This is a genomic window from Azospirillum largimobile (genome assembly GCF_977007025.2).
Window position 1 is genome coordinate 1 of sequence record NZ_CDRMUA020000004.1, and the last position, 57,671, is coordinate 57,671.

The window sequence follows — 57,671 nt, forward strand, 5'->3', positions numbered from 1 at the left end:
ATGACCAAGATGGCCCCGACCAGCGCCGCGCAACTCATCCTGTTCGAGCTGGAAGACCGTTCGCAATCGCACCTGATCGCACTTTACGATCTGGCGCCGCGGTTCGTGTTCGTCTCCCGCGACAACGACAAGGAGAAGGTGGCGAAGGACAAGGGCGAACTGGTCACCAAGGACAGTTTCATCAAGTCGGTGCGGCGCGAGTTCGCGTTTCGCGGCCGCAACTACCGCCTGACCGTCCAGCCCGCCCGTATCGACCGGCTGAGCACCGCGAAGAAGGATGACCGCGCCCCCGGCAGCGGCCCGGATCTGGTGGAAGTCGAGATCTTCCCGTCGGAGCGCGAACAGGTGGTGGAGCAGGTGGTGCGCCGCCTCGCCATGGACCGCTCCCGCCTGTCGCTGACCGGCGAGAACCGCGACAAGGTGCAGATGCGCTTCAGCCTGTACGAAATCCAGCGGGAACTGCGGGCGGTCAACCACACCCTGTCGATCCAGGACATCCGCGAATCCCTGACAATCCTGGCGCGGTCGCGCATCATCATCTCCACGGGCGGCAGCGCGGAACCGGGAAAGAAGAGCCGCGGACAGAACCTGCTGGAATCCACCGCCTTCCCGGTGCTGGCCATCCGCTCCCGCCCCGATCTGGTCGATGAGGATGGCGGGGTCGAGGAGACCTATCTGGAATTCAACCCGCTGGTCTCCGCCGCCATCCGCGACCTGGAGTTCAAGCCGGTCTCCTACGCCTGGCTGATGAAGCTGAAGTCGCCGGTGTCGCGCTGGCTCTACAACCGCCTGTCCATCGAGTACGACACCGCCGACGACGATGCGAAGCCGGTGTCGATCAGCGCCGACGAGATCATCAAGAACAGCGGCATGAACGAGTGGTCGCGCCGCCGCGATACGCTGCGTGTGGTGACGTCCGCGGTCGACGCGCTGGTGGACGAGGGGATCCTGGACGTCGCCGACAAGGAATACACCAAGGTCGGCAAGCGCATCGACGCCATCGACTATGTGCTGACGCCGTCGCAGAAGTTCCTTGATCAGGTCCGCCGCGGCCGCCGGGTGCAGACCACCAACATCGACCTGCTGAAGCAGATCGTCGGCAACGCCATGCGTCCGGACGGCTTCGTGCCGCTGAAGGCGGGCGAGGCGTCGGAGGTGCGCAACAAGCGCGCCAAGCGGCTGGCCGACCCGTCCAAGACCGAACAGACCTCCCTGCCGCTGCCGAAGAAATAGCGGATCAGCGCGGCAGGAGTCGCCGCGCCAGCAGCGTGATGGCGGTGCCCAGCAGGGCGCCGGCCAGCACATCCGACGCCCAGTGGCGGTGCCTGACCACCCGCCCTCCGGCAAGAGCCGCCGCGGTTCCATAGATCACCAGACTCTGGGCCGGCGACCGGCTGACGGCGGCAAGGGCGGTCGCTGCGGCGAAGGCGCTTGCCGCATGGCCCGAGGGCAGCGAGCGTGCGCTGATCCGCTTGTTCGGCCGCTGTCGTGGGGCGCATTCGTCGGGACGGCGGCGTTTGACGTAGCGTTTGATCGACCGGCTGGCGCTGGCGGTCGCCACCAGCCCGGCAACACCGACGCTTCCGGCGCGGCGCAGGTCGGCCTGTCCGGTCAGCAGCCCGACGATGCCGGCAATGGCGAAGCCGGGAATCAGCACATGGCGTTTTATGGCGTAATGGCCCGCGGTTGCCAGGGCCCGGCTGACCGGGCCGGGATCGCAGGTGACGATGTCGTGGACCTGGGCATCCAGCGTATCGACAGCGGTCAGGGCCGGTTGCAGGACGGCCGGCGCGGGACGCCCGCCATAGCCGATGCCGCCGCCCGGATTCTCGATGCCCCGCTGTTCGTCGTTCTGTTCGATGATGTCGCTCAACGCCGGTCCCCTGCCTCATACGCCCCAGCATGGGCGCCGCAGGGGAACGCCGGGCGTACGGGGGCGGTTCCGCGCCCCCGTTCAGCCCCCGTGGCGGGTCAGCCCTGCGTCGGCCGCCATCCGGTGAAGGCGTCGAGCAGGGACTTCAGCACCCGCTGCAGCTTTTCTGCCCTGTCGGGACGGTAGGCGAAGGGCGGCGCTTCCTCGTCCATATAGCGGTCCTGCGCCAGTTCCATCTGGATGGCGTGGACCCCGTCGGCCGGCTGGCCGTAGGCGCGGGTGATGTGGCCGCCGACGAAGCGCCCGTTGGTGACGCAGGTCATCCCTTCCGCCGCCGCGGCACTCTCCATCGCCGCCACCACGCGAGCGGCCAGCTGCGGATCGGCGCTGGTGCCGCGTGCGGTGCCCAGGTTCAGGTCGGGCAGGCGCCCGTCGAACAGGCGCGGCACATGGCTGCGGATCGAATGGGCGTCATAGAGCAGGGCGAAGCCGTGGCGCGCCTTCACCCGCGCCAGTTCCGCAGCAAGCGCATCGTGGTAGGGGCGCCAATAAGTCTCCACCCGCTGCGCCACCTCCGCCGCCTCGGGCGCCCGTCCGTCGCGGTAGAGCGGCGTGCCGTCGAACAGGGTGTCCGGACACAGGCCGGTGGTCGCCTGTCCGGGATAGAGGCTCTCGCCGGTCGAAGACCGGTTGAGATCGACGACATAGCGGGAATAGCGGGCGCTGAGCATCGTCGCGCCCAGGCTGGTCGCGAAGCCGTACAAGCGCGGGATGTGCCAGTCGGTGTCGCGCAGGGTCAGCGCCTCGTCCGTCAGGCGGTCGGCCAGACCGGGGGAGAGGTCGGTGCCGCAATGGGGCATGCTGATGACCAGCGGCCCGTCGCCCTGTACGAGATCGAAGATGGTGTCGGTCATTGTGCGGTCTCCAGGGATACCGGCATCAGATGGTCCAGGGCACCGTTGCGCACCAGGGCGCCGATGGCGGCCAGATCCGGGGCGAAGTAGCGGTCCACCTCATAGCGCGGCACCTCGGCACGGATGGTGGCGATGGCCTGCTCCAGCCGGTCTGTGGTCTTCAGCGGGCGATGGAAATCCAGCCCCTGAATCGCGGCCAAAAGCTCTATGCCGACGATGTCGGCGACATTGCCGGCGATGTCGCCGAGGCGCCGCGCCGCGAAGGTCGCCATGCTGACATGGTCCTCCTGGTTGGCGGAGGTCGGCAGGCTGTCGACGCTGGCAGGGTGGGCGAGCGACTTGTTCTCCGATGCCAGGGCGGCGGCGGTGACATGGGCGATCATGAAGCCGGAATTCAGCCCCGGCTCGGCGACGAGGAAGGGCGGCAGGCCGCTGATGGTGGTGTCGATCAGCATGGCGATGCGGCGCTCGGCCAGCGCGCCGATCTCCGACGCGGCGATGGCGAGCTGGTCGGCGGCCATCGCCACCGGCTCCGCATGGAAGTTGCCGCCGGACAGCACCTCGTCGGTGTCGACCAGGACCAGCGGGTTGTCGGTGACGCCGTTCGCCTCGATCACCAGCGTGCGCGCCGCCTGCCGCATCTGGTCGAGCACCGCGCCCATCACCTGCGGCTGGCAGCGCAGGCTATAGGGGTCCTGCACCCGGTGGCAGTCGGGTCCCTGGTGGCTGGCGTTCAGCTCGCTGCCGGCCAGCACGTCGCGGAAGGCGGCGGCGACGGCGATCTGGCCGGGCTGGCCGCGCAGCGCGCTGATGCGGGCGTCGAAGGGGCGATGGCTGCCCATGACCGCCTCGACCGACAGGGAGCCGGCGACCAGCGCCGCCTTGAAGGTGCGCTCGATCTCGAACAGGCCGGCGAGCGCCAGTCCGGTCGATACCTGGGTGCCGTTGATGAGGGCCAAGCCTTCCTTGGCCTTCAGGTCGAAGACCGGCAGGCCGGCGATGCGCAGCCCCTCTTCCGCCGGCAGCGTCTCGCCCTTCACACGGACATGGCCGATGCCGAGCAGCACGCCGCACAGGTGCGCCAGCGGCGCCAGATCGCCCGACGCGCCGACGGAGCCCTTGCCCGGCACCATCGGCAGGACATCGGCCTCGTAGAGCTTCAGCAGCGCATCGACCAGTGCCGGACGGACGCCCGAGGCGCCGACGGCGAGGCTGACCGCCTTGATGACCAGGATCAGCCGAACGACGCCATCGGCCAGCAGGGCGCCGACGCCGGTGGCGTGCGACAGGATCAGGTTGCGCTGGAGCGTTTCCAGGTCCGACGCTGCGATGTGGGTGTGGGCCAGCTTGCCGAAACCGGTGTTGACGCCATAGACCGCCTCGTCGCCGCCGGCGATCCGGTCGATCAGCGCGCGCGAACGCTCCATCCGCGGATAGGCCGCCGGGTCGAGCGTCAGGGCCGGACGGCCGCGGTAGATGCTGCGCAGCGTGTCGAGCGACAGCGCGCCCGGAACCAGGGTGATGGTCTCGCTCATCCCAGAAGTCTCCCAAGTGTCTTTTTGAAACGGTCGGCGATCTCGTCCTCGCGCGGGTGGCGGCGGTCGCGGACGATTGCGCGTCCGGCGATCACCACGTCGCGCACAAGGGGGGCGTTGCCGGCGAAGATCCAGCCGTCGAGCAGCGCATCGCCCGTGCGTGCCGCCAGCAGCGGGTGGTCGGTGTCGAGGACGACGAGGTCGGCGCGGAGACCGGCGGCGATGCGTCCGGCTTCGAACCCAGTGGCCTGCGCGCCGCCGGCCTGGGCGTCCTCTACCAGCCGCCGGGCGGTGGAGCGGCGGGGACCGCCGGCCAGCACGGTGCGGCGTTCGCTGGTCAGCCGCGTGCCGTATTCCAACCAGCGCAGTTCCTCCACCGGGCTGACGGAGATGTGGCTGTCCGACCCGATGCCCCAGCGCCCGCCCTGGCCCATATAGGACTCCGCGGCGAAGAAGCCGTCGCCCAGATTGGCTTCGGTGGTCGGGCAGAGGCCGGCGACGGCACCGCTGGCGGCGACGCCCGTCACCTCCGCGTCGGTCATGTGGGTGGCGTGGATCAGGCACCAGCGGTTGTCGACCGGCTGGGTCTCCAGCAGATGCTCCACCGGGCGACGGCTGCGGAAGGCGAGGCAGTCCTCGACCTCCCGGCGCTGCTCGGCGATGTGGATGTGGATCGGGCCTTTCGGGTGGGCGGCGACCGTTTCGGTCAGCAGTTCGTCGGGGACGGCGCGCAGGGAATGGGGGGCGATGCCGAGGCGAACGTCGTCAGCATCGCCATAGGCGTTGCGCAAAGCCGCGGTCAGCCGTTCGAACCCTGCCCCGTCATGGATGAAGCGGCGCTGTCCCGCGGCCGGCGGCGTGCCGCCGAAGCCGGACGCATTGTAGAGCACCGGCAGCAGCGTGATTGGCAGCCCGGCGGTCCGTGCGGCGGCGACGGCGCGGTGGCTCATCTCCGCCGGGTCGGCATAGGCGCGCCCGTCGCGGTCATGGTGCAGGTAATGGAATTCGGCGACGGCGGTGAAGCCGGCCTTCAGCGTCTCCACATAGAGCTGGGCGGCGACCGCCTCGAAATCCTCCGGCTCCATGCGGTCGAGCGCGCGGTACATCACCTCGCGCCAGCTCCAGAAGCTGTCGGAGCCGTCGCCGGAGGATTCGCCCATGCCGGCGATGGCGCGCTGGTGGGCGTGGGAATGCAGGTTGGCGATGCCGGCGACGGCGGCCCCGGCAAAGCGCTCCGCATCGGCTGGGCAGGCGGCATTGGGCGTCGCCGAGACGATTCGCCCGCGCTGGTCCGTCGTGACCAGCACATCCTCCGCCCATCCGTCCGGCAGCAGGGCCGAGGCAAAAAACAGGTTGCTCATGGGGGCGCCCTCGCTATTATAGACAACACTATACAAGTATAGGCAACCTGCTGCCAAGGGGGTTGCTGCACGAACTTGTAGGAAGGAGCCGAACCGATGCCGACCAGTGCGCCGTGGGATTCCCTGTGGATCGACCTGTCCGTTGCCACCATGAGCGACGCCGACGGCTACGGCGCCATCGCCGATGCGGCGGTGGGCATCAAGGATGGGCGCATCGCCTATGTCGGTCCGCGCGCCAATCTCACCGACGTGCCCGACGCGTTGGCGACCCAGGTCCATTCGGGGCAGGGCGGCTGGATGACCCCCGGCCTGATCGACTGCCACACCCACCTCGTCCATGGCGGCAACCGCGCCCGCGAGTTCGAGATGAGGCTGAACGGCGCCACCTATGAGGAGATCGCGCGGGCCGGCGGCGGCATCCTGTCCACCGTCACCGCCACCCGCGCCGCCAGCGAGGACGAGCTTCTCGCCGCCACCCTGCCGCGGCTGGACAGCCTGCTGGCCGAAGGGGTGACGACGGTGGAGGTGAAGTCCGGCTACGGCCTCGACACCGAGACCGAAACGCGGATGCTCTGCGTCGCCCGCCGGCTGGCCCAGGTCCGTCCGGTGGAGGTCCGCACCACCTATCTCGGCGCCCACGCCCTGCCGCCGGAGTTCAAGACCGACCCCGACGGCTACATCGACCGCATCTGCACCGAGACGCTGCCGGCCATCGCCGAAGCGGGCCTCGCCGATGCGGTGGACGCCTTCTGCGAGGGGATCGGCTTTTCGGTCGACCAGACCCGGCGGGTGTTCGAGACGGCGAAGCGGCTCGGCCTGCCGGTGAAGCTGCATGCCGAACAGTTGAGCAATCTCGGTGGCGCCCGGCTGGTGGCGGAATTCGGCGGGCTATCGGCCGACCATATCGAACATCTGGACGAGGACGGCGTCGTCGCCATGGCGCAGGCCGGCACGGTGGCGGTCCTGCTGCCCGGCGCCTTCTATGCGTTGCGCGAGACCAAGCTGCCGCCGATCGACCTGCTGCGCCGCCATGGCGTGCCGATGGCGCTTTCCACCGACAACAACCCCGGCACCTCGCCGGTCACCTCGCTGCTGCTGATGCTGTCGATGGGCTGCACCTTCTTCCGCCTCACCCCGGCGGAGGCGCTGGCCGGCGTCACCCGCCATGCGGCGAAGGCGCTGGGCCTGACCGACCGCGGCGTGATCGCTCGGGCCAAGCGCGCCGATCTGGCGGTCTGGCGCATCGAGCATCCGGCGGAACTGGCCTACGCCATCGGCCTCAACCCCTGCATGGCGGTGGTCAATGGCGGCGTGGTCCGCAAGCCGCGCATCGAAGCGGAGGCCGCATGAGCGACGTCATCTCCACTGCCCAGCCGCGCTATGCCCAGATCAAGGAGGCCATCCGCCGCCGCATCAGCTCCGGCGACTGGCCCGAAGGCTTCCAGATTCCGTCGGAGCACAAGCTGCTTGAGGAATTCTCGGTCAGCCGCATGACGGTGCATCGCGCCTTGCGCGACCTGACCGACGAAGGGTTGCTGACCCGCGTGCAGGGGCTGGGCACCTTCGTTGCCGAACGGCCGCCCAGCACCGACGTGGTGGAACTGCGCAGCATCGCCGACGAGATCGCCGAGCGTGGCAACGTCCATTGCTGCCGGGTGGAGCAATTGCTCGCGGTTGCTGCCGATGCCGGGCTGGCCCGCCGCTTCAACCTGCCGGTCGGCGCGAAGCTGTTCCACTCCGTCGTCGTCCACAGCGAAAGCGACGTGCCGGTGCAACTGGAGGAACGCTGGGTCAATCCGGCGGTGGCGCCCGATTATCTGGACCAGGACTTCACCCGCCAGACGCCGGGCGAGTACCTGATCCGGCTGGAATCCTCGCCGCAGGTGGAGCACGTCATCGAAGCGGTGTCGCCGACGCCGGAGATCGCCCGCCTGCTGGACATCCCCGTCACCGAGCCCTGTTTGCGCGTCACACGCCGCACCTGGGTGCAGGGGCGGGTGGTGACGGTGGCGATGCTGGTGCATCCCGGCAGCAGGTATCGGCTGGGCGCGCGGTTTCAGTTGCCGCCGCCTTAGCAACGTTAGACCCCCACCTAACCTCCCCCGCTCTCAGCGGACCTACGGTCCGCCTGCCGCGTCAGCACAAAGCGGAGCTTTGTGCGAGAGCTGGGCGGGGGAGGGACTGCCGCCACCCTCCCGCACAAGCGCCTATCTCCCTCCCCCGCCCAGCGGGGGAGGGGCGGGGTGGGGGCAAGAGTCCGCACTAGAAGAGCTTTCAGACACACTCACCCTCCCACCAGGAGCCACCCACCCATGTCATCCCGCCTCGACAACCAGCGCGTCATCCGTGCCCCGCACGGCCCCGAACTGAGCTGCAAGAGCTGGCTCGCCGAGGCGCCGATGCGCATGCTGATGAACAACCTCGACCCCGACGTCGCCGAACGGCCGCAGGAGCTGGTCGTCTATGGCGGCATCGGCCGTGCCGCCCGCGACTGGGAAAGCTTCGACCGCATCGTCTCGGCGCTGAAGACGCTGAACGACGACGAGACCCTGCTGGTCCAGTCCGGCAAGCCGGTCGGCGTCTTCCGCACCCATGCCGATGCGCCGCGCGTGCTGATCGCCAACTCCAACCTCGTGCCGCGCTGGGCGACCTGGGAGCATTTCAACGAACTGGACCGCAAGGGTCTGGCGATGTACGGCCAGATGACCGCCGGATCGTGGATCTACATCGGCAGCCAGGGCATCGTGCAGGGCACCTACGAGACCTTCGTCGAGGCCGGGCGCCAGCACTACAACGGCGACCTGACGGGCAAGTGGATCCTGACCGGCGGCCTCGGCGGCATGGGCGGGGCGCAGCCGCTGGCCGCGACCATGGCCGGCGCCTGCATGCTGGCGGTCGAATGCCGCCCCAGCAGCATCGAGATGCGCATCCGCACCGGCTATCTCGACCGCCACACCGCCGATCTGGACGAGGCGCTGGCCTGGATCAACGAGGCCTGCGCGAAGGGCGAGGCGATCTCGGTTGGCCTGCTCGGCAACGCCGCCGACGTCTTTCCGGAACTGGCGCGCCGCGCCGGCACCGACATCAAGGCCCGGCCGCACATCGTCACCGACCAGACCTCCGCCCATGATCCGGTGAACGGCTATCTGCCGCAGGGCTGGACGCTGGAGGAATGGGAGACCGCCCGCGAAAGCCAGCCGGCCGCGGTGGCCGCCGCCGCCCGCAAGTCGATGCGGGTGCAGGTGGAGGCGATGCTGGCCTTCCACGCCATGGGCATCCCGACCGTCGATTACGGCAACAACATCCGCCAGATGGCGAAGGAGGAGGGGCTGGAGAACGCCTTCGACTTCCCCGGCTTCGTCCCCGCCTATATTCGCCCGCTGTTCTGCCGCGGCATCGGTCCCTTCCGCTGGGCGGCGCTGTCCGGCGACCCGGAGGACATCCGCAAGACCGACGCCAAGGTGAAGGAGCTGATCCCCGACGACCCGCACCTGCACAACTGGCTCGACATGGCCGCCAAGCGCATCCGGTTCCAGGGCCTGCCGGCGCGCATCTGCTGGGTTGGCTTGGGGCAGCGCCACCGCCTGGGCCTCGCCTTCAACGAGATGGTGAAGTCGGGCGAGTTGAAGGCTCCCATCGTCATCGGCCGCGACCATCTCGACAGCGGTTCCGTCGCCAGCCCGAACCGCGAGACCGAGGCGATGAAGGACGGCTCCGACGCCGTGTCGGACTGGCCGCTGTTGAACGCGCTGCTGAACACCGCCAGCGGGGCGACCTGGGTCAGCCTGCACCATGGCGGCGGCGTCGGCATGGGCTTCTCCCAGCATTCGGGCATGGTCATCGTCTGCGACGGCAGCGACGCCGCGGCCAAGCGGCTGGAGCGCGTATTGTGGAACGACCCGGCGACCGGCGTGATGCGCCACGCCGACGCCGGCTATGACATCGCCATCGACTGCGCCAAGGAGCAGGGGCTGAACCTGCCGTTTTTGAAGTAAACGGGGAGCGGGCGCGATTCCCCCTCTCCCCGCCGGGAGAGGGTCGGGGTGAGGGGGGTGCACCGCGTGGCTATCTCAAGAATCCTTGCCGCGCGACCCCCTCACCCTAACCCTCTCCCCGGGGGGGGAGAGGGGATTCTCCCTCACCCCAGCGCCGGCAGCTGTGCCGCGAGCGCCAGATGCAGTTCGTGGCGCCCGTCGGGCAGGCCCGGACGATGGCCGAAGTCGAGCGCGATGCCGCTCACTTTCAGGCCGTTCGCCGCTGCATGGACCCGCAGCCGGGAGAAGCCCTCCGGGATGGCGGAGACCGGGCCGTCATGGATGAGCCGCAGGTAACGGCCTGCGTCGAGGTCGACACGGACCATGCCCGGCGGAATCTCCGTGGCCCTGGCCGCCAGGAAACCGACCAGCTCTCGCTGCAGCCCGTTCTCCTCCGGCAGCGACACCGCCGCGAAGGAGGTCGCACCGCTGTCGGCGGCGAACAGGCGCTCCCACGCCGCCGATACCGCCGCCGGCAGATCCTCCCGCGTCGCCTCGACCATGAAGCCGATGGCGGTCAGTTCGGGATAGCTCACCGTTTCGATCATGACAGTCCCTTGGTTGCTTAGAGGTCCGGATCGGCCAGCAGCCGGGCGAGGACCGGCCCGGCGGACCCGCTGCCGACCGGGCTGCCGTCCACCGACGGCAGCGGGCGCAGGCCGAGGCTGTTGGTCAGGATCGCCTCGTCGGCGCGGGCGAGGTCGTCGGGGGTGAGCGGCGCTTCCTCCGCGCCATGGCGCTCCAGGATCAGGGCGCGGCGAATGCCGGGAAGGGCGCCGTCGGCGACCGGCGGGGTCAGCAGCCGGCCGCCGACCGCCAGGAACAGGTTGGCGATGCTGGATTCGGCCAGTCGTCCGGCGCCGTTCAGCAACAGCGCCTCGTCGGCGCCGCGCTCCGCCGCCTCCTGCCGGGCCAGGATGGAATCCAGATAGTTCAGCGACTTCAGCCGCGACAAGGGCGAATGCTCGTTGCGGCGGGTGCTGCGGGCGATCACGGCGGCGACCGGCGCCGTCATATGGGCGGCGGGGGCGACCGTCATCATCGCGGTCGGTCGGGCATCCGGCGGCGGCAGCACTCCGCGGGCGCCGGTGCCGCGCGACAGGGTAAGGCGCAGCACGCCGTCGGCGATGCCCGTCGCGGCGATCAGCGCCGCCATCGCCTCCGACAGCGCCGCGCCGTCATAGGGCAGCGGCAGGCGCAGCAGGGCGGTGCCGGCGGCCAGCCGATCCAGATGGCGGGACAGGTGGCGCGGTGCGCCATCCTTGATGCGGATCGTCTCGAACAGCCCGTCGCCGAGCGTGAAGCCGCGGTCGGCCGGGTCGATCCGCGCTTCCGCAGCCGGCATCAGCCGCCCGTTCAGCCAGATGGTCATGCAAGTCCCTCTTCTGCCAACTCGCCGGCGGCGCGCAGCTGGGCGCGGGCCTTGACCAGCATCTCCTCATGCTCCGCCGCCGGATCGGAATCGGCGACGATGCCGCCGCCGGCCTGGGCGATCACATGGTCCTGCGTCACCGACAGGGTGCGGATGACGATGTTGCTGTCCATGGCACCGTCGAAGCCGATCCAGGCGACCGAGCCGCAATAGGCGCCTCGGCGGGCGACCTCCAGCTCGTCGATGATCTGCATGGCGCGGATCTTCGGCGCGCCGGTGATCGATCCGCCGGGGCAGGCGGCGCGCAGCAGATCGACCGGCCCCAGCCCCGGCAGCAGCCGGGAGGTGACGACCGACACCAGATGGTGGACGCTGGCGAAACTCTCCAGCCCGAACAGCACCGGGACCTTGACGCTGCCGACCTCCGACACGCGCGCCAGATCGTTGCGCAGCAGGTCGGTGATCATCAGGTTTTCCGCCCGGTCCTTGATGCTGGCCGAAAGCTCCGCGGCGGCGGCGGCATCGGCTGCCGGATCGGGATGGCGCGGGCGGGTGCCCTTGATCGGCCGCGTCTCGATCGTCCGGTCGGCGCGCAGTCGGATGAAGCGTTCCGGCGAGGCGCCGGCCAGCCGCAGACCGGGACCGCAGTTCAGGAAGGCGGCGAAGGGAGCGGGGCTGAGGCGGCGCAGACGCTCGTACACCGCATAGGCGTCGAGCGTCCCGTCCACGTCGGCCAGGAATCGCTGGGTGAAGTTCGCCTGATAGATGTCGCCGGCACGGATATACTCCAGCACCCGGCCGACGCGGTCGAGATAGTCGGGGCGCGACAGTTCTGACCGCCAGCGCACCGGGGCCGGCCCCGCCGATTGTTCCGGTGGCGGAACGGACAGCCGCGCGGCCATGCGGCGGGCGCGCTCCTCCGCCTCCGGCCGGGCGGCGACGACCCAGGCGCTCCGCGTTTCCCGGTCGAAGGCGGCGACGACATCGTAGAGGCCGAAGGCCATGTCCGGCTGGCCGCCCGGATTGCCATGGCGGGAGCGCAGCCCCTCCAAAGCCGTTCCGGCTTCGTAACCGATGAAGCCCACCGCCCCTCCGATGAAGGGAATCGGGCCGGCGGAGGGCAGGGGATATGCTGCCAGCGCCCGTTCCAGCGCGTCGAAGGGACTGCCGGGCACCGGCGCGCCGTCGACCAGCGTCCGTCCGCCGATGGACTCGACGGTCCGGAACGGTTCGGCAACGATATAGGAAAAGCGCCCGTTCTGCGGATGGGGCGCCGCGCTGTCGAGCAGCATGGCCCAGGGCTCGGCGGCCCAGGGGCGGAACAGGGCGGCGGGGTCGCCGCAGGAGATCGGGATGGTCAGCATGGCGGTGGCAGTTGGCCGGCGGCTCACATCAAGATGGTGGCGCCGCCGTCCACGACCAAGACATGGCCGTTGACATAGGACGCCGCGGCCGAGGCCAGGAACACCGCCGCCCCGGCGATCTCCTCCGGCCGGCCCCAGCGGCGCAAAGGCGTGCGGTTGGCGAAATAGGCCCCGTGTTCGGGATCGGCGGCGATGGCCGCATTCGTTTCGGTTGCGAAAAAGCCCGGCGCGATGGCGTTGCTGGTCAGGCCATGCGGGCCATATTCGGCGGCCAATGCCCGCACCATGCCGTTCATCCCCGCCTTTGCCGAGGCATAGACGCTGTCGTTGGCCCGCGAGATCTGCCCGGCGACCGAAGTGATGGCGATCAGGCGGCCTCGGCCCCGCGGCAGCATCAGCCGCGCCGCCTCCCGTGCCAGGATGAGGCTGGAGGCCAGATCGACGTCGAGAAGAGCGACGATCTCGTCATCGGTCAACTCGGCCAGCGGCTTGCGGTTGCGCTGCCCGACATTCTGGACCAGCACGTCGAGCCGCCCATGGTCCCGGTCGATCCGTGCGAAGGCATCGCGCACCGCCGCCCGGTCCGACACGTCGAAGGCCAGCGGGGACGCGGTCCCGCCGGCCGCTTCGATTTCGGCCACCCGCGCCTCCAGCGTCGCGGCGTCGCGGCCGTTCAGCAGCACATGCGCACCCGATCCGGCCAGCGCCCGTGCGATCTCCAGCCCCAGGCCGCGGCCCGACCCAGTGACGAGCGCCACCTGTCCGGCGAGCGAGAAGGTCGACAGATAGGGTGGGATCGTCGCGGCCATGTCTGCCCCCAGGCTGTTGCGGCGCCGCCCATGCTTGGGGCAGCGTCGGACATTTAGCAGACCCGCAGGCCCGATGGCACCCCGCATGCTGCCGGGGCGCGAATCGGGGCGCATGGTCACGCCGGCCTGCCGTCTCGCAGGATCCATCCGGCAGCCGGGGCAGTGAGGAACCGCTTTGTCACGGTTGATCGTCCGGCCCAAATGCCATTAAAGGCTGAAGAAACTTCACGAAAAATGCGCCTGCGGGAGATCAGGTAATCAAGGTCGATAATAGTTGGGGCTTCCGTCCCCGCTGTCCGATGAAAAGCTGATTGTTCAGGTGGTGGTACTTCTTTCGCCGACCTCCCGTTATTTCGTATAGTGGGTTTGCGGAACTGGGCCGCAAGCGACCGCGGATGTCGGCGCACGGTTCGTCACAGGGAGACAGGGCATGACACGAGCGCGTTCCAACGCGGTGATCGGGGCCGTGAAGGCCGGCGACATCATGATCAAGCATCGGCACGGCCTGGGCGCCACCGGCATCGCCATCAAGATCGGCCAGCTGTTCAGCCGGGGAAAGTCGGACTTCATCCATGCCGGCATCGCGAGTTCGCCGACGACCATCATCGAGATGGACGGTGACGGGCTGCAGGAAAACAACCTGCTGACCAAGAACGCCAACTACAGCTACGACGTCTTCCGCTGCACCACCCCCGGCATCGGCGAAGGGGCGGCGCAGACCGCGATCATGATGCGGCAGGGCATCGTCGGCGGCGGCTTCGCCCAAGGCGGCACCCAGATGCCCTATACCATCGGCGGCGCCGTCAAGTCGCTTGGCCGCGGGGGTGCGGTGCAGTCCACCGACCGCATCAACACCCTGCTCGACCAGTTGATGGCGGGCGGGCGGGAAGCGTTCTTCTGCTCCGGCCATGTCGTCTATTGCTATCTGGTGGCGATGGAGCAGTCGAACATCGCCGTCCAGGGCAGCTTTCCGCTGCAGAACATGCAGGCGGTCTTCGGTATGGAGGCGCGCTACTACAACCCGTCCTTCCTCCACCATCATCTCAGCAACAACCAGCATTTCAGGCGGGTGGGCAAGGTGAAGGGCGCCGTTCTGGTCTGACCCGTCCGGCCATCACCCGGCCATGAAAAAGCCCCGGATGCATCGCGTCCGGGGCCTTTTCCGTTACCGCCGATCTTTCCTTATTGCCGGGGGCCGGTCAGTGGACCGACGCCTCCCGCGCCGTGGCGGCGCTCGCCACCGGCGGCAGGGCGAAGCCGAGCGGCGGACGCTCCGGCGCCTTGAAGCCGTGCGCGCGGTCCTCCTCGACCACCACGCCGTCCAGCGCCAGCCGGCCATCGGCCACCGACAGCGTCATGATCGTCTTGCCCTCCACCTCCTCGTCGAGCAGGCGCTCGGCGATCGGGTCCTCGACGAGGCCCTGGATGGCCCGCTTCAGCGGACGGGCGCCGAAGGCCGGATCCCAGCCCAGATCGCCCAGCCGCCGCTTGGCCGCCGCGTCCGCCTCCAGGGTGACGCCGCGCTCGGCCAGCCGCTCGTTGACGCGGGCCAACTGGATGTCGACGATGCGCGACATCTGGTCCCGGCCCAGCCGGCGGAAGATCAGGACATCGTCCAGCCGGTTGAGGAACTCCGGCCGGAAGGCCTTGCGGACCGCGTCCATCACCTCCACCGTCGCGCCGGCCATATCCTCGTCGTCGCCCAAGGCGCTCAGCGCCTCGGCCCCAAGGTTGGAGGTCATGATGAGGATGGCGTGGCGGAAGTCGGCGGTGCGGCCCTGCCCATCGGTCAGCCGCCCGTCATCGAGCGCCTGCAGCAGGACGTTCAGCACGTCGGGATGCGCCTTCTCCACCTCGTCCAGCAACACGACCTGATAGGGCCGGCGCCGGATGCGCTCCGCCAGCGAGCCGCCGTCGTCATAGCCGACATAGCCCGGCGGCGAGCCGATCATGCGGCTGACCGCGTGCTTCTCCATGTACTCCGACATGTCGAGGCGGGTGATCGCCGTCTCGTCGTCGAACAGGAAGGCGGCCAGCGCCTTGGCAAGCTCTGTCTTGCCGACGCCGGTCGGACCCAGGAACAGGAAGGAGCCGGTCGGGCGGCTGGGGTCCTTCAGGCCGGCACGGGCGCGCCGCACCGCCTTGGACACCGCGCGCACCGCCTCCTTCTGGCCGACCACGCGCTCCGCCAGCTTGTCCTCCATGCCCTTCAGCCGCTGGCGTTCGCCCTCCAGCATCCGTTCGACCGGGATGCCGGTCCAGCGGGTGACGACGGCGCCGATGTCCTTGGCCGTCACCTCGTCACGCTCCGTGCTGGCGCGCGATTCGGCCTCGGCCAGACGCTTCTCCAGGTCAGGCACCACGCCATAGGCCAGCTCGCCGGCCTTGGCCCAGTCGCCGTCGCGCTGGGCGCGTTCCAGTCTGGTGCGGGCCTGGTCCAGCTCCTCCTTCAGGCGGCGGCCTTCGGTGCGGCGGGACTGCGAGGCGCGCCATTCCTCTTCCATAGAGGTCTGGCGGGCCTCCGCCTCGACCAACTCGCCTTCCAGCACATGCAGGCGTTCCTGCGAGGCGGCGTCCGGCTCGGCCTTCAGCGCCTCGCGCTCGATCTTCAGCTGGGCGACGCGGCGGTCGACGGCGTCGAGCGCCTCCGGCTTGCTGTCGATCGCCATGCGCAGGCGGCTCGCCGCCTCGTCGACGAGATCGATGGCCTTGTCGGGCAGGCGGCGGTCACCGATGTAGCGCGCCGACAGATTCACCGCCGCGACCACCGCCGCGTCGGCGATGCGTACGCCGTGGTGCACCTCGTACTTGCCCTTGATGCCGCGCAGGATCGACACGGCGTCGTCTGCCGACGGCTCGTCCACCGTCACCGGCTGGAAGCGGCGGGCCAGCGCCGCGTCCTTCTCGATGTACTTGCGGTACTCGTCCGGCGTGGTGGCGCCGACGCAGCGCAGCTCGCCACGCGCCAGCGCGGGCTTCAGCATGTTGGCGGCATCCATCGCCCCGTCGGTGCGGCCGGCACCGATCAGGGTGTGCAGCTCGTCGATGAACAGGATGATGCGGCCGTTGGCCTCCTGCACCTCGCTCAGGACGGACTTCAGCCGCTCCTCGAACTCGCCGCGGAACTTGGCGCCGGCCAGCAGCGCGGTCAGGTCCAGCGACAGCACGCGCCGGTCCTTCAACCCTTCCGGCACGTCGCCGGAGGCCAGACGCTGGGCCAGACCTTCGACCACGGCGGTCTTGCCGACGCCGGGCTCGCCGATCAGGACGGGGTTGTTCTTGGTGCGGCGGGCCAGGACCTGGATGGTGCGGCGGATCTCGTCGTCACGGCCGATGACCGGGTCGAGCCGGCCCTGCCGCGCCTCCTCGGTCAGGTCGCGGGTGTAGCGGGCCAGCGCCTCGCCGGCCGTCGTCTCGGTCTCGGCATCGGCGGGATGGTCCTTGCGCTGCGCATCGGCGGCGGCGGCCAGCGCGTCGGCATCGACGCCGGCGCGGCGGAACAGCGCGCGCAGCGGGCCGCTCTGGCGGGCGAGGCTCTCCAGCAGGCGTTCGGCGGTGACGAAGCGGTCGCCGCCGTTGCGCGCGGAGGCGACGGCGCCCTGCAGCACGGCGGCCAGCGCCGGCGACATGTAGAGCGGCTGCGGGCCTTCGTTGGCGCCCGGCTGGACGGGGGCGCGGGCGAGCTGTTCCTCGGTCGCGGACTTCAGCAGGTCGGGATCGCCGCCGGTGTCGCGTACCAGACGCGCCGCGACGCCGCCGCCCTCGTCGATCAGGGCCTTCAGCAGATGTTCCGGGAGAAGCTGTTGATGCCGCTCGGCAAGGGCGGCGATCTGCGCAGCCTGAATGACGCCACGCGCACGATCGGTGAATTGACCGAAGTCCATCCGGCACTCCGTTTCCAAGGTCTCCCGCCCAGCCATCCGGCGCGGGACGGCGCCCCCGAGGGTCCGCAAAATGCGCGACCGCCCGACGCCTGAAGGGTAAATGGTTAACGGATTTGCGGCGATCAAGAGGGGGGCTCCACGGTGGAAAACGAGGAGCCGTCGCTAACAATGCCATATTGACACGCGATCTCTGCCGCCGCTCTCATAGCATTGCGTTATCGACGGCAAGGGTTCCGGCGGGATGGATGTGCGGCAGCTTCGCTATTTCCTGGGCATCGTGGAGCATGGCTCGATCTCCCGCGCGGCGGAGGCGCTGCGGGTGGCGCAGCCGGCGCTCAGCTTGCATCTGAAGCGGATGGAGGAGGATTTCGGCTGCCAGCTGGTCCTGCGCACGGCGCGTGGCGTGGTGCCGACCGAAAGCGGGCGGCGGCTGGCGCAGCGGGCGGCGGCGCTGATCGAGTCCATGGACGGGCTGCGCGACGAGGTGCGCGCGGTGGAGGCCGTCCCCGCCGGCCCGGCCACGGTCGGCATCCCCACATCCTTGGGGCCGGTGCTGACCGTCCCGCTGGCGCTGGCGGTGCGCCGCGCCCACCCGCAGATCCGGCTGCGGGTGGTGGAGGGGCTGTCCGGTCACATGCGGGAATGGGTGCTGTCGGGGCAGTTGGATCTGGCGCTGGTGTTCGGTGCCGAGGAGATGGGCGGGCTGGAGACGGAGCTGGTGGCGCGGGAAAGCCTGCATCTGGTCGGGCCGGCGGACGACCCGCTGCTGCGCGGCCGCAGGTCCATCCCCTTCGCCGAGGCGCTGGCCCTGCCGCTGATCCTGCCCGGCCGCCCGCACGGCGTGCGCGAGGAGGTGGAGCATGCGGCATTGCTGGCCCGCGCCCGCGTCACCGTCGCCATGGAGATCGACGCGCTGGAACAGATCAAGGCGCTGGTGGCCGAGGGCTGCGGCTATACGGTGCTGTCGGAGCGGGTGGCGCGCTATGGCGCGGTGGCGGACCGCCTGACCGGGCTGCCCATCGTCGATCCGCAGATCGACCGTACTATCCTGCTGGCCAATGCCGCCGGCAGGCCGATGCCGGTCGCCGCCCGTGCGGCGCATGCCATCCTGCGCGACATCCTGGCCGGGCTGACGCGGGACGGCGGCTGGCGCTGAGCCGCCGTCGCCCTGGCGCCCCGTCTCCCCGCCGTGCTGCCGGTGGTCAGGAGCCCAGATTGACGATCTCGACCCGGCGGTTGGCGTCGCTGGCCGGGTTGACGGGGTCGAGCAGTTGCTGCGACCCGCGGCCGATTGCCACCAGCCGCCCGGGCGACACGCCGAAGCTCCGGGTCAGGTAATCGCGCACCGAGGCGGCACGCCGCTTGGACAAGGCAAGATTGTAGTCGGGGTTGCCGACACCGTCGGTGTGGCCGGTCAGCTGGAAGCGGTAGGCGGCGAGATCCGGCGAGGTCAGGGCGCGGCCCAACTCGTCGAGGATGCCGGCGGCTTTCGGCGTCAGCTCCGCCGAGTTGAAGGCGAACTCCACCTGGAAACTGATCCTGGGTGTGGCCTTCGGCTTCACGGCAGCGGCGGGGGCAGCGGCGGGCGCCAGTGCCGAAGCCGGTGGGGGTGCCGCTGGTTCCGCAGCGCTACCGGTGCCGAGCGCGAGGCCGCGTGTCCTGGGCTTCTCGTCGGGCTTCTCGTCGGTCGGGGGAGCGTCCGGCCGCAGGGCCCGAATGAAGTCCTCCGTCGTGGTGGGGGCGGCGGTCGGTTCGGTGGCCGCGGCCACTCCGCCGAATGCCAGAAACAGCGCCAATCCGGCAGACACCGGCCGCAGACCCCTGACCATCCCCATTCTCACGTCCCCTATCTCCGATTCGGGCAAAGCCGGAGCCATGGTAATCGACCGCGTGTCCCGGTTCCAGGACCTGACGGCCGGTTTGTACTCTCCCAGGCCAACTCAGCCATGAAAACCCGGCGTTGCCGCTTCTCTGTCAATGATTGCACCTCTATCATACCCTGGTAACGCAATCGATCGGGGTGCACCGTGTTCGTTCTGTCGCAGGCCCAGATGGACCGGCTGGGGGAAGAGGATCTGATCCGCGCGGTGCACCGCTACCTCGCCGACCGGTTCCCGGACGCCGATCCGGTGCCGGCCGACCGCTTCCGCGAGTTCGGGCGGGACCAGCTGGCGCGGGCGGAAGGCCATGGCCTGACCACCCGTTGGCAGGCGGCCTGCTACATCGTCACCGCGGCGCTGGCCGGCGACCGGTTCGACGAGGACAGCCCGGCGGCGCGCGAGGTGCTGGCCGATCCGGCGATGACCGCCGACCAGAAGGCGGAATGGCTGACCGAGTGGGTCGACGCCATGATCGCAGCTCTGTCGCAGCGGGACTGACGCCATGCCGATCCTGTCCACGCTGACCGACATGGCCGAAAGCGCCACGGCGAAGGCCAAGGCGACCTACCAGACCCTGCGCACCGGCGGCCGTATGGCAACCGACACCGTCAAGGCCGGCCTTAAGGAGACCAGGGCGGCGGTGATGGAGGGCGACTTCAGCGGAGCGGCCAAGCGCGGCGCCAAGGCCGCCGGCCAGACGCTGACCGACGATCTCGCCAATCATTTCCGCAAGAGCACCCCGGTCCCCGCCAAGAACCCGACCATCCCCTGTTCCCAGGCGGAAATCGACGCCAAGGCCAAGCGCGTGGCCGAACGGCAGGCGCTGATCAAGGAGGCGCGCGAGAAGAAGGTCCTGCCGGAGGTGACGGAACGCTTCGCCCGCGACAACAAGGCGGTGGAGCGCGCGCGGCTGGCCGCCGACGTCTATCACCATGAGAACGGCCCGGATTCGCCCAAGACCCCGCCGCCGGGCTGGACCCGCCTGAGCGACGACCCGGCGGAACTGCGCAAATACGGCCTCGTCCCCAGCGACCTCGACCCCGGCACCGCGTCGGGATTCCGGGCGGAGCTGTATGTGGCGGACCCCAAGGTGTTCGGGTCCCCGCCGCAGGTCGTCCTGGTGCCGAAGGGAACCACCTTCACCGCCAAGGAGGACTGGGTCAACAACCTGCAGCAGGGAATCGGCCTGCGATCCGACTATTACGAGCGGGCGATCCAGGCGGCGCAGAAGGTCAAGAGCAAGGTCGGGCCGCGGCTGGAGATGGCCGGCCATTCGCTTGGCGGCGGTCTGGCGACCGCGGGCGCCGTTGTGGCCGACGTGCCCTGCACCACCTTCAACACCGCCGGGCTGAAGGACGAGACCGTCGCCGCCTTCGGCAAGTCGCGCGCCAACGGCGGCAAGGTTACCAACTATCAGGTCGACGGGGAGATGCTGACCACCGCGCAGAACCTCGTCGGGCCGATGCCGACCAGCATCGGGAAAAATGTGCCGCTGGAGGCGGTGGACGAGCACGGCAACGCCTTCCAGGGAACAGCCGCAGGCAAGAAGGGCATGGAGTATGTCAAGGGCGTCGGCGCCGATTCCGTCACCAAGCACGGCATGGCCTATCCCATCAACGCGCTGGAAAAACAGAAGCGCGCGGACGAGGGGCAGTTGCGTGCCGCGCTGCACCGGTGACGGCAATCCTGCCGCCGCAGCCCCCAAGCCCGGCATTGCCTTTCTCCGCCGGCTGTTGATCCTGTTGGCGCTGGCCGCAGCAGGCTGGACGCTCCTTCCCACCCCCTTCGCGAGGTCCGCCATGCCCGCTCTGCCGCCCGCCAGCCACTTCTTCCCCGATGCCGCCACGGCCAGGCTGGCCGACGCCGCCGGACGGGGGGACGCCGCTGCCGTGCGCCAGCTCGCCGCCGCGGGCGCCGACCCGAACGCGGGCGGAACGGAGGGAATGACGCCGCTGCTGTTCGCCATCGCCAGCAACAGCAAGCCCGGGGCGAAGGCTCTGCTGGAGGCCGGGGCCGATCCCAACCGCCGCGCCCGCGACGGGGAATCGGCGCTGACCATGGTGGCGTCGGGAACCGACACCGATTGGCTGAGGCTGCTGCTTGCCTTCGGCGGCGATCCCAACGCCCGCAACTCCATCGGCGAGCCGGTGCTGGTCAATGCCGGCCTGCGCCGCAACGCCGATGCCGTCCGCATCCTGCTGGATGCCGGTGCCGACATCGAGGCGACCGACGAGAGCGGCAGCACGGTGACGCTGGTGCTGGCCCGCATGAACCAGTTCCACGTCGTGGCCTATCTGCTGGGACGGAACGCCGACGCTCTGCACCGCTCGCCGGTATCGGAGGATGCGGCGGCCGACTACATCTTCCACTCCGCACTCGACCCGTCCTCGCCGCTTTCGGACTGGCAGCGGCGCTGCCGGCAGTATCTGCAGTCGCGTGGGATCGCGGCACCGCCGCCGCGGTGACCATCCTGCCCCAACGGTAGAAGGGGCTAGCCGTCCGGGACCATTTTTGCTGCAGGACTCCGTGGTTCCCGGTCTTGCTCCGGCCACAGTGCGGCGATACCGTGCAGCCCACGCCGCAGCCGTCCCCGTGGGAACATGCACGACATCGTCATTCAAGTCCTCGGCGTTGCCGGGCTTCTCGCCCTCGTCAGCTTCCTGCCGCCGCTGGCCGCCCGCTTCCAAGTGCCCTACACGGTGCTGCTGGCGGGCGTCGGCGTGGCGCTGGGCGCAGTGATCCAGACCTTCGCCGGCCCGGGCAAGGACCCGTTCCACGATTTCCTGAATTCGCTGGCCGAGCTGGACATCTCGTCGGACGTGCTGCTGCACGTCTTCCTGCCGATCCTGCTGTTCGAAACGGCGCTGGCGGTCGATGTGCGGCGGCTGTTCGACGATCTGGGGCCGATCCTGCTGATGGCGGTGGTGGCGGTGTTCGTCTGCACCTTCGCCGTCGGCTACGCCGTCAGCCTGTTCACCTCGCTGGGGCTGGTCGCCTGCCTTCTGTTGGGGGCCATCGTCGCCTCCACCGATCCGGCGGCGGTCATCGGCATCTTCCGCGACCTCGGCGCGCCACGGCGGCTGACCACGCTGGTCGAGGGCGAGAGCCTGCTGAACGACGCCGCGGCCATCGCGCTGTTCACCCTGCTGCTGGAGATGCTGACGCGCACCTCCCATGGCGGGGCGGGGGCGGCGGCGCTGGACTTCCTGCGCGACTTCGCCGGCGGCGTCGTCACCGGCTACATCTGCGGCCGCATCGTCTGCATGCTGGTGGAGCCGATGCGCAACCAGCCGATGGCGGAGATCACGCTGACGGTGGCGCTGGCCTACCTGTCCTATGTGATGGCGGAGCATTATGTCGGCTCGTCGGGCGTGGTGGCGGTGGTGGCCTCGGCCCTGGTCATCGGGTCGGTCGGACGCACCCGCATCTCCCCCGCCACCTGGGGCGCCATGGAACATGTCTGGCAGCAGCTGGGCTTCTGGGCGAACTCCCTGATCTTCCTGCTGACCGCTATCCTGGTGCCGCGCCTGATGGCCGATGCCGGTTGGGCGGAGGTCGGGCTGGTCCTGGTGGTGGTCGCCGCCGCCTTCGCGGCGCGGGCGGTCGTGCTGTTCGGCCTGCTGCCGGTGCTGTCCTGGGCCGGTCTGGCGCAGAAGGTCAGCAATTCCTACAAGACCGTGATGTTGTGGGGCGGGCTGCGCGGGGCGGTGTCGCTGACGCTGGCGTTGGCGGTGACCGAGAATTTCCGCGTGCCGGACCGCGTCCAGAGCTTCGTCGCGGTGATGGTCACCGGCTTCGTCTTCGTCACCCTGTTCGTCAACGGCACCACGCTGCGCTGGCTGATCCGCGTGCTGAAGCTGGACGAACTGACGCCGGTGGAGCGTGCCATGCGCAACCGGGCGCTGGCGCTGTCCACCGACAGCATTCGCGACCGCGTCGCCGCCGTCGCCCAGACCTATGAGGTCGACGGCGCCGTCAAGGACGTGATGATCTCCCGCTACGAGGAGCGTCTGAAGAAGATCGACCAGGACAGTCGGGACGAGGCGAAGCTGACCGACGAGGACCGCATCACCATCGGTCTCGTCATCCTGGTGAACCGCGAGGAAGAGCTCTATTACGCCCATTTCTCCGAAGGCGTGGTGTCGCGCGCGGTGATGGAGATGCTGGCCGGGCGCAGCGGCCGGCTGCTGGACGCCGTCAAGGCCCAGGGCCGCAACGGCTACCGCGCCTTCGAGGAGCCTTTCATCGCCTTCTCGCCCTGGATGCGGGGGGCCAGCTGGCTGCAGCGCCGCTTCGGCATCCACCGGCCGCTGGCCCGGCGCCTGTCGATGCGGTTCGAGGTGCTGGTCGCCGTGCGCACCGTCCTGCGCGAGTTGCTGGCCTTCACCCGCGACCGGCTGGCCCGCGTGCTGGGGCAGGAGGTGGCGTTCGAGCTGGAAGGCATGCTGGTCGGCCGGCTGGGCATCGTCGAGCAGGCGCTGTCCGCCCTGAAGCTGCAGTATCCCGACTATGCCGTGGTGCTGCAGAGCCGCTACGTCGGCCGCGCCGCCCTGCGGCTGGAGCATGCCGACTACCGGACCCTGTACGCCGAATCGATCATCAGCCAGGAGGTGCTGACCGACCTGGAGCGCGACCTGGAGCAGCGCCGCCGGGTGCTGGAACGGCTGCCGAAGCTGGATGTCCGCTTCGACGTGGCGGAACTGGTGCGCCGGGTGCCGCTGTTCGCCGATCTGCCGGCCGAACGGGTGACGACCATCGCCACGCTGCTGCGGGCGCAGCTGGCCCTGCCGGGCGAGACCATCGTGCGCAAGGGCGAGCGCGGCGACGCCATGTTCTTCATCGCGTCCGGCGCGGTCGAGGTGCTGGTGCCCAATCTGGCGGAGCCGGTGAAGCTGGGCACCGGCGACTTCTTCGGCGAGATGGCGCTGCTGACCCGACAGCGGCGCAATGCAGACGTGCGGGCGCTCGGCTATTGCCAATTGCTGGTGTTGGATGAGAAGGATTTCCGCCGGCTGGTGCAGAAGGACGCGGATCTGCGATCCCACATCCAGGCGGTCGCCGAGGCGCGCCGGCAGCCGACCCAGTCGTCCCCGGCCGTCCCGGCGGTGAGCTGACCGCAGGGGAAGGGGTTTTTCATGAGCGAGACCGCGACGGGCGGCGGCCAGACCTGGCTGCGCCTGATGCCGGGTCTTTTCGTGCTGCTGTGGAGCACCGGCTTCATCGGGGCGAAATACGGGCTTCCCTATGCGGAGCCGCTGACCTTCCTGCTGATCCGGCTGGGCCTGGTCGCCGTCGTGCTGGCGCTGGTGGCGCTGGCGAGCCGGGCACCCTGGCCGAAGGACTGGGCGACGGCCGGGCGGATCGCGCTGGCCGGGCTGCTGGTGCACGGCGTCTATCTCAGCGGGGTCTTCCTCGCCATCGCCCATGGGCTGCCGGCCGGCGTCACGGCGCTGGTCGTCGGCATCCAGCCGCTGCTGACCGCCGCGCTGTCCGGCCCGCTGCTGGGCGAGCGGGTGAGCGGCCGGCAATGGGGCGGCCTGCTGCTGGGCCTTGCCGGCGTCGGGCTGGTGGTGCGGGAGAAGCTGTCGATCGATGTGGAGCATCTGATCGGCATCGGCTATGCCGTCGCGGCGCTGGTCGGCATCACGCTGGGCACGCTCTACCAGAAGCGCCATGGCGGTGGGATGGACCTGCGCAGCGGCACCGCGATCCAGTATGCCGCCACGGCGCTGGTGCTGGCCGTCGCGGCGCCGCTGACCGAAACCATGCAGGTGCAATGGACGGGGGAGTTCCTGTTCGCCCTGCTATGGCTCAGCTTCGTGCTGTCGGTCGGCGCCATCTTCCTGCTGTTCGCCCTGATCCGCCGCGGGGCCGCGGCCAAGGTCGCCAGCCTGTTCTACCTGACCCCGCCGGTCACGGCGCTGATCGCCTGGGTCCTGTTCGGCGAGAAGCTGGGCGTCGTGGCGCTGGCCGGCATGGCGGTGGCGGTCTGCGGCGTGGCGCTGGTCAACCGGAAGTGAGCGAAAGAGCCAAGCGCCGCAAGATTTTTCTGGATCGTCCGGTGGGGCAGCAATCTAATATGTCTGACAAATCGATAAATCCCCCGGGAGGGAAGCGATGGCGGACATGCTCGATTTCGGCAGCTTCGACTACATCATCGCCGGCGGCGGCACGGCCGGCTGCGTGCTGGCCAACCGGCTGTCGGCCGATCCGGACGTCTCGGTCCTGCTGCTGGAGGCGGGTGGCAAGGACAGCTGGGTTTGGCTGCACATCCCCGCCGGCTACCTGTTCTGCATCGGCAACCCGCGCACCGACTGGTGCTTCAAGACGGAGGCGGAGGCCGGGCTGAACGGCCGCAGCATCCATTATGCCCGCGGCAAGGTGCTGGGCGGCTGTTCGTCGATCAACGGCATGATCGCCATGCGCGGGCAGGCGCGCGATTACGACGAATGGGCCGCCATCACCGGGGACGACCGCTGGAGTTGGAAGGAGGTTCTGCCGGTCTTCAAGGGCAGCGAGGATTACTGGCGCGGCGCCGACGAGATGCATGGCGTCGGCGGCGAATGGCGGGTGGAGCGGCAGCGGCTGCGCTGGGACCTGCTCGACCGCTTCGCCGAGGCGGCGCAGCAGGCCGGCATCCCACGCTCCGACGACTTCAACCGCGGCGACAATTTCGGCGTCGGCAGCTTCGAGGTGAACCAGAAGGGCGGCATCCGCTGGAGCGCGGCCAAGGCCTTCCTGCGCCCGGCGCTCGACCGGCCGAACCTGAAACTCGCCATCGAGGCGGCCATCGACAAAGTGGAAATCGCCGACGGCCGCGTCACCGGCGTCCGCTTCACCGTCAAGGGCGAACCGGCGCGGGCGACTTCAAGGATCGAGACGGTGCTGGCCGCAGGGTCCATCGGCAGCCCGGCGATCCTCCAGCGCTCCGGCATCGGCCCGGCGGAGCATCTGAAGGCGCTCGGGATTCCCGTGGTGCTGGACGCGCCCGACGTCGGCGCCAACCTGCAGGACCATCTGCAGCTGCGGATGATCTACAAGGTCGATGGGGTGCTGACGCTGAACAAGCGGGCCGGCAGCCTGTTCGGCAAGGCAATGATGGGGCTGGAGTATGCGCTGTTCCGCAAGGGGCCGCTGACCATGGCGCCCAGCCAGCTCGGCGTCTTCGCCAAATCCTCGGCGGAGATGGAGACGGCCGACCTGGAATACCATGTCCAGCCGCTGTCGCTGGAGAAGTTCGGCGATCCGCTGCACGGCTTCCCGGCCTTCACCGCCAGCGTCTGCGACCTGCGCCCGGCCTCGCGCGGCTGGACGCGGATCACCGCGGCCGACCATCGCGAGAACCCGGCCATCGCCCCCTGCTACCTGTCCGATCCGGCCGACCGGGCGAAGGCGGCAAAGGCGCTGGCGCTGACCCGCCGCATCGTCGCGCAGCCGGCGCTCGCCCCCTACCATCCGCAGGAATACAAGCCCGGCCCCAGCTTCCAGACGGAGGAGGAGCTGGCGAATGCGGCGGGCGACATCGGCACCACCATCTTCCATCCCGTCGGCACCTGCCGGATGGGCGGCAGGGACGACGCCACCGCCGTGACGGATGCAGAGATGCGGGTGCGCGGGGTGCGCGGCCTGCGGGTGATCGACGCGTCGGTGATGCCGACCCTGACCTCCGGCAACACCAACACGCCGACGGTGATGATCGCCGAGCGCGGCGCCGCCCTGATGCGGGCGGACCGCCGCGCGGCGTCGCGGGGGTGATGGAACCGGGTCAACGTAGCGGCATTCTAGCGGCGACGTTTCGTACCGAATGCCCTTCTCCCCTTGTGGGAGAAGGGTTGGGATGAGGGGGGGCGGCCGTAGGCCGTTGGAATAATTAGGTTTGCAACCCCTCACCCCAACCCCTCTCCCACAAGGGGAGAGGGGCTTTCGCAACTGACCGGATCCTGTCGCATTTTCAAGTCACCGCGCGGTGCTGTAGACGCCGTGGATGCCGAATTCCACCGGCTGGCCGGTCAGGTGGCGGGTCAGCAGGGTGGCGACCTCCGCGGCGGCCGGCTTGCCGTCGAGCGCGGCGAGGTCCCGCTGCAGCGCCGTCATCGGCTTGGGCGAAGCGATGGCGAGGAAATGGTCGGCGCCGAAGGGCGGCTCCACCGTCAGCGCCAGCCGGTAGGGGCCGCCCTTGGGGATCTGTGCCGGGTCGTTGCGCTCCGCCAGCGGGTAGAGGTAGTTGACCGTCCCGTCGGCGGCGAGGTTGATCAGGGTGAAATAAGTCCCGCTGTTGGCGCGGATGTCGAGCGAGACCGTCTCTCCCTGCCGGTAGTTGCGGTCGCCCGGTTCCAGAGCCAGGGCCAGCGAGCGATCCTGCGCCGCCGCTTTCACCCGCACCACCAGCGACCATTTGTCGACCACCCCCTGCACCCGCCGCCGGGTTTCCGGGGACATCGGGTCGCCGGCGATGCTGGCCAGCACGTCGCCCATCGAGCTGACCACCTCGCCGGTGGCGCTGTCCCAGACCAGGGCGGGATCGTTCTTGCCGGCGACCTCGATGCCGGAAAGGCCGGCGGCCAGGGTCTTCACCGCCGCCGGCTTGCCCAGGATGCGCAGTGGGATCGGGCCGGCCGCGGGCAGCAGGGACGGCGGCTTCGGCTTGGTGGCGACCGGGTCGATCAGCGGAAGCTCGCCACGGCCGCGCGGCTGGACCTGCGGATGCTGCTTGCCTTCCAGGGCCATGCGGACGGCGCCGCGGATGTGCGTCTCCAACTCGCCCTTGGTGACGATGCCGTCGCCGTCGCGGTCGGCCTGCCCGCGCAACGCATTGGCGAAGGCCCAGCTGAGCGCGCCGCGCGGCTTGCGGTCGATCATCACCTCGGGCGCCAATTCATGTTCGGCGACGGCGGCGAAGAAGGTGACGTTCGGTTGGTCGTCCGCCTCCGCCTGCAGGGCAGCGCGGGTGGGCGGGGGCAGGGCGTCGTCCTCGATGCGGTCGACCAGCGCCCCGCCGATCGTCGCCGCCCGCGTGCCGAGCATGCCGGCGCGGTCGTCGAAGCCGCGGGTCATCGTGCCGGAATGGCAGGAATCGGAGACGAAGATCACCCGGCGCGGGGCGGCTTCCTTCAGCAGAATGGCGATCTCGTCGTCGGTCAGGCGCTGGGCGGTGCCGGGACCGCGCGGGGCGAAGTCCGCCAGCACCAGGAACTCGTCCATGCCGTCGACCTCGCTGCCGCGTACGCGTTCCGGTTGCTGCGCGCCGTGGCCGGCGAAGGTCAGCACCAGGGTCGAGTCGGGGGAAGTTTCGGCGATCAACTCCCGCCACGCGGCGATGATCCGGCTGCGTTCCGCCTCGCCGTCGATGAACAGGCGCAGTTTCCTGACGCCAAGGCCCTTCAGCGCGGTGCTGATGTCGCGTGCGTCGTTGACGGCGCCCTGCAATGGGTTGATCTGCGTGTAGCGGTCGATTCCGATCACAAGCGCCGCGATTTCAGCCCGTGCCGGGCTCGCAGCCGCCGTCAGGACCATTCCGGCGACAAGACCGCCCGTCAGGCCGGCTCCCAGACCGGCAAGAGCCCCTGTGGCCATCCGGCGCCGCATTCTTCCAAACATCATATCCCCCCAGCTCCGAACATCATACCTCTCCCGGGCAGCCGTGCCCCAAAGGCTACAGGCTGGAAAATTGCATAAAAGGCCGCACGAATTGGTAGTAATGCCCTCTTCCGTTACAGTTGTTGCTGTGGCAGCGTGGCGGCGGGTCCTGATCGGCGACGGGGTGCGCCCACTGTGGGGGTGGTGCGGACGGCCCGGAGTTCTGGATCTGATCGAAATATGTCTTGAACAGAAAAGCAAACGGGAATCCAGGTCATGCGAAGCAACCGTGCCAAGGCAAGCCTCGTCTCACTCACCATCGTCGCCATGGCGCTCAGCGGCTGCGTGACCACGCAGACGGATCGCATCGGCGCCAATGATGGCAGCGACGCCTGCTACCAGTACCGCGTCGCGCTCGATTCGACCGGCAACTACTATGCCGAGGACATGCTGAAGGGCGCCGCCATCGGCGCCGGCGTGGGCGCGCTGTCCGGCGCGATCGTCGGCGGCAACGTGAAGAGCGCGCTGATCGGCGCCGCCGCGGGTGCTGCGCTGGGCACGCTGGGCGGCTATTGGAATTCCAAGTCGCAGCAGGGCCGCGACCAGGCGATCCTGGGCGTGATGACCGACCTGGATACCGAGAACCAGAACCTGAGCCGCACCCAGGTCGCTCTTGACCAGCTGGTGAACTGCCGCCGCGCCGAGATCGCGCGCGTCAAGGCCGACTACAAGGCCAAGCGCATCGGCAAGCCGGAGGCCGAGCAGCGTCTGGCGCTGATCCGCGGCCAGCTGGACAAGGATTACGCCATCGCCAGCAGCATCAACCAGAACATCGTCAAGCGCCGTGACGAGTATCTGATCGCCGCCGACAACATCGAGCCGGGTTCGGCCGAGAAGATCCGCACCAAGACCGCGGTCAAGGCCCAGACCAAGAAGAAGCCGGCGAAGCAGACGGCCACCACCCAGGCCGCCCAGGTGGTCGAGCGCACCAACACCGCCTTCGAGACGTCGGAGCGCATCAACGCCACCACCAGCAGCATCCAGCAGATCGCCCAGAAGGAAGCGACGCTGGACGCCGCCTGATCGGCGCTGTCCGATGACCTGACCGGCGGCGGTCTTTCGCAGAGGATGCGCGGGACCGCCGCCGGACGACACCAGTGCAAGCGGAACGGATGATGGCCGGCTGTCTCTCTCGCCTGAACGCGCGCCTGCGGCGCGGCGCTCTTCCCGTGGTCCTACTGGGCGCGCTCATCTGCGGTGTGGCGGGGTCCTTCGCGGCACGGCCGGTGCTGGCGGGCGACGCGTCCACGGGGGCGTTCCTGCGGATCGAGACCGGCGGCCACACCGCCCGCGTCAACCGGCTGGCAGGCGACGCGCAGGGCCGGCTGATCGCCACCGTTTCCAACGACAAGTCCCTGCGCCTGTGGGCGCGCGACGGCGGGGAGCCGTTGGGCGTCCTGCGCGTGCCGATGGAGGCGGGGGACGAGGGCGCGCTCTATGCCGTGGCCCTGTCGGCCGACGGGTCGCTGGCGGTCGCCGCCGGCAACACCGGGTCGAGTTGGGGCGACGGCGTCACGCTCTACCTGTTCGACGTCAAGGCGCAGCGGCTGAAGGCCCGGCTTCCGGGACAGCCGCAGGTGCTGAACGATCTCGCCTTCTCGCCCGACGGGCGCTTCGTCGCCGGGGCCTTCGGCGGCACCGCCGGCATCCGGGTGTGGGACAGCGCCAGCTTCAAGCTGGTCGCCGAGGACACCGCCTATGAAGCGCGGGTGTCGGCGCTCGCCTTCGCGCCCGACGGGCGGCTCGCCACCGCGTCCTTCGACGGCAACGTCCGTCTCTACGACACCGCCTTCAAGCCGAAGGCCAAGCGCAAGCCGGGCAAGGGCATGCCCTATTCGGTCGCCTTCTCGCCGGACGGTGCGTTGCTGGCCGTCGGCTATGCCGATCAGGCGCAGGTCGACGTGCTGGCCGCCGCCGACCTGAAGACGCGCCACAGCGCCAAGGCCACCGGCGTCACCGGCGGCAGCTTCGCCGCAGTCGCCTGGGACGGCACGGCGCTGGTCGCCGCCGGCACCGCCACGGTGGACGGCAAGCGCAACGTGGTGCGGCGCTGGGCCGATGCCGGCAAGGGGGCCTACACCGATACGCCCGCCGCGCGTGATTCCGTGACCCATCTGCTGGCCCTGCAGGGCGGCGGGGTCGCATTCGCCGCCGCCGATCCGGGATGGGGCGTGATCGACCCCGCCGGCCGGCTGCAGTTCGCCCGCATGGGCGACGTCGCCGACTACCGGGACATCCATCTCGGCCGCTTCGGCCTGTCCGACGACGGTCTGGTGCTGGAATTCGGCATGGAGCAGGCCGGCCAGCGGCCGATGCGCTTCGACGTGCTGGCCCGCAGCCTGACCCCGGCGCCGGACGCGCTGCCCGGTTTCGCACGGCCGGTGGGGGAAGGTCCGGGGATCGGCGTTTCCGACTGGCGCAACACCCGCACGCCCAAGGTCAACGGCCAGCCGGTGAAGCTGGACAGCGGCGAATGGGCGCGCAGCGTCACGGTCCTGGGCAAGCAGCGCCGGGTCCTTCTGGGCGGGGAGTTCAGCCTGCGCCTGCTCGATTCCGCCGGGGCCGAGCTTGCCCGCGCCGAGGTGCCGGCCGCCGTGTGGGGCGTCGTCGCGTCGGCCGACGGGCGTGTCGCCGTGGCGGCGCTGGGCGACGGCACGCTGCGCTGGTACGCGCTGTCCGGAGGATCCCGTCCGCTGGAGGAACTGGCGGCGCTGTTCCCGCACCGCGACGGCCGCCGCTGGGTCCTGTGGACGCCGGAGGCCTTCTTCGACCATTCCGAAAGCGGCGGCGAGACCCTGGTCGGCTTCCACCTGAACGACCCGAAGAAGAAGGGCAGCCAGTGGGTCGAGTTCAAGCAGGTCTACCGCGTCTTCAATGCCCCCGAACTGGTGCGCGCCAAGCTGCAGCAGACCGGTCAGGCGGAGATCGCCGCGCGGCTGTCCGCCATCGGCGACATCCGCCTGCTGACCCAGCGCCGCCCGCAGGTGACCCTGCTGGACTACTGCACCGTGCCCGCCGCCAGCCGTGGGCTGGCGCTCGGCACCGGCGCGACGGACGCCGCGGCTGCAGCTCCGGCGGCAGCGTCCACTTCCGCTCCCGCTCCCGCTCCTGCGGCGCCTGTCGGCGCCACCACGGTTCCCACGCCCGCCGAAACCTGCCAACCGCTCGACATGACGCCGGTCAGCCGTGCCTTCGCGCGCGCCAAGGAGCCGGCGCCCACCCCACAAGCGGCAGCGGCGAAGCCGGCACCGCAGGCGGTGCCCCAGGCGATTGCCAAGCCCGCGCCGCAGGGACCGGAGCTGGACATCGCGGCGGAGGAGCCTCGCCTGTCGGTCACGCTGCCCGAGGGGGTCGGGTCGGTGCGGCTGCGCTACCGGCTGGCCGACACCGGCGGCGGCATCGGCTCGGTCGACCTTTTCCGCAACGGCCGCAACGTCAGCGGCCAGGACAAGTCCCGCGCCTTCGCCCGTGCCAAGGAGCCGGCGCCCGCCGCGCAGCCGACCCCGCAGCCCGCCGTTCAGGCCCAGCCTGCGGCCGGTGCCACGCCGGCGGACGCCAACAAGGACCAGACCCCGCCGCCGGAGGAGCGCGTCAGCACCGTCCGCCTTGATCCCGGCAGCAACCGGGTGCAGATCCGCGCCTATAATGGTACGGACGCGATCTATGAACGCTCGCCGCTGGTCGATTTCGTGCTGCCCAAGCCGGCGGTGACGGCGGACGCGGCAACGGCAGGCGGCAAGACGGCCGATGGCGTGACGGAGCGCGCCGCTCCGGCCAAGCCGCGGCTGATCACCTTCGTCGTCGGCATCGACAAGTACCGGCCGGAGGGCACGCAGCTGCGCTTCGCCCGCGCCGACGCCTCCTCCTTCGCCGAGGCGGTGAGCGGCCGGGTTCCCGCCGGTTACGACCGGGAGCAGTCGCTGGCTCTGTCGAAGGCGCTCTATGACGAGCAGGCGAGCCGCGACGCCGTGATCGCCGGGCTGGAGGAGCTCGCCGCCAACGCGAGGGAAGAGGACACCGTCGTCCTCTATCTGGCCGGCCATGGCGTGATCGTGCCGTCGCCGAAGGATCCGTCGGTCAAGCTCTACCACTTCATCACGCAGAACGTGACCGCCGCCACCCCGCAGGCGATCAGCGAGCAGGGGCTGTCGGAGAAGGAGCTGAACCGGCTGGTCAGCGCCATTTCCGCCCGCAACGTGCTGGTGATGCTCGACACCTGCCATTCGGGCGCGGTGTCGGCGGGCACCGTCGACAAGCTGTACCAGGACATGGGGCAGCGCTACCTGCTAGCCGCGTCGTCGGAGCAGGAGGAGGCGCTGGACAGCTATGACGGCCGCAACGGCATCTTCGCCCATGCGGTGCTGGAAGGGCTGAAGGGCAAGGCCCTGCTGCCGGGGGACGAGGCGATCTACAACCTGACGCTCGGCCAGTATGTGAACCGCGCGGTGCCGCGTCTGGCGCGCGAGAAGAAGTGGAGCCAGTCCGCAATCTTCAAGACCGGCGGCAACGAACTGAACCCCTTCCCGCTGGCGGCACCGCAGCCCGGTCAACCCTGAGCGGGCACCCGGCCGGGGCGGGCGCGGCGGCCCGACCATCCGCCGCGCCTACCCCGAATTCGCCGGCTAGAAATGGCTAGATAAAGTTCGGTTAGTTCGTTCACAGTGTTTGCAAAACAGGGGCCGGACCGCTTTCGGGACGGCGCGCGGATTGGGGTGGACATGCAAGGCGGCGATCAGTTTGGCGGCATGCCCGGACCGGAAACGGAACGTACGGTCCTGATGCCGACGCCGGGGGGCCGGCGCGCATCCGGTACGCCCGGTGGCGGGGAACCGCCCGCCGCGGCGCGGGTGGAGGCCGTCGGCGTTCCGGGACCGGCGCTGGCCGGCATCTTCGCCGCCCGCTCGCCGCTTGCCGCCGCCGCCTCGCCGGTGCTGCTGCTGGCGGCGCGGCTGAACGACGTGACCGGTGTTCCGGATCTGGAATCGCTGCGCCAGCGCGTGATCTCGGCCCTGCGCGACTTCCAGCATTGGGTGACGAAGTCCGGCATGGACGCGGCGACGCAGGCGACCGCGCATTACGCGCTCTGCGCCCTGATCGACGACATCGTGCTGAATTCGCAATGGGGCAGCCAGAGTTCCTGGACGCGCCAGAACGTCACCAGCATGTTCCACAAGAACGTTGTCGGCGGCGACCAGTTCTATGAACGGCTCGCCTCCGCCCGGCAGGATCCGGGCAAATACGGCGACCTGCTGGAACTGATGTATCTCTGCCTGTCGCTGGGCTTCCGCGGCCGTTACCGCGTCGCCGGGCGCCAGGACAGCGAGCATGCCCGCATCCGCGAGGACGTCTACAACATCCTGGTCAAGCATCGCGGCTACGCCGACCGCATCCTCTGCCCGAACGCGGCGGCACTGGCGGTGGACTATCGTCCGCCGCGCAGTTCGCTGCCGGTCTGGGTGGCCGGGGCCGGCACGGCGCTGTTCCTGCTGTTGCTGTTCCTGGGCTTGAGCTTCCTGCTGAACGGCGCGTCGGACCGGCTGTTCGCCGGCATGGGCGGCCTGCCGCCGCATGGCGGCGTGGTGATCGAGGCGCCGGTCCCGGTCAAGCTGGCGGAAGCCGTCCCGCCGCCGCCGCAGATCGCCCCGCCGCCGCCGCCGCAGACCACCCAGGTCCAGCGCGTGCGCAAGTTCCTGGAGCCGGAGATCGCCGAGGGGCTGGTCGAGGTGACGGAGGACGCGCTGTCGATCACCGTGCGCATGCGCGGCAGCAACCTGTTCGCCAGCGGCAGCGCCGGCCTGAACGACAAGGTGCGGGGATCGGTGCTGCGCGTCGGCCGCGCGGTGGCGGAGGAGCCGGGCGCGGTGCTGATCACCGGCCACACCGACAATGTGCCGATGACCGGCGGCGGGCGCCTGCGCTTCCCGTCGAACTGGCACCTGTCGAAGGCCCGCGCCGAATCCGTGATGGCGGAGTTCGACCCGCTCTTCGCCGACAAGTCCCGCCTGAAGGCGGAGGGCAAGGCCGATACCGAGCCGGTGGCGTCCAACGACACGCCCGAGGGCCGGGCGGCGAACCGCCGGATCGACATCATCCTCAAGAAGTGAGCGGAGCCACCCCGCACAGGGGCGGTGCCAGCGGCAGCATAAGATCAGGGACAGGGGTATCGGAATGAGTCGGCTGACCGCCATCTTGCTCTCCCGCGCAGTGCTGGGCTTCATCGGGGCGGCCATCGCGGCGGCGCTGATCGCGCTGCTGGCGCCGTTGGCCGGGCTGGAGATGCCCTGGCTGGCCGTGGCCGCCGCCGTACCCTTCCCGATCCTGGCCGTCGTGCTGATCCTGCTGAAACGCCGCGACGCCAAGGCCGAGGAGCGGATGACGGCGGAGCTGACCGGCGGCAGCGACGCGGCCCGCATGGCGGCGATGGACCAGGCCGACGAGGTCGCAGGCCTGCGCAAGACCTTCGCCGACTCCCTCGCCCTGCTGAAGGCCGGCCGCAAGCAGCGGGGCCTGGGCGACGGTTATCTCTACAGCACCCCCTGGTACGTCATCATCGGCCCGCCGGGCGCCGGCAAGACCACGGCGCTGCTGAAGAGCGGCCTGAACTTCCCGCTGGCCGAACAGACCGGGGCCAAGCCGCTGAAGGGCGTCGGCGGCACCCGCCAGTGCGACTGGTGGTTCGCCGACGAGGCCATCTTCCTCGACACCGCCGGCCGCTACACCACCCAGGACAGCCACGAGGCGGTCGACCAGACCGGTTGGGGCGCCTTCCTGAAGCTGTTGAAGGACGCGCGGTCGCGCCAGCCGATCAACGGCGTGCTGGTGGCGATGGCGGTTCCCGACCTCGCCGCCGCCGGGCCGGAGGAGCGGGCGCAGCATGCCGCCGCCATCCGCCGCCGCCTGCGCGAGCTGTACGAGACCCTGAAGATCAAGGCGCCCGTCTATCTGCTGCTGACCAAGGCCGACCTGATCGCCGGCTTCAACGAGTTCTTCCACGACCTGAACCGGGACGAGCGCCGGCAGATCGTCGGCGTCACCCTGCCGGCGGCCGAAAGCGAGTTGGGCGATGCCGGCATGGCGACGCTGGGCAGCGAGCTGGACGGCATCGCCGGCCGGCTGTCCGCCCGCGCCGTCGACCGCATCCAGCAGGAGCATGCGCAGGAGCGCCGCGGCGCCATCTTCGCCTTCCCCTCGCAGCTGGCCTCGCTGAAGGAGCCGCTGCTCGACTTCGTGTCCGCCGCCTTCAAGGCCAACCGGTATGAGCCGGCACTGCGGCTGCGCGGCATCTATTTCACCAGCGGCACCCAGGAAGGCACGCAGATCGACCGGCTCATCGGCGGGCTGGCCGAGAGCTTCGGCCTGCCGGCGGCGCCCTTCCGCGGCGGTGCCGTCGCCGCCGGGCAGCAGCGCAGCTATTTCCTCGGCGGGCTGCTGAACGATCTGGTGTTCCGCGAGGCCAATCTGGTCGGTTTCGACCCGGCGGCGGAGCGTCGGCGCATCTGGGTTCCGCGCATCGCCTACAGCCTGTTCGGGCTGGTCACCGTCGCCGCCACCGCCGCCTGGGTCGCCGGCTATCTCGGCAATGCCGGGCTGATCGACCGCGAACAGCAGGCGGTCGACGCCTATCGCCCGAAGGCGGAGGCGCTGGCCGCCGGCACCGTCGCCGACGACGACATCCGCCGCGTGCTGCCCGTGCTGAACGAATTGCGCGCCCTGCCGGCCGGCCACGAAACGCTGGCGCTGAAGCAGAAGCTGGCGCTCGATTTCGGGCTCTACCAGGGCGACAAGCTGGAGGAGGCCGGCGACGCGCTGTACCGCCGCGCGGTCAACGGGCTGCTGGTGCCGCGCCTGCTGGTTCGGGTGCAGCGCGACCTGCGCGACCGTCTGGTCGCCGACGACGCCCCGGCGGTGGAGGCGCTGCTGCGGCTTTACCTGACGCTGGGCGGCGCCGGGCCGGTCAACGGCGAGGAGGTGAAGGCCTGGACCGCCGGCTGGCTGCGCCGCGTCTCGCCCCCGCCGGGCGAGGACGAGACCAAGGCGCTGCTCGGCCACATCGACGCCGGGCTCGGCGCGCCGGCCGGGCTGCCGAAGGTCAATCTGGACGCCGAGCTGATCCGTCAGTCGCGCGAGGTTCTGGCCCGGACGCCGCTGGCCGCCCGCGTCTATGCCGCCGTCCGCGACGGCGAGGCTGCGCGCAAGCTGCAGGAATGGCGCCCGACCGAACAGGCCGGGCCGGAAGGCGACCGGGTGTTCCGCCGCTCCTCCGGCGCGCGGTTCAGCGACGGCATTCCGGGCTTCTACACGCAGCAGGGCTTCACCGGCGTGATGCTGCCGGCTCTGCCCGGTGCGGCGCGGTCGGTGCGCGACCTCAGCTGGCTGCTCGGCCCCCCGCGTGGGGAAGAGGCCGGGCCGGAGCTGGAGACGGCGGCGCTGACCCTGTACCTGCGCGACTATGCCGGCCGCTGGGACGCTCTGCTGAACGACATCACCCTGGTGCCGGCGGCCAACCCGCAGGCGCTGGGCGAAGAGGTCAACATCCTTTCCGGCCGCAGCTCTCCCCTGCAGAAGCTGCTGGCGGCGGTGGCGAACGAGACGACGCTGCAGCGCGTGCCTGAGGCGCCGGCCGGCGCCTCTCCGGCGGTGGCGGCCGTGGCCGCGGCGGTCGCCGACAGCGGCATCGCCAAGCTGGTCACCCAGATGGTGGACGACCGGTTCCGCCCGCTGAACGACTTCACCCGCAACAGCGGCAATGCCCGGCTGGAGGAGCTGCTGCGCCAGCTGGAAGGCGTGCATGCCGTGCTGGCGCGGCTGTCGCTGGGCTCCGGCAGTGGGCAGAAGCTGTTCGATCTGGCGGCCAACGGCGGCGGCGAGGTGTTCCAGAAGCTCGCCACCGACGTGGCCTACTACCCGCAGCCGGTCCGCCGCTGGACCGAGGAGCTGGTGGAACAGGGCACCGCGCGGACGCTGAGCGGCGCGCGGTCGCAGATCAACGCCGAATGGCAGAGCACGGTGCTGCCCTGGTGCCGCCGTGCGCTCGACAACCGCTATCCCTTCGTGAAGGGTGCGTCGGCCGATGTCGGCATGGATGATTTCGCCCGGCTGTTCGCGCCCGGCGGGCTGATCGACGCCTTCTTCGCCAACCGGCTGCGCCCCTTCGTCGACACGACGAAGGAGCCCTGGCGCTGGCAGCCGTCGGCCGCCGACCTCGGCATTCCGTCCTCGGTGCTGCCGGCCTTCCAGCATGCGGCAATGATCCGCGACGCCTTCTTCCCCGACGGCGGCCGGGTGCCCTCGCTGCGCTTCGAGCTGCGCCCGACCTATCTCGGCGCCGGGGTGGAGCAGGTGGATCTGGACATCGACGGCCAGCGCATGACCTTCGCCCGCAACGCCACGCTGGCGCAGGGGCTGCAATGGCCGAAGCCGGGCGGGGCGGGCGACCTGCGCGTCACCTTCACCGGCCAGCCGACCGAGCCGCCTGAGATGACCCAGCGCACCGGCAGCTGGGCGTGGTTCCGCACGCTGGACGCCAACCGGGGCCGCAAGGGCTCCGTGCCCGACCGCATCCCGTTGAGCTTCGGCGCCGCCGGCAAGTCGGCCAGCTTCGACGTGCGGATGACCAGCGCGGTCAATCCCTTCTCGATCCGCGATCTCAAGGACTTCCGATGCCCGGACAGTCTCTGATGGGAGATGCGGGCTGTTTCGGGAAGCTGCCGGCGCGGGGCGATTTCCTGCTGCGCGGATTGCCCCGCAGCTTCGCCGATCCGTGGCACGACTGGCTGCTCGACGGGTTGCAGGCCAGCCGCGCGACGCTGGGCGAGGGGTGGATGGACCGCTACCTCAACGCGCCGATCTGGCGCTTCACGCTGGAGGCCGGGGGCTGCGGGCCGCAGGCCGCAGCCGGCGTGATGATGCCCAGCGTCGACAAGGCCGGGCGGCAGTTCCCGCTGGCGCTGGTCGCCCTGTTCGCGCCCGGCCGGACCGCCGCCGGGGCCGAAAATGACGTCGCATGGTTCGAGGCGGCGGAGGAACTTGCGCTGTCCGTCCTGACCCACACGCTGGACGTGGAGGCCTTCGTCGGCTCCGTCGCCGCCCTGTCGGTTCCGCAGTTGTCCGATGCGGCGCCGTCCACCGGCGCCCGCTGGTGGACGCTGGGCGGGGAGGGCGTGGCGGAGCAGGGCTTCACCACCGCCGGCCTGCCGCCGGCGGCATCCTTCGTCGATTTCCTGACCGGCCGTGCCAAGGAGGAGGCGTGATGCAGTTCACGCAGGACGACCGCCTGCTGTCGCTGGAAACGCCGGCCGGCCCCGACGTGCTGCTGGTGGAGCGGGTGCAGGGGCGCGAGGCGCTGTCCAGCCCCTTCCTCTACCGCATCGACGCGCTCGGCCCCATCGAACCGCTGGCGGCCGAGACCATCGTCGGCAACAGCGTCAACATCGGCTTCCGCCAATTGGACGGCGAGCGCCACTATGTCAACGGCATCGCGCGCTCGCTGGGCGTCGGTGTGCCGGTGGGGCGCGACCAGCGCTATTACACCATCGAGGTGGTGCCCTGGCTGTCGCTGTTGTCCTACACCAGCGATTGCCGCATCTTCCACAGCCTGGGCGGCGGCGGCCCGATGGCGGTGCCGAAGATCGTCGAGACGATCTTCCAGGAATTCGGCTTCTCCAACTTCGAATTTCGCAGCCTGAGCGGCACTTACCAGCCGCGGGAATACTGCGTCCAGTATAACGAAACCTATTTCGACTTCATCAGCCGCCTGCTGGAAGAAGAGGGCATCTATTACTACTTCGCGCATGAGCGCGACCGGCACAAGCTGATCCTGTCGGACAGCGCCGCCGGCTATGCCAAGCTGTCGCCGGCAACCCTGCGATTCAACCCCAGCGGCCAGTATGCCGACCAGATCGAGCGCTGGGAGCGGGTCTATTCCATCGCGTCGGGCCGCTGGGCGACCAAGGACTACGACTTCCAGGCTCCGCGCACGGCGCTGGACAGCGGCGAGGCGTCGGTCGCCAAGGTGCCGGTTTCGACCAAGTACGAGCTGTTCGAATATCCCGGCCGCTATGCCACGCGCGACGCCGGATCGGCGCTCGCCCGCCGCCGGATGGAGACGGAGGAACGCGGGCTGGAGGGGGTGCGCGGCGTCGGTGCCTGCCGCAGCCTGCATCCCGGCCTGACCTTCGCCCTGACCGACCATCCGACGGCCGCGGAGAACAACCAGCCCGTCGTGGTGGCGGAACTGGAGTTCGACGCCTGCAACGAGGGCTTCCTGCCCGGCGACAAGCGCAAGGCCTCCTACGGCAACAGCTTCCGCGCCCTGCCGGCGAAGGCGGTGGTGCGGCCGGCGCGGCGCACGCCGAAGCCGTCGGTGCGCGGCATCCAGACCGCCTTCGTGGTCGGCCCGGCGGGGGAGGAGATCTACACTGACAAGTTCGGCCGGATCATGGTGCAGTTCCATTGGGACCGACGCGGCCGGTCGGACGAGAAAAGCTCCTGCTGGATCCGGGTGGCGCAGAGCTGGGCCGGGCACCAGTGGGGCATGCAGACGGTGCCGCGCATCGGCATGGAGGTGCTGGTCGATTTCGTCGACGGCGACCCCGACCGGCCGATGGTGATCGGCGTGGTCAACAACGCCGACGCGCTGCCGACCTACGCCCTGCCCGAACACAAGACGCGCTCCGGCATCAAGACGCGCAGCTCGCCCGGCGGGCGCGGCTTCAACGAAATCCGGTTCGAGGACAAGGCGGGCAAGGAGCAGGTCTTCGTCCATGCCCAGCGCGACTACGACCTGCGCATCGGCCATGACAGCCGCACCTCGGTGGCGTCCGGCCAGCATGTGAACGTCGCCGGCGGTCTGTGGGAGTGGGTGGGCAAGAACCACCACGCCACGGTGGACGGCGACCATGTGGAGTCCATCGGCGGCGGGGTGTCGCGTACGGTGGGCGTCGACCTGCACGACAAGATCGGCACCAACTATGCCGTCAATGCCGGGGCGAACCTGTGCCTGGAGGCCGGCGCCTCGCTGACGCTGAAGGTCGGCGGCAACTTCATAACGCTGAGCCCGGCCGGCATCGCCATGAACGGCACCATGGTGCTGATCAACAGCGGCGGCGCGGCCAACGGGCTGAGCGCCTCGCCGGCCAAGCCGGCCAAGCCGTCGCCGGCCGACAAGGACAAGGGCGGGACGATCCCGGCCCCGCCGAAGGCGAAGCTGCCGCGCCCGGCGCAAAGTCACACCCCGAAGACCGCGGCCCAGGCCATGGTGATGCGCAGCGCCGCCGCGTCCAACACGCCGCTGTGCGAGATCTGCCAGACATGAACCAAGGCACGAACCCGGGCATGAATTCAGGCACAGGCAGGGCGATGACGGAGCTTTCCCCCCGCCGGTCCCCGCAGGAGGTGGTCGCCCGCCTTGCCCATCACCTGTGGCCTCAAGGGGGGCAGCAAGGGGAGACCGGCGGCCTCTACATGATCGTCGACGCCGCGCGCGACCCCGGCCTCTATCCCGGCCTGCTGGCGCGGGAGGAGGAGGCCGACATGCGCTCCCTCTACCAGGGCGACACGGCGACCGAACTGGCGGAGGTGGCGCCCTATCTGGTGCGGCTGACGCGCGGCAGCGCCATCGCCGACTGGCTGGTGGGGGAGGGCTGGGGCCGCGGCTGGGGCGTCCTGGTGCTGGCCGGCGACGACATCGACGCGGTGCGCCGCCATTTCCGCAAATTCACCATCGTCAACGGCGAGGGCGGGGCGACCTACCTGTTCCGTTTCTACGATCCGGCGGTGCTGGGCAGCTTCCTGCCGATCAGCGACGAGGCCCAGCGCGCCGCATTGTTCGGCCCCGGCATCCGGTTCATGATGGAGGATGCGGGCGCCGACGCGCTCGTCCTGTTCGAATCGGTGAACGGCGACCTGCGCCGCGTCGAAATCCCGCTGCGGACGACCCCTGGCGCCGACGCGCCCCGAATCCGCTGATCCGAAGGCCGGAGGAGACCGCCCATGCCGCCCGCCGCCCGCCTGACCGACATGCACACCTGCCCGATGACGACCGGCCCGGTCCCGCATGTCGGCGGCCCGATCGTCAGCCCCGGTGTGCCGGCGGTCCTGATCGAGTTCCTGCCGGCCGCGGTGGTGACGGACATGTGCGTCTGCGTCGGCCCGCCCGACGTGATCGTGAAGGGGTCGGCGACGGTGATCGTCGGCGGGCGGCCCGCGGCACGGCTGGGCGACCAGACCGCCCATGGCGGGGTGATCGTGACCGGGGCGCCGACGGTCGTGATCGGCGGCTGACCGCCGGTCGAGAGGGATTGGGCAGCGGGGTGGAGAGCGTGGAATGCTGAGGCTGAGGATCGTTTCGGACCATCGGGCGTCGCTGGGCGGCAATGCCGAGAAGACGCTGCATGGCGGCGACCTCACCGTCGGGCGCGGGGTCGAGAATGGCTGGATCCTTCCAGACCCGGACCTGCTGCTGTCGCGCCAGCACTGCGTCTTCGAAAAGACCGGGGCCGGGTACCGGGTGATCGACACCAGCACCAACGGCGTCTTCCTCAACGGCTCCGACCGGCCGCTCGGCCGCAGCGTCCCGGCGGACCTCAGGTCGGGCGACCGCGTGCGCATCGGCCGCTTCATCATCGAGGCGACGGTGGAGACGCTGTCCGCCCCCAGCTTTACCGAGATCTCCGGCGCCTTTCGGCTGGGCGCGGACAGCTCGCCCGATCCCTTCGCCCCGCCGCCGGCCCCTGCCGCGGCACCGGACCAGTTCGACGAACTGTTCGCCGACCCTGCGGCCCGTTCTGCCGAACACCGGCCCTTCGAACACCAGCCGCTGCGGTCGGAAGAGGCGCCTTTCGATGCCTGGACCGCCTCCAGCAGCGGTGCCGCCGTGCGCGAGCGGGCGGAGGACTGGCGGTTCGGCACCGTGGACGACCATTCCGACCCGCTGAACCAGTCGCTGTCGATCGGCGTCTCCTACCAGCCGCCAGCCGCCGCACCGCAGCCGTCGGGCGGCGGCATCCCCGACGATTGGGACGACGACCTCCTCGGCACGCTGCAGCCGGCGGCACCGGCCTTTCCGGACCCGGCCTTCCCCGTCGCGGCGAAGACGGCCCAGCCGTTGCCGGAAGATTGGAACATCGACGAGACGCTGCCCGATCCGGCGGCCGATCCGCTGCCGGCGGAGCCCGCGCCGGTCGCCCGGGCGGCCGAGCCGATTCCGCTGCCCGACGACTCCGTCATCGTTCCCCAGGCCGCGTTCCATGCCGCGCCTCATGTCGTGCCGGCTCCGCCGCCCGTGCCGGTCGCACCCGTAGCGGCTTCCGTTCCCGTCGCCGCGCCCGCCGTCGATGCGGGTGCCGCCGTCGCCGCCTTCTATGAGGGGTTCGGCGCAACGCTGCCGACGGATGGGCTGCCGGACCCGAACGCGATGATGCGCAGCCTGGGCGAAGCGTTGCGCGTCAGCCTGGGCGCGCTGCATGCCTCTCTGCGGGCGCGCTCCCGCTTCAAGGACGAGTTCCATCTGGATCAGACCAGTTTCCGCCCGGCGGGGGAGAACCCGCTGAAGCGCTGCGAGACGCTGGACGAGGCGGTGTCGGTTCTGGCCAACCCGCGCCTGCGCGGCTTCCTGCCGATGGCCGACGCGGTGCGCGAAGCGGCGAGCGACGTGCAGGTCCACCACCTCGCCTATGCCGCGGCGCTGCAGACCGCGCTGAAGCAGGTGGTCGCCAAGTTCGATCCCGGCGCGCTCAGCCAACGTCTGGAGACGCGGCTTCTCGACAGTATCGTCCCGGCGGCACGCAAGGCGCGCTACTGGGACCAGTACGAGACGCTCTACAAGGATCTGGTGGTCGAGCTGGAAGAGGATTTCGACCGGGTGATCGGCGACGCCATCGCCCGCGAATACGACCGCTTCGTGCGTGGTGACTCCGGCGGTGCCCCAGAGGGTGGAAAGCCCGACTGATCCGCCACTGATGCCCTGCCGCTCGATCCTTCCACACCGCCTGCCACTTCTTGAACCGGACCGTATCCCGCCATGGCCCAGATCCTCGACGGCACCCCCGACGACCATCCCGCCGACAGCCACGAGCCGACCGCCGTCCTGCCGGCGGCGACCGGGATCGCAGACCGGGGGGTGGATGCCGAGGCGACGAGGCTGACCACGCCGCCGGTCGCCGCCACTGCGGTTCCCGAACCGTCGGTGACCGCATCTTCGGTTACATCCATGCCGGTTACATCGATGTCGGCCACTGCGGCGTCCGTCTCCGGCGTGGACGCGTCCGCAGGACGGGCATCACCGGCGCCGATCGGGCCGGGCACCCTTCTGAGCCATACCTATGAGGTGGCCGGGCTGATCGCCCGCGGCGGCATGGGCGAGGTGCACCGCGCCCGCCATGTCGACATGAACACCTGGCATGCGGTGAAGGTGATCCGGCCGGAACTGGCGCAGGACGCCAAGATGGTGGAGCTGCTGCGGCGCGAGGCGGCGGCACTGCGCGAAATCCGGCACGAGGCGGTGGTGTCCTACGACGGCGTATTCCGCGACGAGTACGGCCGGATCCTGCTGTCGATGGAGTATCTCGACGGGCCGTCGCTGCAGGAGGTGCTGCAGGGCGGGCCGCTCGACCCGGAAGAGGTCGCCATCCTGCTCGACCGCATCGCCTCGGGGCTGGCGGCGGCGCACCAGCGCGGCATCGTCCACCGCGACATGTCGACCGACAACGTCATCCTGCCCGGCCGCGAGATCGCCAACGCCAAGATCATCGATTTCGGCATCGCCAAGCAGACCGCCGGCGGGGCGGGGACCGTCATCGGCGATGCCTTCGCCGGCAAGTACGGCTATGCCTCGCCCGAGCAGTTCGGGCTGTTCGGCGGGCAGGTCGGGCCGCAGTCCGACATCTACAGCGCCGGTCTGGTGCTGGCCGCGGCGGCTCTCGGCCGTCCGCTGGACATGGGCCGCACGCCGCAGGCGATGATCGAGCGGCGCATGGCGGTGCCCGACCTGTCGGCGCTGGACGAGCCGCTGCGCGGGGTCCTGTGCTCCATGCTGGAGCCGGACCCGCAGAACCGCGCCAAATCGATGACGGAACTGGTCGGCGCGCTGACCCGCCGCCCGGCGGAGATCACGCCCTTCGACGCCACCCCCTTCCCGGCCGCGACCGTCGCGAAGGAGGAGCCGAAGCCGGCGTTGGCCGAGAGGCAGGCGAAGACTGCTCAGACGGCGGCCGAGCCGACGAAGAAGGCGCCCGTCGGACTGATCGCCGGTGGCGTCGGCGGTCTGGTGGCGGCCGGCGTCGCCGGTTTCCTGTTGTTCGGCCAGTCGCAGCCGCCCGCACAGACGGCGACCCAGGCGACTGCCGAGGCGCCCGCCAAGACGCCGGTGAAGGAGGCGTCCGCTCCTGCGGCTCCCGCCACTCAGCCTTCCGCACCGCCTGCCGCGCCGCCCGCCATGACGACGGCTCCGCTCGGCGCGCCCGCTTCCCCAACGCCTGTGGCGCCCGTGAAGGCCGAAACGCCGGCCCCCGATCCGGTCAAGCCCGCGGTCGCGCAGGTTCCCGCCGCTCCGCCGCCGCTGCCGGTCACCCCGGCCGTCCAGACCGTCACGCCGCCGGCTCCGACGCCCGCACCGGCCCAGGTCGTGCCCGCCGCCGTTCCCGCCGCTCCGCCGGTGCCGCCGATCACGCCGGCCGAGGCGCGCAAGAGGGTGGAGGCCGCGGCGGCGGGGTTCACCTGCGCCGGCGTCAGGGCGGTTGAGACGGGCAAGGGCCTGCGCATCGCCGGCTATGTCGGCAGCGACGCCGATGCCGGCGCGCTGAAGGCGGCGATCACCGGGCTTCCGGGCGGTATCGACATCGACGCGCGCGTCGCCGTGCGCCCCTGGCCGCTGTGCGAGGCGCTGGGTGCCGCCGGCCTGCCGGCGCGGGCGGAGGCACAGGGCTCGGACGCGCTGGGGCTGGGCTTCAACCGGCCGTCGATGGTCTACCGCCAGGGCGAGAAGCTGGAGGTCACGGTGACCGCCGGCATGTCGGGCTACCTGACGGTCGACTACATCGACATGGAAGGCAACGCGATCCACATGGTGCCGATGCGCCTGCGCCGCGACGACCGCGTCGATGCCGGCCGGCCAGTCACGCTGGGGATCGCCAAGTCGTCGGCCGACCGCGTCTACACCATCGCCCCGCCCTATGGCCCGGCGATGATCCTGGCGCTGGTGACGCGCGAGCCGCTGTTCCCCGCGGAGCGTGAGGAGGTGGAGCCTGCCGGCGCCTATCTGGCGACCCTGCGCACGGCCATCGCCAAGGCCGAGGCGAAGGGCAACGTCGTCGTCCAGTCCGCCTTCTTCACCACCGTGGCCGAGTAGACCGACCGATGGACAGCGGCGGTCGGCGTCTCGCCGTCATCGGCGGCGCACTGGCGCTCTGTGCGCTGGCGGGCGGGTTCCTGGGGGTGGGGATCGATTGGCTGAGCGGGCCGTCGTTCAACGGACCTCCGCCGATCGTGATCGCGGAGCCGCCGCCGCCGCTTTCCGTTGCAAGCACCGTTCCGGAAGCGGTTCCGGCCCCTGCCGTGCGTCCGGCACTCGCGGACGTGTCATGCCCGCCGAATTTGCCGGCCGGGCCGACGCCGCGCTGCCACAGCCTGCGGGTGCCGTCGGATTGGCAGCGGCCGGACAGCTTGCCGCTCGACCTGTTCGTGATGGTGCTGCCGGCGCTGAACGGCGCGCCCGCCGCCGATCCGGTGGTGGTGCTGGCCGGCGGGCCGGGGCAGGGCGGCGGCGACGATCCGCGCGGCACCGCGGCGATGCTGGCGCCGATGCGCGCCACCCGCGACATCATCCTGGTGGACCAGCGCGGCACCGGCCGGTCGGCCCCGTCCTTGCGCTGCCCCGCGCTGGACCCGCTGCGCTATTGGTTCGGCGGCGTGACGGCGGAGGACGCCGTGGCCTGCCTCGATCCTCTGCGCCGCGCCGGCTACCGGCTGGAGGATTTCGACAGTGGGCAGAGTGCCGCCGACCTGCGGGCGCTGCGCGGCGCGCTGGGGGTGGAACGCTGGAACGTCGTCGCGACCTCCTATGGCGGAGTGCTGGCGCAGGCGCTGCTGCGCGTCGACGGGGCGGCGGTGCGCAGCCTCGTGCTGAATTCCCCGGCGGCGGTGGATGCGACCTGGCTCGACCTCGATCGCTTGACCGCCATCCGGCAGGCCCATCGCCGGATGGTGGAGGATTGCGCCGCCCAGCCCGATTGCGCCCGCGCCTTCCCGCAACTGGGGCAGGCGGTGGAGCGGTTGTCGGCGGCGCTGGAGCGGCAGCCGTTGGAGATTCGTCTGCGCCATCCCGGCACCGGGCGGGAAAGCGACCTGCAGCTGTCCTGGCCGATGCTGGCGACTGTGCTGGCCCTGCGGCTGGGCAGTGCGGACGGGATGGTCGTGATGCCGGCCCTGCTCGACCGTCTCGACCGCGCCGTTGCGCGGAGCGGTGGCGCGAACCGGCTGGAGGATGCGGCGGCACTGTCGCTGGTCGTGCCGCCGGCCATCTGGGGCGTGCTGGACAACCTCGCCTATGGGCTGAACCTGACGGTGGGATGCCGGGAAAACCGTCCGCGCATCGATGCCGCCGCCGCCCGGCGCGCCGCGGCGGACCTGCGCCCGCATGTGGTGGCCGAGGCGGTGGAGACCGATTACGACGCCGCCTGTCCGGCGCTGAATCTGCCGCCTGTCGATGCATCCTTCTACCGGCCGGTCGAGTCCGAGGTGCCGGCGCTGATCCTGACCGGCGCCTACGACACCTTCACCGCTTCGGCGCGCGCAGAGGCGATGGGGCGCAGCCTGCACCGGGCGACGCTGATGTCCTTCCGCGGCATCGGCCATGACGTGCTGGGCGTCAGCCCCTGCGGCCGGGCCGCCGCCGCCCGTTTCGTCGAGACGCTGTCCACCGGCGATGCCGGGGCCTGCGTCGAACGGCTGCTACCGCCGACCTTCGCCACCCGACTGCCCGAGCGGTGACGCCGGCCGCCTCGCTTTTGCGCGCCGCTCTTGCCGCCGCGCTGCTGCTGCCGGCCGGCTGCGCCGCAATCCCTCGGGAGCAGGTGGCGGCGGTGGACGAGGCGGCAGGGGCCGCCGGCCTGCTGCCGCGGCGCTTCTCGGCAACGCCCTTCACCCTGGCGGGTTGGCTGCGGTCCGGCGGGGCGGGGCCGCTGGTGGTCTATATCGAGGGCGACGGCCATGCCTGGAACAGCCCGACCGAACCGTCGCGCGACCCCACGCCCTTCAACCCGGTGGCTCTGTCGCTGGCGCTGACCGACCCGGCGCCGCGGCTGCTCTATCTCGGCCGGCCCTGCCAGTATGGCGGGGTGGCGACCGACGCCGCCTGCTCCACCCGCATCTGGACCTCCCACCGCTTTGCCCCGGAGGTGATCGGCGCCCTCGGCCGTGCCCTGGACGAGGCGAAGCGGCAGAGCGGGGCGGACCGGCTGGTGCTGGTCGGCTATTCCGGCGGCGGGGTGGCGGCGGCGCTGCTGGCGGCAAGGCGCAGCGACGTGGCGGCGCTGGTGACGGTGGTGGCGCCGCTCGACCTCGCGGCCTGGGCGGCGGCGAAGCGGCTGACGCCGCTGACCGGGTCGCTCGACCCGGCGCGAGAGACCGGACGGCTGGCGGTGGTGCCGCAATGGCACATCGCCGGGGGCAACGACCGGGTGGTGCCGCCGGACGTCGTGCGCGGCTTCGGGACCCTTGTCGGCGCGCCGGTGCGGGTGGTGCCGGGCATGGAGCATGACGGCGACTGGCCGGCGCTGTGGCCGTCGCTGCGGGCCGCGTTCCCGGTGTCGCTGGCATCGGCACAAGCCGGGTCTTAACGATTTCACCGCCGGCCCCTGCGGGCGTCCATTGCCAGACGCCGGTGCAAACACTATGATTTCAAAGGTGCAACCCGGGTGTCCGCAGGGGCGAGACCCGTACCGCTTGAGACGATCGGAAGACCCGTATGGACGCTCACGACCTTTCCCTGGACGACAACGGCACCATCCAGGCCATCGGCATCCTCGCCGACGTGCTGGACGGGGTGGAGGGGCCGGGCGGTCTCGACACGGTGCTGGTGTCCAAGGCTCTGCGTCAGGTGATCGCCACCAAGTCGCAGCCGGCCTTCGAATTCGCCTCCCGCGCCTTCAACACGCTGGACCCGTCGGTGCGCCGTCAGGTGGCGGAAAGCGCGGACGAGGCGGCGCACCATGCGGTGGAACTGCGCGGCCGGGTCGGCGGCTTCCTGTCGACCGCCGCGAAGAAGCCGGTTCCCCAGGGTCCGGTGGTCGGCCAGCAGCCGAACTTCATCACCGCGCTGAACCTGCGCTCCCGCCGCCGGCCGAATTCACCGTCCTAAGGGCGCCGTCTTAAACGCGTTTCAGCCGGCCTCCTGCGGCCTCATCTCCTGCGGCAGCGTGTCGAGCAGCGCGCAGTCCCAATAGGGGCGCGGGCCGAAGCGCTGGACCAGGAAATCGACGAACACCCGCACCTTCGGCGACAGGTGGCGGTTCTGCGGATAGACCGCGTTGACCGACAGTTCCGTCGGGATGTGCCGGTGCAGCACGCTGACCAGTTCGCCGCGGGTCAGCGCCTGTCCGCACAGGAAGGTCGGCGACATGATGAAGCCGACGCCGGACATCGCCGCCTCGCGCAGCAGGTCGCCGTTGTTGCTGCGGATCGGGCCCGAGACCCGGACGTTGCGCGTCTCGCCGTCCACCGTGAACTGCCAGACGTCGGGCGTCGGCACGTTGGTGTAGATCAGGCAGCTGTGCCGGGCGAGATCGTCCGGCGCTTCCGGCACCCCGTGCTTTTGCAGATAGGCAGGGCTGGCGCACAGCGCGATGCGGGCCGGGGCCAGCCGCCGGGCGATCAGCGAGCTGTCGCGCAGCCGCCCGATGCGGACCGCCAGATCGTACCCCTCATCGACCAGATCGACCGTGCGGTCGTTCAGGTCCATGTCGATCTCGATGGCCGGATAGCGCTCCAGGAATTCCGCCACCGCCGGGGCCAGATGCATGATGCCGAAGCTGACCGGCGCGTTCAGCCGCAGCCGGCCGCGCGGGGCGGCATGCAGGTCGGCGACTGCCTGCTCCGCCTCCTCCAGGTCGGCAAGGATGCGGGTGCAGCGCTCGTAATAGGCCTGGCCCACCTCGGTCAGGCTGAGCTTGCGGGTGGTGCGGTTCAGCAGCCGCGCGCCGAGCCTGTTCTCCAACTCGCCGATACGGCGGGAGACCACCGACTTCGACAGGTTGAGGCGGTCGGCGGCGGCGGTGAAGCTCTTGGTGTCCACCACCTTGATGAAGGCGAGCATGTCGTCGAGGCGATCCATGGCATTGTTGTACACCCGGAAACAATGAGGTGCCAAGATCCGGCATTACCGGAAGCGCCGCCGCGCCCTATTTCTGGTGTCACCGCCGGGCCGGCACCGGTCGCGGCGGCCCGATTCACCAACCGGATAGGGAGTGGCGACGATGGCGAAGGTTCTGGTCCTCTATTACAGCAGCTGGGGCCATGTGTCGGAGATGGCGCAGGCGGTGGCCGAGGGCGCCCGCTCCGTCCCCGGGACCGAGGTGGCGGTGAAGCGCGTGCCCGAACTGGTGCCGGAGGCCGTCCGCCAGTCCGCCCACTACAAGGACGAGAGCGACGTTCCCGTCGCCACGGTGGACGAGCTTGCCCAGTATGACGCCATCGTCATCGGCACGCCGACCCGCTACGGCAACATGGCCTCGCAGATGAAGAACTTCCTCGACCAGACCGGCGGCCTGTGGGCCAAGGGCGCGCTGGTCGGCAAGGTCGGCGCGGCCTTCACCTCCACCGCCACCCAGCATGGCGGGCAGGAGAGCACCATCCTCAGCACCCACACCGTGCTTCTGCACCTGGGCATGGTGATCGTCGGCCTGCCTTATTCCTTCCAGGGCCAGATGGGCGTTTCGGAAGTGATGGGCAACTCGCCCTACGGCGCCAGCACCATCGCCGGCGGCGACGGTTCGCGCCGGCCGAGCGCGGTCGAGCTGGACGGCGCCCGCTATCAGGGCCGCCATGTCGCCGAGATCACGGCGAAGCTGCACGGTTGACCATCGACGGACAGTGACGAAGGGGAGGGAGCCGTGGGCCTGCTGATCGACGGACAATGGCAAGACCAGTGGTACGACACCAAGAAGACCGGCGGTGCGTTCGTCCGGACGGAGGCGCAGTTCCGCGACCGGGTGTCGGCCGACGGCTCCACCCCCTACGCGGCGGAGGCCGGGCGCTATCACCTGATGGTGTCGCTGGCCTGCCCCTGGGCGCACCGCACGCTGATCTTCCGCAAGCTGAAGCGGCTGGACGAGGTGATCGGCGTCAGCGTGGTCGATCCGCTGATGCTGTCGGAAGGCTGGACCTTCGCGGAGCCGGAACCGGTGACCGGCGCCCGCCGCCTCTACGAGGTGTATCTGCAGGCCAAGCCCGGCTACAGCGGCCGGGTGACCGTTCCGGTCCTGTGGGACAGGAAGACCGGCAGCATCGTCAACAACGAGTCGGCGGAGATCATCCGCATGCTCAACCGCGAGTTCGACGCCTTCACCGACGTGCGCACCGATTTCTGCCCGCCGGATCTGGTGGAGGAGATCGACCGCGTCAACGCCTTCGTCTATGACGCCGTCAACAACGGCGTCTACAAGGCCGGCTTCGCCACTTCCCAGGACAAGTACGAGGCCGCTTTCGACACCCTCTTCGCGGCGCTGGACGGCATCGACGCCAAGCTGGCGACCCGGCGCTGGCTGGTTGGCAACCGGCTGACCGAGGCCGATTGGCGCCTGTTCACCACGCTGGTGCGCTTCGATGCGGTCTATGTCGGGCATTTCAAGTGCAACAAGCGGCGGATCGCCGACTATCCGCACTTGTCGGGCTATCTGCGCGACCTCTATCAGGTGGCGGGCGTGGCGGAGACGGTGAATTTCGACCACATCAAGCAGCATTATTACGGCAGCCACGCCACCATCAACCCCACCGGCATCGTGCAGAAGGGGCCGGAACTGGATCTCGACGCCCCGCATGGACGGGGTGATTTGGGACCGGAGCCACTGGAGGCGTGACGGATCGGCTCCCCGGCGGTTGTCAGAAGGAAACGATAACCGCATGAGGGAGTTCGTCCGATGCGTACAGTTATTCTTGCGGCCGCTGCCGTCCTGGCCCTTTCGTCGCCGGCCCTGGCCCAGAACGGCCAGTCGCAAGGCGGGTGGGGTGGGGCGCTCGACCAGTTGAACCGCGCCGTCAACCCGAACAGCAATTCGCAGGACCGTACGGCCGAGGATCGCGAGCTGAACCGCGACGGCCGCCGCTATGAAGGCTCCTCCGGCAATTCGTCGGGCAACCGCCGCGCCGGAGCCTATGGCGACTATTCCGACCGCGACCTGCGCAACCAGTATGACCGGCTGGGCGAGGAACAGCGCCAGATCCGGCAGAACCGCCGCGCCATCGAGGACGAGATGGAGCGCCGCGGCATCAACCGGTAGGGGAAGCCCTCAGGGCTTGTGGCAGCGGGCCATGTCTTCCGGGTTGCCCATCGCCTCGCACTGGAAGCCGTTGGAGAACTTGAAGCGCAACGGGCCTGTCTTGCGGACGCTGACCACCGGTTTCTTGCCGGTGTCCTGGAACTCCACCCAGGCGGAGCTGTCGAAGCGCGTCTGCAGCCCGTTGCTGAGCCGCACCCGGCCCTGATTGTCCTTGATCACCTGGATGCCGGTGCTGAACAGCAGGTTCGGCCCGTCCTGCTTCGCCGACAGGCCGTTGGTGCAGTTCACGCCCTCCGGCTTCACGGCCACGCACTCGAATGAGTTGGGCTGGCTGGCGGTGAGGACCATCGCATAGACGGCGACTTCCAGAACGTTGAGCGGCATGGGCGTGCACCGGTTCAGTGGCGGCGGGTTTGAAAGAGCACGGGACCGCGGCGGGAAACCGTCCGCGGTCCTTCCGTCTTACGGACCATGTGGTTACGAAAGAGATAATGTCGCGCCTGTGGTCGAATCTTGCGCACTCTGCCGCCTCACGCCGCCCCTGGCCGGCGTGACCATGACCGGTGCGGCGGCCCGGCAACTGGACTTGCGTGCCCTGGACCGGTAGAAGCGGTCCCATCGGCCATGGCTTCGGCCATTTGCTTCAGCCAGAGGGGGCGGGCGCAATCCCATGACGTTCCAACAGCGTTTGATCCTGCTGGTCACCGGTCTGGTGCTGCTGGCGGTGGTGGTGGTCACCACGACGATGGCATTCACCACGCGCGCGGCCCTGACCGAGCGGATCGAGGCGGAGGCGCGGCTGACCGCCGGCCTGCTCGCCCGTGGCGCCGCCCAGGCCGGCGACCTCCCGCGGGAGGTCGATGCCATGCTGTCCGAACGGCTGCTGTCGGAAGCGACGCTGACCGCCCATCTGGTGGCGCTGGCGGAAACGGCGAAGCTGGCGCCCAAGGCCATCAACGACCGGCTGAAGCAGATCGCCGAATCCGGCGGCCCGGACGAGATGTGGGTCACCGACAACCGCGGCCGGGCCTATCTGCACAATGTGCCCGGTCCCGATCCGGTCTTCGGCCAGGATGCCAAGGGCGGGCCGCGCCACGGCGCCTACAGCGGCCTGCTGAACCGCTCGCCCGCCTCGCTGGCGTCGGAGCCGGCGATGGAGAGCGGCCGGCTGATGAAGTTCGCCGGCGTGGCCGGCGTCGACCGGCCGCGCATCGTCCAGGTCGGCGCCGACATGCGGCGCCTGGGAGACCTGCTGCGCAAATCGGGTGCCGAGGGAGCGATCGACGCGCTGATCGCCACCCGCGCGGTGGAGGCGGCGTGGCTGCTCGACCGCGACGGCCGGGTGCTGGCGCGCGGTGCCGTGGTGTCCAACGGGTCGGGAGGTCCGCTGTCCGATGCCGACACCGCCGCGGCCAAGGCGGCGGCGACCGCTGGCGACGTGACGACCCGCGTGTCCGGCGACGGGCTGCTGGCGCTGGCACCCATCCGTTATGCATCCGCCAACGCGGCGGCGGCGGCCGGCCTGCCGGCGGTCGCGGCCGTGCGCGTTCCCTATACCGAGCCGGGGGCGATGCTGGGCCGGCAGCTGAAGATCGGGGCTCTGGTCGGCGTCTTCGTGCTGGCGCTGGGCGTCTATCTCAGCATGCGCTTCGCCCGCGACCAGATGGCGCCGGTGGAACGGTTGAGCGAGGCGGTCAAGGCGGTGGAGGCCGGGCGCTTCAACCCCTTCACCCTGAACGAGGCGGCGGACCGCGACGACGAGTTCGGCCGGCTGTCCCGCGTCTTCCGCCGCATGGCGATGGAGGCGACGGCCCGCGAAGAGACTCTGGACGCGCAGCTGGTCATGCGCGGGGCGGAGCTTGAGACCAAGAGCGAGAAGCTGGCCGCCGCCGAACAGCTGATCGAGGAGGAGCAGCGCGCCGCCCGCGACGTGCAGGCCAACCTGCTGCCGCGCCAGCTGCCGGTGGGACGCGACAGCCAATTCTTCGGCACGCTGGTGCCGGGCCACGCCGTCAGCGGCGATTTCTACGACGTGGTCGAGTTGGACGACCGCCACAGCCTGCTGGTGACCGCCGGGGTGTCGGGCGGCGGCGTGCCGGCGGCCTTCCTGATGCTGATGGTGCGCGCCGCCATCCGCGAGACCGCCCGCCCCGGTGTCGGCCCCGCCGCCATCCTGACCGGCGCCAACGAGCGGCTGTGCGGCGAGAGCCCCTTCAACGGATTCGCCACGGCCTTCGTCGCCATCTACGACCGGGTGGGCGGCACGCTGGTCCATGCCGCCGCCGGGCATCGCGGCGCCTGCCGCGTCACCGCCGAGGGCGGGGTGGAGTTCCTGTCCGCGGCCGGCGGCCCGGCGCTGGGCATTCGCCGCGGAGCTCCCTACACCGAGGCCACCACGGTGCTGAACCAGGACGAGACGCTGTTCCTGTGCACGGACGGCGTCCTGCAATCCGTCGACGGCCAGCGCGAGCCCTTCGGCGAGGAGAGGCTCGCCGCCGCCCTGGCCCACGGCCGCGGCATGTCGGCCCGCGACCGTGCCGAGATGGTGCTGCGCAACGTCCAGACCCATGCCGCCGAAGGGGTGATCGCCGGGGATCTGGTGTGCCTGGTCATGCGGCGGCTGCTGCCGGTGACGGAGGCGGTCGAGGCGGCTTGAGGGGTTAAGGGGTCGCCTGACGGTGCCCCCACCTAACCTCCCCCGCTGGGCGGGGGAGGGACTGCCGCTGCCTTTCCGAATAAGCGCTTATCCCCTCCCCCGCCCAGCGGGGGAGGGTCAGGGTGGGGGCACCGTCAGCCAACACCTATCCTCCCTACTTCTTCCCCCGCGCACCCTCCCGCGCCCGCGACGCCGTCTCCCGCTCCAGCCTTTCGCGCAGGAAGGCCAGCACGGCGGCCTCCTCGCCGCTCAACCCGGCCAGTTCGTCGCGCAGTTCCGCCTCCACCTCGCGCTTCAGCGATTCCAGCAGGTCGCCTTCCACATAGGCGTCCAGGATCTCGGGATGGACGTAGCTCTTGCGGCAGACGCTGGGGGTGTTGCCGAGGCGGGTGGCGACCTGTTCGATGGCGCGGGTGACGTTGCGCTTGGCGCCGGTCGTGTTGTCGAACGACTCGAACTCCCGCAGCGCCATCGCCGCCAGTACGGTGCCGGCCCAGGTCCGGAAGTCCTTGGCGGTGAAATCGGCGCCGGTCGCCTCGCGCAGATAGGCGTTGACGTCACCCGAGGTCACGGCATGGCGCTGCCCGTCCGAATCCAGATACTGGAACAGCTCGTCGCCGGCCACGTCGCGGCAGGCGGCAACGACGCGGGCGAGCCGGCGGTCGCGCAGCGCGACGTTCCATTCCTTGCCCGACTTGCCCTTGAAGGAGAAGCGGACCTCCGACCCCTCGACCTCGGTGTGGCCGTCGCGCAGCGTGGTCAGGCCGTAGCTCTGGTTCTCGCGGGCGTAGGTCTCGTTGCCGACGCGGATCAGCGTGGTTTCCAGCAGCCGGACCACGGCGGCCAAAACCTTCTCCCGCGACAGGCCGCGCCGGCCGAGATCGGCGGTCACCCGCTCGCGTAGCGCGGGCAGCGCCCGGCAGAAATCCAGCATGCGGCCGAACTTGGTGCCCTCGCGCAGTTCGGTCCAGCGGCGGTGGTAGCGGTACTGCTTGCGCCCCTTGGCGTCGCGACCGGTGGCCTGCAGGTGGCCCTCGGGGTCGGGGCAGATCCAGACGTCGCGGTAGGCCGGCGGGATCGCCAGTTTGCGGATGCGCGCCAGCGTGTCCTCCTCCGTCACCTGGGTGCCATCGGGCCAGAGGAAGCGGAAGCCCTTGCCGTAGCGCCGCCGGCGGATGCCGGGGGTGTCGTCGGAGCTGTAGGTCAGCCCGGCACAGGCGGCTTCCTGTTCGGGCGAGGGGGTGTCCGTATCGGACGGAGGGATGGTGCTGTCCATACGGCCATCAACGGCCGGAACGGACGTTGGTTGCCGCTACCTCCTTCGGAGAGGGTTTCTTCGCAGTTGCAAAAACTCTATCCTCGCACAGCCAGATCCAGAAGGGAGCCGCGAGCATGGACCGCAAGCCGGACGAGACGACCCTGACCGCCCATCTGCCGAACCTGGAGATCCAGATCCGCCACCGCGAGGCCGGAGAGGATGGGGCGGAGGTGATCGCCATCCAGTTCCGCGCCACCCCGTCCTTCGACGCGGTCGCCGGCCTGCTCGCGCCCGCGTTGATGAACCCGCTGCTGCTGGCCGGCCCCGCCGGCGGGAAGCCGGGCACCAACCCGTTCGGCACCAACCCGTTCGGCGGCAATCCGATGGCGTCCGCCGCCGGCATGGCCGAGCTGTGGATGGCGCCGATGCGGCTGTGGGGCGAGATGGTGCGGCAGGCGTGGGCGCCCTGGGTTCAGTTGACTCAGCGCCGCTAGGTTACGGCCACTTCACCTCGGGCGGCAGGCTCATCAGGATCGCTTCGGTGTTGCCGCCGGTCTTCAGGCCGAAGGTGGTGCCGCGGTCGTAGAGCAGGTTGAATTCCACATAGCGGCCGCGGCGGATCAGCTGGTGTTCCCGCTGCTCCGCCGTCCAGGGCCGGTTCATGTGCCGGCGCACCAGGGCGGTGTAGCTGTCGAGGAAGGCGGTTCCGACGTCGCGGGTGAAGGCGAAGTCCGCCTCCCAGTCGCCCGAGTCGAGGTTGTCGAAGAAGATGCCGCCGACTCCGCGCGCTTCTCCCCGATGCGGCAGGAAGAAATAGCGGTCGCACCACTCCTTGTAGCGCGGATAATAGTCCGGGTCGTGGCGGTCGCAGGCGGCGCGCAGGCCGGCGTGGAAGTCGGCGGTGTCCTGGTCATCGGGGATCATCGGCGTCAGGTCGGCCCCGCCGCCGAACCAGCCCTGGGTGGTCACGATGTGGCGCGTGTTCATGTGCGTGGCCGGGACCAGCGGTGAGCGCATGTGCGCCACCAGGCTGATGCCGGCCGCCCAGAACTCGCCGGTCTCGGCCGCACCGGGGATGTTGGCGCGGAATTCCGGGCTGAAGATGCCGTGCACGGTCGAGATGTTGACCCCGACCTTCTCGAACACCCGGCCCTTCATCACCGACATGGTGCCGCCGCCGCCCTCGCCGCCGCCATGGTCGGGGCGGGACCAGCTCTTGCGCTCGAACCGGCCGGGGGGCAGGTCGGCGTGGGTGCCGGTCAGCTCGTCCTCCAGCATCTCGAAGGTGGCGCAGATGCGGTCGCGCAGGTCCCGGAACCAGGATGCGGCGCGGGCCTTGCGATCTTCGATGATGCCGGGTTCGGCGGTGGCTTCGGCGGTCATGGCGTTTCCTGTCCGGCGGTCTGCCGCGTCTCTAGGGCTTCCTGCGTTCAATGCAAAACGCAGGAAGCCCTAGCCTTGTGTTTGGCGATCGGATTCACGCTTCAAATCGATGCCGATTTTACGCGATCCGATCTTGTGCGGCGGTCTGCCGCAGGGCCTCACCCAACACCATTGCCGCGCTGACCGCAACGTTCAAGGAGCGGGCGGGCGGCACCATCGGGAT

46 protein-coding genes (1 of these 46 running past the window's edge) are annotated in these 57,671 nt (G+C 70.1%); 30 read left to right on the top strand and 16 right to left on the bottom strand.

The window, feature by feature from the left end:
• Nucleotides 1–1,233 (top strand): plasmid replication protein (locus ACWPKK_RS21565; RefSeq protein WP_452008270.1); only part of this gene is annotated, 1,233 nt, incomplete at its 5' end.
• 4 nt (nt 1,234–1,237) lie between these two features.
• Here ACWPKK_RS21565 and ACWPKK_RS21570 read toward each other — a convergent pair.
• The 4 genes from ACWPKK_RS21570 to ACWPKK_RS21585 form a co-directional block, all read right to left on the bottom strand.
• Nucleotides 1,238–1,873: a phosphatase PAP2 family protein gene (locus ACWPKK_RS21570; RefSeq protein WP_452008273.1), complete on the bottom strand. Its 636-nt coding sequence runs from the start codon at nt 1,871–1,873 to the stop codon at nt 1,238–1,240.
• A gap of 98 nt (nt 1,874–1,971) precedes the next feature.
• Nucleotides 1,972–2,787: an N-formylglutamate deformylase gene (gene hutG, locus ACWPKK_RS21575; protein WP_452008275.1), complete on the bottom strand. Its 816-nt coding sequence runs from the start codon at nt 2,785–2,787 to the stop codon at nt 1,972–1,974.
• Nucleotides 2,784–4,322, bottom strand: coding sequence for a histidine ammonia-lyase (gene hutH, locus ACWPKK_RS21580; RefSeq protein WP_452008278.1), 1,539 nt, complete (start codon nt 4,320–4,322; stop codon nt 2,784–2,786). Before hutH ends, hutG begins: the two co-directional genes overlap by 4 nt.
• Nucleotides 4,319–5,683, bottom strand: coding sequence for a formimidoylglutamate deiminase (locus ACWPKK_RS21585; RefSeq protein WP_452008280.1), 1,365 nt, complete (start codon nt 5,681–5,683; stop codon nt 4,319–4,321). Before ACWPKK_RS21585 ends, hutH begins: the two co-directional genes overlap by 4 nt.
• A 96-nt stretch (nt 5,684–5,779) precedes the next feature.
• Here ACWPKK_RS21585 and hutI point away from each other — a divergent pair, with 96 nt between their 5' ends.
• The 3 genes from hutI (at nt 5,780) to hutU (ending at nt 9,678) form a co-directional block, all read left to right on the top strand.
• On the top strand, nt 5,780–7,033 hold the full coding sequence (gene hutI, locus ACWPKK_RS21590; RefSeq protein WP_452008283.1) for an imidazolonepropionase: 1,254 nt from the start codon (nt 5,780–5,782) through the stop codon (nt 7,031–7,033).
• Nucleotides 7,030–7,758: a histidine utilization repressor gene (gene hutC, locus ACWPKK_RS21595; RefSeq protein WP_452008285.1), complete on the top strand. Its 729-nt coding sequence runs from the start codon at nt 7,030–7,032 to the stop codon at nt 7,756–7,758. Before hutI ends, hutC begins: the two co-directional genes overlap by 4 nt.
• A gap of 237 nt (nt 7,759–7,995) precedes the next feature.
• A complete protein-coding gene (hutU, locus tag ACWPKK_RS21600; RefSeq protein WP_452008288.1) occupies nt 7,996–9,678 on the top strand; it encodes a urocanate hydratase in 1,683 nt (560 codons plus the stop codon).
• A 143-nt stretch (nt 9,679–9,821) separates the two neighbouring features.
• Here hutU and ACWPKK_RS21605 read toward each other — a convergent pair whose 3' ends face one another.
• Genes ACWPKK_RS21605 through ACWPKK_RS21620 form a run of 4 tightly spaced genes read right to left on the bottom strand, consistent with a single transcriptional unit; the run spans nt 9,822 to nt 13,262 of the window.
• A complete protein-coding gene (locus tag ACWPKK_RS21605; RefSeq protein ID WP_452008290.1) occupies nt 9,822–10,265 on the bottom strand; it encodes a hypothetical protein in 444 nt (147 codons plus the stop codon).
• 17 nt (nt 10,266–10,282) lie between these two features.
• Nucleotides 10,283–11,089 (bottom strand): aminotransferase class IV, encoded by an 807-nt coding sequence (locus tag ACWPKK_RS21610; RefSeq protein ID WP_452008293.1) that lies wholly within the window; start codon nt 11,087–11,089, stop codon nt 10,283–10,285.
• Nucleotides 11,086–12,453 carry an aminodeoxychorismate synthase component I gene (gene pabB / locus ACWPKK_RS21615; protein WP_452008295.1) on the bottom strand — a complete coding sequence of 456 codons (1,368 nt, stop codon included), beginning with the start codon at nt 12,451–12,453 and terminating at the stop codon, nt 11,086–11,088. The genes ACWPKK_RS21610 and pabB overlap by 4 nt, the downstream gene beginning before the upstream one ends.
• A gap of 23 nt (nt 12,454–12,476) precedes the next feature.
• Nucleotides 12,477–13,262, bottom strand: coding sequence for an SDR family oxidoreductase (locus tag ACWPKK_RS21620; protein WP_452008297.1), 786 nt, complete (start codon nt 13,260–13,262; stop codon nt 12,477–12,479).
• Nucleotides 13,263–13,692: 430 nt separating this feature from the next.
• Between ACWPKK_RS21620 and ACWPKK_RS21625 the strand changes: the two genes are divergently transcribed.
• Entirely contained in the window at nt 13,693–14,364 is a 672-nt protein-coding gene (locus tag ACWPKK_RS21625) for a hypothetical protein (protein WP_310117805.1), read from the top strand.
• Between the two features lie 97 nt (nt 14,365–14,461).
• Here the strand turns inward: ACWPKK_RS21625 and clpB are convergent, their stop codons facing one another.
• The gene (gene clpB, locus ACWPKK_RS21630) at nt 14,462–17,146 is read right to left on the bottom strand and encodes an ATP-dependent chaperone ClpB (protein WP_452008299.1); all 2,685 of its coding nucleotides are present in this window, start codon (nt 17,144–17,146) and stop codon (nt 14,462–14,464) included.
• Between the two features lie 241 nt (nt 17,147–17,387).
• Here clpB and ACWPKK_RS21635 point away from each other — a divergent pair, with 241 nt between their 5' ends.
• Complete coding sequence (locus ACWPKK_RS21635; RefSeq protein WP_452008301.1) at nt 17,388–18,302, top strand: LysR family transcriptional regulator; 915 nt, start codon at nt 17,388–17,390, stop codon at nt 18,300–18,302.
• A 46-nt stretch (nt 18,303–18,348) separates the two neighbouring features.
• Here ACWPKK_RS21635 and ACWPKK_RS21640 read toward each other — a convergent pair whose 3' ends face one another.
• On the bottom strand, nt 18,349–18,981 hold the full coding sequence (locus ACWPKK_RS21640) for an OmpA family protein (RefSeq protein ID WP_452008303.1): 633 nt from the start codon (nt 18,979–18,981) through the stop codon (nt 18,349–18,351).
• 192 nt (nt 18,982–19,173) lie between these two features.
• On the opposite strand from ACWPKK_RS21640, the gene ACWPKK_RS21645 reads away from it, so the two are divergent.
• The 6 genes from ACWPKK_RS21645 (at nt 19,174) to ACWPKK_RS21670 (ending at nt 26,781) form a co-directional block, all read left to right on the top strand.
• On the top strand, nt 19,174–19,524 hold the full coding sequence (locus ACWPKK_RS21645; protein WP_452008306.1) for a hypothetical protein: 351 nt from the start codon (nt 19,174–19,176) through the stop codon (nt 19,522–19,524).
• Nucleotides 19,525–19,528: 4 nt separating this feature from the next.
• Nucleotides 19,529–20,704 carry a phospholipase gene (locus ACWPKK_RS21650; protein ID WP_452008309.1) on the top strand — a complete coding sequence of 392 codons (1,176 nt, stop codon included), beginning with the start codon at nt 19,529–19,531 and terminating at the stop codon, nt 20,702–20,704.
• On the top strand, nt 20,685–21,491 hold the full coding sequence (locus ACWPKK_RS21655; protein ID WP_452008312.1) for an ankyrin repeat domain-containing protein: 807 nt from the start codon (nt 20,685–20,687) through the stop codon (nt 21,489–21,491). Before ACWPKK_RS21650 ends, ACWPKK_RS21655 begins: the two co-directional genes overlap by 20 nt.
• Nucleotides 21,492–21,626: 135 nt before the next feature.
• Complete coding sequence (locus ACWPKK_RS21660) at nt 21,627–24,140, top strand: cation:proton antiporter (protein ID WP_452008314.1); 2,514 nt, start codon at nt 21,627–21,629, stop codon at nt 24,138–24,140.
• A gap of 21 nt (nt 24,141–24,161) precedes the next feature.
• Nucleotides 24,162–25,046, top strand: a complete 885-nt coding sequence (locus ACWPKK_RS21665; protein WP_452008317.1) for a DMT family transporter — start codon at nt 24,162–24,164, stop codon at nt 25,044–25,046.
• A 97-nt stretch (nt 25,047–25,143) separates the two neighbouring features.
• On the top strand, nt 25,144–26,781 hold the full coding sequence (locus tag ACWPKK_RS21670) for a GMC family oxidoreductase (protein ID WP_452008320.1): 1,638 nt from the start codon (nt 25,144–25,146) through the stop codon (nt 26,779–26,781).
• A gap of 201 nt (nt 26,782–26,982) precedes the next feature.
• Here ACWPKK_RS21670 and ACWPKK_RS21675 read toward each other — a convergent pair whose 3' ends face one another.
• Nucleotides 26,983–28,599, bottom strand: coding sequence for a caspase family protein (locus ACWPKK_RS21675; protein WP_452008323.1), 1,617 nt, complete (start codon nt 28,597–28,599; stop codon nt 26,983–26,985).
• A 279-nt stretch (nt 28,600–28,878) separates the two neighbouring features.
• Between ACWPKK_RS21675 and ACWPKK_RS21680 the strand changes: the two genes are divergently transcribed.
• The 13 genes from ACWPKK_RS21680 to ACWPKK_RS21740 all read left to right on the top strand — a co-directional run bounded on the left by ACWPKK_RS21680 (nt 28,879) and on the right by ACWPKK_RS21740 (nt 49,015).
• The gene (locus tag ACWPKK_RS21680; protein ID WP_452008326.1) at nt 28,879–29,685 is read left to right on the top strand and encodes a YMGG-like glycine zipper-containing protein; all 807 of its coding nucleotides are present in this window, start codon (nt 28,879–28,881) and stop codon (nt 29,683–29,685) included.
• 92 nt (nt 29,686–29,777) lie between these two features.
• Nucleotides 29,778–33,218, top strand: a complete 3,441-nt coding sequence (locus ACWPKK_RS21685; RefSeq protein ID WP_452008329.1) for a caspase family protein — start codon at nt 29,778–29,780, stop codon at nt 33,216–33,218.
• Nucleotides 33,219–33,440: 222 nt separating this feature from the next.
• Nucleotides 33,441–34,766, top strand: a complete 1,326-nt coding sequence (gene tssL, locus ACWPKK_RS21690) for a type VI secretion system protein TssL, long form (RefSeq protein ID WP_452008331.1) — start codon at nt 33,441–33,443, stop codon at nt 34,764–34,766.
• 64 nt (nt 34,767–34,830) lie between these two features.
• Nucleotides 34,831–38,340, top strand: coding sequence for a type VI secretion system membrane subunit TssM (gene tssM, locus ACWPKK_RS21695; protein WP_452008333.1), 3,510 nt, complete (start codon nt 34,831–34,833; stop codon nt 38,338–38,340).
• The gene (gene tagF, locus ACWPKK_RS21700; RefSeq protein ID WP_452008336.1) at nt 38,322–38,912 is read left to right on the top strand and encodes a type VI secretion system-associated protein TagF; all 591 of its coding nucleotides are present in this window, start codon (nt 38,322–38,324) and stop codon (nt 38,910–38,912) included. The genes tssM and tagF overlap by 19 nt, the downstream gene beginning before the upstream one ends.
• Nucleotides 38,912–40,975 carry a type VI secretion system Vgr family protein gene (locus ACWPKK_RS21705; protein ID WP_452008338.1) on the top strand — a complete coding sequence of 688 codons (2,064 nt, stop codon included), beginning with the start codon at nt 38,912–38,914 and terminating at the stop codon, nt 40,973–40,975. The genes tagF and ACWPKK_RS21705 overlap by 1 nt, the downstream gene beginning before the upstream one ends.
• A gap of 44 nt (nt 40,976–41,019) precedes the next feature.
• The gene (locus ACWPKK_RS21710) at nt 41,020–41,628 is read left to right on the top strand and encodes a DUF4123 domain-containing protein (protein ID WP_452008341.1); all 609 of its coding nucleotides are present in this window, start codon (nt 41,020–41,022) and stop codon (nt 41,626–41,628) included.
• Between the two features lie 24 nt (nt 41,629–41,652).
• Entirely contained in the window at nt 41,653–41,943 is a 291-nt protein-coding gene (locus ACWPKK_RS21715; protein ID WP_149226775.1) for a PAAR domain-containing protein, read from the top strand.
• A gap of 43 nt (nt 41,944–41,986) precedes the next feature.
• On the top strand, nt 41,987–43,609 hold the full coding sequence (gene tagH, locus ACWPKK_RS21720; RefSeq protein WP_452008345.1) for a type VI secretion system-associated FHA domain protein TagH: 1,623 nt from the start codon (nt 41,987–41,989) through the stop codon (nt 43,607–43,609).
• Nucleotides 43,610–43,681: 72 nt separating this feature from the next.
• Nucleotides 43,682–46,006: a serine/threonine-protein kinase gene (locus tag ACWPKK_RS21725; protein WP_452008352.1), complete on the top strand. Its 2,325-nt coding sequence runs from the start codon at nt 43,682–43,684 to the stop codon at nt 46,004–46,006.
• Between the two features lie 8 nt (nt 46,007–46,014).
• On the top strand, nt 46,015–47,646 hold the full coding sequence (locus ACWPKK_RS21730; protein WP_452008354.1) for an alpha/beta fold hydrolase: 1,632 nt from the start codon (nt 46,015–46,017) through the stop codon (nt 47,644–47,646).
• On the top strand, nt 47,643–48,494 hold the full coding sequence (locus tag ACWPKK_RS21735) for an alpha/beta hydrolase (protein WP_452008356.1): 852 nt from the start codon (nt 47,643–47,645) through the stop codon (nt 48,492–48,494). The genes ACWPKK_RS21730 and ACWPKK_RS21735 overlap by 4 nt, the downstream gene beginning before the upstream one ends.
• Before the next feature lie 128 nt (nt 48,495–48,622).
• Entirely contained in the window at nt 48,623–49,015 is a 393-nt protein-coding gene (locus tag ACWPKK_RS21740) for a hypothetical protein (RefSeq protein WP_014249743.1), read from the top strand.
• Nucleotides 49,016–49,036: 21 nt separating this feature from the next.
• On the opposite strand, the gene ACWPKK_RS21745 is transcribed toward ACWPKK_RS21740, so the two are convergent.
• A complete protein-coding gene (locus tag ACWPKK_RS21745) occupies nt 49,037–49,987 on the bottom strand; it encodes a LysR family transcriptional regulator (RefSeq protein WP_452008359.1) in 951 nt (316 codons plus the stop codon).
• 142 nt (nt 49,988–50,129) lie between these two features.
• Between ACWPKK_RS21745 and wrbA the strand changes: the two genes are divergently transcribed.
• From wrbA to ACWPKK_RS21760, 3 genes are read left to right on the top strand one after another with little or no spacing between them, the layout of a single operon-like run.
• Nucleotides 50,130–50,732 carry an NAD(P)H:quinone oxidoreductase gene (wrbA, locus tag ACWPKK_RS21750; RefSeq protein WP_452008362.1) on the top strand — a complete coding sequence of 201 codons (603 nt, stop codon included), beginning with the start codon at nt 50,130–50,132 and terminating at the stop codon, nt 50,730–50,732.
• A gap of 33 nt (nt 50,733–50,765) precedes the next feature.
• Entirely contained in the window at nt 50,766–51,731 is a 966-nt protein-coding gene (locus ACWPKK_RS21755; RefSeq protein WP_452008365.1) for a glutathione S-transferase family protein, read from the top strand.
• A gap of 60 nt (nt 51,732–51,791) precedes the next feature.
• Nucleotides 51,792–52,151 (top strand): hypothetical protein, encoded by a 360-nt coding sequence (locus ACWPKK_RS21760; protein WP_452008367.1) that lies wholly within the window; start codon nt 51,792–51,794, stop codon nt 52,149–52,151.
• Nucleotides 52,152–52,160: 9 nt separating this feature from the next.
• On the opposite strand, the gene ACWPKK_RS21765 is transcribed toward ACWPKK_RS21760, so the two are convergent.
• Nucleotides 52,161–52,535 (bottom strand): hypothetical protein, encoded by a 375-nt coding sequence (locus ACWPKK_RS21765; RefSeq protein ID WP_452008370.1) that lies wholly within the window; start codon nt 52,533–52,535, stop codon nt 52,161–52,163.
• 286 nt (nt 52,536–52,821) lie between these two features.
• Between ACWPKK_RS21765 and ACWPKK_RS21770 the strand changes: the two genes are divergently transcribed.
• Complete coding sequence (locus ACWPKK_RS21770; protein ID WP_452008372.1) at nt 52,822–54,807, top strand: PP2C family protein-serine/threonine phosphatase; 1,986 nt, start codon at nt 52,822–52,824, stop codon at nt 54,805–54,807.
• 154 nt (nt 54,808–54,961) lie between these two features.
• Here the strand turns inward: ACWPKK_RS21770 and ACWPKK_RS21775 are convergent, their stop codons facing one another.
• A complete protein-coding gene (locus tag ACWPKK_RS21775; protein ID WP_452008374.1) occupies nt 54,962–56,083 on the bottom strand; it encodes a DNA topoisomerase IB in 1,122 nt (373 codons plus the stop codon).
• Between the two features lie 116 nt (nt 56,084–56,199).
• Here ACWPKK_RS21775 and ACWPKK_RS21780 point away from each other — a divergent pair, with 116 nt between their 5' ends.
• Nucleotides 56,200–56,559, top strand: coding sequence for a hypothetical protein (locus ACWPKK_RS21780; RefSeq protein ID WP_452008377.1), 360 nt, complete (start codon nt 56,200–56,202; stop codon nt 56,557–56,559).
• Nucleotide 56,560: 1 nt separating this feature from the next.
• Here ACWPKK_RS21780 and hemF read toward each other — a convergent pair whose 3' ends face one another.
• Together hemF and ACWPKK_RS21790 are read right to left on the bottom strand one after the other, a co-directional pair.
• On the bottom strand, nt 56,561–57,448 hold the full coding sequence (hemF, locus tag ACWPKK_RS21785) for an oxygen-dependent coproporphyrinogen oxidase (protein WP_324864662.1): 888 nt from the start codon (nt 57,446–57,448) through the stop codon (nt 56,561–56,563).
• Nucleotides 57,449–57,566: 118 nt separating this feature from the next.
• Nucleotides 57,567–57,671 carry the 3' end of a tRNA (cytidine(34)-2'-O)-methyltransferase gene (locus ACWPKK_RS21790; protein ID WP_452009605.1) on the bottom strand. Its footprint extends 354 nt past the window's final position, so only the last 105 of its 459 coding nucleotides appear in the window; its start codon lies beyond the right edge, outside the window; it ends in the stop codon at nt 57,567–57,569.

Bases quoted from the DNA above. Each gene is read 5' to 3' on its own strand.
- ACWPKK_RS21665 (WP_452008317.1), top strand. From the start codon at position 24,162: ATGAGCGAGACCGCGACGGGCGGCGGCCAGACCTGGCTGCGCCTGATG.
- ACWPKK_RS21610 (WP_452008293.1), bottom strand. From the start codon at position 11,089: ATGACCATCTGGCTGAACGGGCGGCTGATGCCGGCTGCGGAAGCGCGG.
- ACWPKK_RS21635 (WP_452008301.1), top strand. From the start codon at position 17,388: ATGGATGTGCGGCAGCTTCGCTATTTCCTGGGCATCGTGGAGCATGGC.
- ACWPKK_RS21670 (WP_452008320.1), top strand. From the start codon at position 25,144: ATGGCGGACATGCTCGATTTCGGCAGCTTCGACTACATCATCGCCGGC.
- ACWPKK_RS21725 (WP_452008352.1), top strand. From the start codon at position 43,682: ATGGCCCAGATCCTCGACGGCACCCCCGACGACCATCCCGCCGACAGC.
- ACWPKK_RS21710 (WP_452008341.1), top strand. From the start codon at position 41,020: ATGACGGAGCTTTCCCCCCGCCGGTCCCCGCAGGAGGTGGTCGCCCGC.
- ACWPKK_RS21765 (WP_452008370.1), bottom strand. From the start codon at position 52,535: ATGCCGCTCAACGTTCTGGAAGTCGCCGTCTATGCGATGGTCCTCACC.
- tssL (WP_452008331.1), top strand. From the start codon at position 33,441: ATGCCGACGCCGGGGGGCCGGCGCGCATCCGGTACGCCCGGTGGCGGG.
- ACWPKK_RS21745 (WP_452008359.1), bottom strand. From the start codon at position 49,987: ATGGATCGCCTCGACGACATGCTCGCCTTCATCAAGGTGGTGGACACC.
- ACWPKK_RS21660 (WP_452008314.1), top strand. From the start codon at position 21,627: ATGCACGACATCGTCATTCAAGTCCTCGGCGTTGCCGGGCTTCTCGCC.
- ACWPKK_RS21585 (WP_452008280.1), bottom strand. From the start codon at position 5,683: ATGAGCAACCTGTTTTTTGCCTCGGCCCTGCTGCCGGACGGATGGGCG.
- ACWPKK_RS21620 (WP_452008297.1), bottom strand. From the start codon at position 13,262: ATGGCCGCGACGATCCCACCCTATCTGTCGACCTTCTCGCTCGCCGGA.
- ACWPKK_RS21650 (WP_452008309.1), top strand. From the start codon at position 19,529: ATGCCGATCCTGTCCACGCTGACCGACATGGCCGAAAGCGCCACGGCG.
- hemF (WP_324864662.1), bottom strand. From the start codon at position 57,448: ATGACCGCCGAAGCCACCGCCGAACCCGGCATCATCGAAGATCGCAAG.
- wrbA (WP_452008362.1), top strand. From the start codon at position 50,130: ATGGCGAAGGTTCTGGTCCTCTATTACAGCAGCTGGGGCCATGTGTCG.
- ACWPKK_RS21760 (WP_452008367.1), top strand. From the start codon at position 51,792: ATGCGTACAGTTATTCTTGCGGCCGCTGCCGTCCTGGCCCTTTCGTCG.
- tagH (WP_452008345.1), top strand. From the start codon at position 41,987: ATGCTGAGGCTGAGGATCGTTTCGGACCATCGGGCGTCGCTGGGCGGC.
- ACWPKK_RS21685 (WP_452008329.1), top strand. From the start codon at position 29,778: ATGGCCGGCTGTCTCTCTCGCCTGAACGCGCGCCTGCGGCGCGGCGCT.
- ACWPKK_RS21775 (WP_452008374.1), bottom strand. From the start codon at position 56,083: ATGGACAGCACCATCCCTCCGTCCGATACGGACACCCCCTCGCCCGAA.
- tssM (WP_452008333.1), top strand. From the start codon at position 34,831: ATGAGTCGGCTGACCGCCATCTTGCTCTCCCGCGCAGTGCTGGGCTTC.
- ACWPKK_RS21605 (WP_452008290.1), bottom strand. From the start codon at position 10,265: ATGATCGAAACGGTGAGCTATCCCGAACTGACCGCCATCGGCTTCATG.
- hutI (WP_452008283.1), top strand. From the start codon at position 5,780: ATGCCGACCAGTGCGCCGTGGGATTCCCTGTGGATCGACCTGTCCGTT.
- clpB (WP_452008299.1), bottom strand. From the start codon at position 17,146: ATGGACTTCGGTCAATTCACCGATCGTGCGCGTGGCGTCATTCAGGCT.
- hutU (WP_452008288.1), top strand. From the start codon at position 7,996: ATGTCATCCCGCCTCGACAACCAGCGCGTCATCCGTGCCCCGCACGGC.
- ACWPKK_RS21780 (WP_452008377.1), top strand. From the start codon at position 56,200: ATGGACCGCAAGCCGGACGAGACGACCCTGACCGCCCATCTGCCGAAC.
- ACWPKK_RS21705 (WP_452008338.1), top strand. From the start codon at position 38,912: ATGCAGTTCACGCAGGACGACCGCCTGCTGTCGCTGGAAACGCCGGCC.
- hutG (WP_452008275.1), bottom strand. From the start codon at position 2,787: ATGACCGACACCATCTTCGATCTCGTACAGGGCGACGGGCCGCTGGTC.
- ACWPKK_RS21740 (WP_014249743.1), top strand. From the start codon at position 48,623: ATGGACGCTCACGACCTTTCCCTGGACGACAACGGCACCATCCAGGCC.
- ACWPKK_RS21680 (WP_452008326.1), top strand. From the start codon at position 28,879: ATGCGAAGCAACCGTGCCAAGGCAAGCCTCGTCTCACTCACCATCGTC.
- ACWPKK_RS21640 (WP_452008303.1), bottom strand. From the start codon at position 18,981: ATGGGGATGGTCAGGGGTCTGCGGCCGGTGTCTGCCGGATTGGCGCTG.
- ACWPKK_RS21770 (WP_452008372.1), top strand. From the start codon at position 52,822: ATGACGTTCCAACAGCGTTTGATCCTGCTGGTCACCGGTCTGGTGCTG.
- ACWPKK_RS21715 (WP_149226775.1), top strand. From the start codon at position 41,653: ATGCCGCCCGCCGCCCGCCTGACCGACATGCACACCTGCCCGATGACG.
- ACWPKK_RS21625 (WP_310117805.1), top strand. From the start codon at position 13,693: ATGACACGAGCGCGTTCCAACGCGGTGATCGGGGCCGTGAAGGCCGGC.
- ACWPKK_RS21675 (WP_452008323.1), bottom strand. From the start codon at position 28,599: ATGGCCACAGGGGCTCTTGCCGGTCTGGGAGCCGGCCTGACGGGCGGT.
- pabB (WP_452008295.1), bottom strand. From the start codon at position 12,453: ATGCTGACCATCCCGATCTCCTGCGGCGACCCCGCCGCCCTGTTCCGC.
- hutH (WP_452008278.1), bottom strand. From the start codon at position 4,322: ATGAGCGAGACCATCACCCTGGTTCCGGGCGCGCTGTCGCTCGACACG.
- hutC (WP_452008285.1), top strand. From the start codon at position 7,030: ATGAGCGACGTCATCTCCACTGCCCAGCCGCGCTATGCCCAGATCAAG.
- tagF (WP_452008336.1), top strand. From the start codon at position 38,322: ATGCCCGGACAGTCTCTGATGGGAGATGCGGGCTGTTTCGGGAAGCTG.
- ACWPKK_RS21730 (WP_452008354.1), top strand. From the start codon at position 46,015: ATGGACAGCGGCGGTCGGCGTCTCGCCGTCATCGGCGGCGCACTGGCG.